Source organism: Olivibacter sp. 47, assembly GCF_030372825.1.
Lineage (GTDB): Bacteria > Bacteroidota > Bacteroidia > Sphingobacteriales > Sphingobacteriaceae > Olivibacter > Olivibacter oleidegradans.
Map to the genome: position 1 here is coordinate 121,155 of NZ_JAUCNR010000001.1, position 57,671 is coordinate 178,825.

The following is a 57,671-nucleotide window of genomic DNA, read 5'->3' on the forward strand; positions in this document are numbered from 1 at the left end:
TGGGAAAAAGCATCAGCTTCGGGTTGCTTTGGTGCTAGGGATTTTTTAACATCAAATATTGTTAAGTAAAATGGGGGCCTATAACGTCAAAACACAATATGCTTCTAAAAGAAAACAATGAGCTCAAATAGCCCTATCCGTATTGTTCCGGATTATATGGCAGATCAACGATCGAAATACCATAATCGGCACGCTCTTTACCTTTCTGTTCTTTTTCGAAAATACATTACCGATATGCCGGTACATTAATGTACATTCATGATCAACGGCTCGAACAGCTTTTTTTTTTCGACTCAGAAATGATGTGCTTTATATCGGTTATGTTTACAAGCATAAGATAGGATTTTTCGTGCAATTCTGATTATAAATTAAGAAATTTAATCATAGGCTGCCGAAATTCAGCCGGTAAGATTCATATGATTTTTTTGTAAGGATTCACCAGTCTTTGCGACTAAACCGGCAAAAACGTATGAGAAAAAATAAAATCAACAAGGTAAGGTTGATAAAATCATTGTTAGCGGTTACGCTGCTCGGTTTTTCGGCACTAACTTTTAATGCAGCTGCAATTAATCAAACCGATTCATCTTCGTCAAGACAGCATATGTTTATTGCGGAGGATACTGTAAAGGTGGTAGCAGGTGCCCCATTAAAAGCCGAAGATGTAAGTCCCCTTCTAGCGGGCGAGCAAATCCCTGTTCTAAACCTGCGCAAATCTTCCGGCGAAATGTTCGACTTAAACAAGTCGGTATCGGAAACGCCAACGATTATTGTTTTTTACCGTGGGGGCTGGTGTCCTTATTGCTCGAAACAGCTTTCCGGATTACAGGAGATTGAAAAAGATTTAACCAAAATGGGTTATCAGATTGTCGCCATCAGTACTGACAGTCCAGAGAACCTTAATAAAACAATGGACAAGGAAAAACTTTCCTACACCCTGTTATCAGATGCAGATCTGGCTGCCGCCAAGAGCTTTGGTATAGCCTTTAAGGGCCCTAAAAGCTACGATAAATTTCTATCGGAAACCTCGGGTGGAAAAAATGTTGACAAACTTCTGCCGGTGCCATCCGTCTTTATCCTAAACAAAAAGGGGAACATCCTTTTCGAATACATCAACCCGAATATCACGCAAAGGCTAAGTGCGCCCTTATTGAAGGCCGCTGCTGCTGCCCTTCGTGATGAGGTCTAAGCTATCGGATACAAGCAAATGAAAAAAATCCTCGTTTTACTGAGCTTCATATGGTTTTCCATATCAGTGAAAGCTCAAATAGAAAGTCCGGTACACTGGAGCTTTTCCGCGGAAAAAATCAATACACAGGAAGCCTTCCTTGTGTTAAAAGCAGATATTGACTCCGGCTGGCATGTCTATTCGCAATTTATTAAGGAAGGCGGGCCTATACCTACTTCCTTTAAGTTTGATAGCTCGACAGCTTACCAGTTAGTAGACAAAGTGCTGGAGACGCCAAAGGCACTTTCCGGCTTTGACAAAAATTTCAATATGGAAATCTTTTGGCATGAAAAACAGGTGATATTTAAACAACGGATTAAGCTTAACCAGCCCACAACGATAACAGGTTCATTGGAATTTATGGTTTGCAATGACCATAAGTGCCTGCCTCCAACAGAGGAAGAGTTTAGCATCCCGGTGGGCCAAAAAGGATCACAAGCTCAACCGGTGGCTGAACCCGGACAGCGAAGTACCGGCACGCAATCAAAAGTGGAACAAGCCGCAAAAAGTTACATGCCCGGTGGAAGTGCTTCTTCTTACCTTGGAATTTTGATTGCGGGTTTTTTAGGAGGTCTGGCCGCTTTCTTTATGCCATGTATTTATCCGATGATACCGCTAACTATTTCCTTCTTTACCAAGCAGGAAGTGTCCAGGCGCAAAGGAATACAAAAGGCCTTTTTATACGGAACTTTCATCATTACAATTTATGTGGGCTTAGGATTGCTGATCACTTTTTTTTTCGGCTCATCCGCCTTAAACGAAGCGGCCAGCAGTGCTACATTCAATCTCATTTTTTTTGCTATACTGATCGTTTTTGCACTTTCCTTTTTAGGTGCTTTTGAAATTACTCTACCCTCGTACTGGTTAACAGGATGGACGAGAAATCTAACAAAGGTGGGATAATAGGGCTATTTTTTATGGCTTTTACCCTAGCACTGGTTTCGTTCTCGTGCACAGGGCCAATTATCGGAACCTTACTGGTCGATGCCGTTTCTAACGGAACCTATTACGGGCCAGCGATGGGTATGCTTGGATTCTCTTTAGCTTTGGCAATTCCCTTTACTTTGTTTGCTATTTTTCCCTCCTGGTTGAAAGAACTCCCAAAATCCGGTGGTTGGTTGAATTCGATAAAAGTGTCTCTTGGTTTCCTCGAATTCGCGCTGGCTTTTAAATACCTGTCAAACGTCGATTTGGCTTACCACTGGGGGGTTTTGAACAGGGATGTTTTTCTGATCATATGGATAATCATATTTGCGTTTCTGGGCTTCTACCTTGTAGGAAAGATCAGACTTTCACATGATACTGAAACAAAAACACTTTCCCTTCCCCGTTTATTTGTCAGCATGCTGGTCTTTGGTTTTACGCTTTATATGCTACCGGGAGTTTTCGGTGCATCCCTGAAGTCGATCAGTGCTTGGTTGCCGCCTATCACTTCGCAAGAATTTGATTTAACCGGTTCGGCCGTTAAAGAGAAAACAGAAGAAACCGCTAATAAAAAATATGCGTCCCTTTTTCATACGCCATACGGCTTAGATGCTTTTTATGATTATGAGCAAGCTCTTGTGCAATCAAAAAAATTGAATAAACCCATCCTATTAGATTTTACAGGTTGGAGCTGCACCAATTGCCGTAAGATGGAAGCAAGTGTATGGTCAGACCCGGCGGTACTGGAACGTCTAAAAAAGGATTATATCCTGGTATCCCTCTACGTAGATGACAAAAGCGAACTTGCAGAAAATGAAAAGTACATTTCAAAATTCAGTGGCAGGAAAGTAAAGACCTTGGGTCAAAAATGGAGCGATTTTCAGGCTGCTTCTTTTGGCACAAATTCTCAGCCCTATTATGTTGTCGTAGACGGTTCTGGCAACCGGTTGACATCTCCGCAGGCATTCGATCTTAATGTTTCAAAATATGTGACATTTATAGACAAGGGAACCGCCGCATATAAAGACATGTAATAATTAAAACCCAATCAAATGAAAAATATAAAGTATCAGTTGCTTCTATTTGGAGCGTTATTCTCACTGAGTTCATTCTCAATCATTCACAGCGTACATGATTTAATAAATGAAAGGCCGGTGAAAAGCAAGCCCATAACATTTATCGAAAACTCCTATTCAATCGCGTTAAAGAAAGCAAAAGCAGAACGTAAATACGTTTTTGTTGATGCCTATACAACCTGGTGCGGCCCATGTAAGCAGTTGAAGAACATAACCTTTAAAGACAGTCAGGCTGCTGATTTTTTTAATAAAAATTTCGTGAACATATCTATAGATATGGAAAAAGGGGAAGGCGCAGATCTGGCTTCAAAGTGGGACGTGCAGGAGTACCCTACGCTCTTAATTCTTGACTATAATGGAAAGGTGCTACTACGTTCAATAGGTTATCTCGATGCTAAACAACTGACAGCTTTTGGGAAGAAGGCTCTACAAAAAAATTAATTCCATTGAGTATCTCTGGTTTATTAACAAATCACTTTAGTTTATCAATGCCATTTGAAACCGTAAAATACATATCAATTGCTACCCGCACAACTATCTTTCGTCCAAGCTAAAGCTATTGTCGGCTATTCCAAAGAATCCTTAAAAAGTCAAAAATATTTGTAAGGATTCAATCAGATTTCCGACTAAGGGATGTTATTCACCGTTACGATTATGAAAAAAGATCGAAAGACATCATAAATCAAAATGGAACATTAAATTTACTTATGCTAACGAACGATCCCGAAATTAACACAATAGATAACCACGCAGTTAACCCGCATAAATGGGTCAGCAGGTACGCAGACTACCTTTACACATATGCCGCTTTCCGTATAAATGACGAGGATTTGGCGAGAGACCTTGTACAAGAAACTTTTTTATCAGCACTTGAGCGCAAGGAAAAGTTTGAAGGAAAAAGCTCTGAAAAGACCTGGCTTACGGCGATCCTAAAAAACAAAATAGTTGATGTATATCGGTCGAGATCAATGAGACTTGCAAAAGGAGTTGATGCAACAAATTCTGATGATACTGATACCGACTTCTTCGATCACAATGATGGCCATTGGAGGGAACAGCACAGACCTGCCGAACTGGGGATTGAACAGGCCGATGCACTGGAAAACAAAGAGTTTCAAAAAATATTGGAAGCTTGTATGAAAAAGCTGCCAGCTCTATGGTTTTCGGTATTTTCCATGAAACACATAGATGATGAAACCACTGAAATGATTTGCAGTGAGTTGAAACTGACATCGTCTAATTTTTGGGTGATTATTCATAGAACGAAGGTGAATTTGAGGTCTTGCCTTCAAAAAAACTGGATTTAAATAGATACAGATGAAAGAATTGAGTGAAGCGGAGTTAAAAAAAATAGCCTACAATTGTAGAAAGGCTACTTTTTTAATTGAGAAGCAACAAATCGGAAAAATAACGTTGAGGGAAAAGATGGAGTTAAAAATACACTTAACAGGATGTTCCATTTGTGTAACCTTCATGCAGCAAAGTGCGGTCATAAACCAAATGGCCAGGAAACTTTTTACCTCGGATTACAAGGAATTGAAATTAGATGAAGGATTTAAAGAGCAACTTCAAAAGCGGATCAACAATCAACTTGACGAAAATTGAGTGCAATTAAGGATTGATATATGACATTTACTCTTGTGAATTTAATCCGTCCGTTATCGGCATTTCTGCTGATGACAGCTCTCCTTTCACTTAGTTATTGCCCTCTTAGAAGAGCTATTCAAAATCTCATAAAAGGCACACAGGAAACGGAACGATCAGCTGACGGACGGCAGGCTGGCTTAGCTATTTGTCAGGGCATTATAGATAGCTCAGGCTCTACATTTAACGTGCCCGAGCCTAAGTCAGCAGTTAGCGTTCCTATTTTTACAGCTATCGTTTTATCGCTCTTTTATTCTATCCGGCGATTTCTCCCTTCCGAAAGACTCGTCTTACAGCGAAAGTCTTTAGTTGCTTATCGGAATGCTGTACCTATTTATTTAAGGAACAGAATCCTACTAATTTGATATTCTATTATTACGGAAACGAAGCACGCGGCGCGCGGCTTTAACTAGCACTGCTATTGCTTTACGGCAGTGGTTATTACCCAATCAACAATAATAAATAGAATATAAAAAAACAGACATGATAAATCACATTTTTTCAATATCAGAAAAGAATTATAAGCAATGGAGCCCGTTGTTTTTACGATTAATTATCGGCTTTGGCTTTATGGCACATGGATGGGCTAAATTGAGCAAGGGAAGCCCGGTAGGCTTTGAGAAACTTCTCACACAACTAGGAGTTCCGTTTCCTCATCTTAGTTCGTGGGTTGCATCGTTAGTCGAAATATTGGGCGGACTGGCAATTTTTGTCGGATTCTTTGTAAGTGTTACCGCTATACCCCTTATCTGCACGATGCTCGTTGCTATGTTCACCATTCATATCAACTATGGCTTTAGCTCGGTGAAAACGATAGGTTTAGCGCCACAGGGTCCTTTATTTGGCCCTCCCGGATATGAAATCAACCTATTGTACATTGCAGGCTTAATTTCCCTTATTGTTACCGGTGCAGGGCTCAGCTCAATCGATTCTTGGCTTGCAAAAAGGAAACCTGAAAAGAAATAATAAACTGGCCGGCACTAATAAAGCTGGCTAAATATCAGGTTCGAATCCGGTTGTATTTAAACACCGTCGTTCAAACCTGTGTGTAGAAGAACCGTAAGTCACCCCGGTCCAGCTTTTGTGCCCATGCCAGATAGCTTGGTAACCGGCCTCTTGGATTGCTTTTAAGTGAAAGCGGTTCCGGGGTGCTTTGAGTAACGTTATGGCATTTAATATTGGGAATTGCTGAACCGAATAAAAGTTTGAACCGAATCAGCAAAACGATCATTCATTTATCTAATTTAGCGTCTTCATTGAGAAAATCTAAATCATAAATGAAACGTGTTATATTTCTTGTACTTTTTATGCTGACTGCGGCGTTTGTATCGGCACAAGTTCTGTATTCAAAAGCCTATGGAGATCGACACGATCCGCCCATCATATTTATTCACGGCGGTCCTAGTGGAAATTCCACACTCTTTGAATCGACCACTGCGCAAAAACTTGCCGATAAAGGTTTCTACGTCATCGTGTATGATCGTCGCGGTGAAGGTCGATCCGTTGATTCAATCGCCACTTTCACTTACGCAGAAGCATTTAACGATTTGAACGGAATCTTGCAGCTATACAGCATCGATCAAGCGACACTTATAGGGCATAGTTTCGGAGGTCTGGTAGCTGCTCTATTTACAGAACGGTTCCCTAAAAAAGTAAACGCGCTTATATTGGCAGGAGCACTTGTTTCCCAACAGGAAACCTACGACCATATTTTATCGTCCGTTGAGCACATCTATAAAAGTAATGGAGACAGTTTAATGCTAAACAAGGTATCTGAAATTGAGCGGTTAAACAAAAACTCGGCTGAATATCGAAAAGCTTGTTACGAGCTGGCCAGCCTGAATCATTATTTCGAGATGCCCTACCCTACCAGACAATCAAACGAATTAAGGGAGAACTATGCATCAAGTCTATTTTTTGAACAGAATATCAGAAATAAAATTGCGCCTATTCAGTTCTATAAAAACGAAACACTGCGAAATATTGACACCAAAAGCATATTAACTAAATTAAAAAGCACGACAGCAATATTTGCTATTTACGGAAAGCAGGACGGAATCTTCTCTCCTAAGCAATTACAGGATATTAAGAATATCGTAACACCGGACAACTTTGTTCTCATCGATAACTGCTCCCATTATCTCTTTGTAGATCAACAGTTGGAGTTTATTGATGTTATTAAGAAATGGGTAAATAACGATGAAAATAAGATTCAATAACGTATGTATACACTTTAACATGTAGTTCAGCGCTGACTTTTGGATGAGAGCTTTCCTATAAAGGCCGAAAAATATCAACTTTTCAGTTGTAAAATCGTAACGTGTTAATTATTTCATAAAGCGTCTCATTTTCAAATCATGGAGCTTTTTTTATTTTCAGAGAGTCTTATTTTAACGATTTTTTTAAAGGGCAGATTCGGAAAGTTCCTATATTTTCGGATGGCAAGACCCCGATTTATCTGCTTGAAAGCTCCAACATGACTTTTGTAGATAATATCTTTTACAAAATCACGGCTGAAATGGCCTCCGACTACGAGTTCAAACACGATCTAATCTGCGGCTATATTTTGGAGCTGATGCATTATGCCTTGAAAATGCAGCCCAGCGAAAGACTATATGACCAGATTGATGCAAAGACGCGGATTACGCATGTTTTCAATGAGCTTTTGGAAAGGCAGTTTCCAATTGAATCTCTGGAACAAAAGGTTGAGATACGAAGTCCCGGCGAGTATGCGGACAAGTTAGGTGTTCATGTCAACTATCTTAACAAAGCACTCAGGGATACTACAGGAAAGACGACCAGTCAGCATATTGCAGATCGACTGACCAGCGAAGCGATTGCTTTGCTCAAGCACTCTGATTGGAATATTGCTGAGATCTCCTATACGCTTGGCTTTGAGGACCCTTCGCATTTTAACCACTTTTTTAAAAAGCAAACCAGCCAATCTCCCAAAAATTACAGAATGCCTGTTGTCCGTTGAGCTTTGTTAACCAGTGACATTTAAAAATTCGCTATCATTATATCCTAATTCTGTATATTTCAAAATGCAAGTACGCAATAAAACTATCAGCTCTTTTGACGGGTCTGTAATCAGATCTGCCGGTACTGCACGATAATTTCGTTCTTCATATCTTACTTCGTAACTAGAAAAGGAGTTCGAAAGCGGAACTCCTTTTTCCTGCCAAATCATACGACAAGCATGATACGATGAAAAATCAGTTACTGGATAAAGTGATGATATGATCAACGATTATTTTAGTGCGTAATTAAGATAACCACCATCCGCAACGATCTCAGCTCCTGTAATGAAACTTGCGGCATCAGAAGCCAAAAACAACACTGTTTTCGCGATTTCATCAGGATGACCAAGCCTTTGCAGCGCTGTAGCGCCAGCTATTGACTCTTTTGCTTCAGCAGGTAATACCGTATCTAAGCCTGGCGTATCTATAGGTCCCGGACTAACAATGTTGACGCGGATTTTTCTTCCTGCCAGTTCATTTGCCGCAATTTGGGCAATTTTATTCAATGCTCCTTTAGTTGCAGAATAAACGATGGCACTCACGTTTGCCGCGGTGGCAACGGTTGAAGATGTGAACAGTACTGCCGCTCCATCTGCAAGATGGGGAAGTAATTTTTGCAACGTAAAGAAATGCCCCTTGACATTGGTGTTAAATTGTGCATCAAAATTTGCTTCGGTTACTTTTTCTATTGGCTCAAATGTTCCAATTCCCGCATTCAGGAAGAGAACATCTAATTTGTTTCCACTTTCTGCAACTGCTTTTTCCAGAATCGAAATGCCTTCGAGCTTTGAAGTGTCTGAAATCACTGTAAATAATTTCGGATTGTTTATTTCTGCATTTGCTTTTTGTAGATTTTCGGCATTTCTTCCCGTAATCCAAACATTTGCCCCTGCGGCGATAAATGCTTTTGCTGTTGCTAAGCCTATACCTGAAGTTCCACCGGTAATAACGACGTTTTTATTTGTAAAGTCCATAATTAAATTTTAGCTATTTTTGTAGTTTGTTTTGTAAACTACAAACGTATAGAAAAGTAGTTTTAAAAACAAACTACTTTTAAATTTGACATAATGAAAACAATTGAAAGAAGATCAACATGCCCGATCAATTATTCGGTGGAAATTTTCGGCGACAAATGGATGCTGTTGCTCTTACGGGATTTAATGTTTAATGGAAAAAATTCCTTCCTCGAGTTTCGGGCATCGGACGAGAAAATATCTTCAGCTGTACTGACGGAAAAGCTCAATATACTTTTAAATGAGGGGATTGTTTCTAAAGTAACCTCCCCAAAAAACGCTTCTAAATTCCTGTATCTACTAACTGAGAAGGGTATCGAACTGGTGCCGTTCATGGTGGAGTTTCTTAACTGGGGCTCCAAGTACAACCCTGACGGTGGTCCCAAATCATTGCTTGAAAGAATTAAAAAGAATAAAAAGAAAGCAATTACGGAGCTCCAGGATAAATTAAGAAGCCAGCAGCATTCCTATACAGAAAACCGAATCAACGCTTTTTAGTGAAGTCAATACGAATTGTCATCATTCCGTTTCAAAAGCTGGAAGTCGCTTATGCGAATTTGCTTTAACTGCTTTTTATAGCCACAAATTTTAGAAGATTTCTACTTTCGTTTTTTGAATTGACTCCCCCGTTTTCGGAAATTTTGCCTTCTATGTCATTTTTAACTCTTAGAAAAGGTTAACCTTCTTTGAATTATTTACCGTATATGCTTCTTAAAAAATGTTTTAACGATATCGGACTTCTACCTAGTAATTGTTTTACATCACTTTTATTGGTGTCGAACTCTCCTCTGGCAATCGCCTCACCGAACCTTGCCACATATGCTGAATCATCTTCAGAAAATCCGTTCTGCACAAGCTGCGCAATGTATGAATCTACCTCTGGTTGGTAATAAGTCACACTTCTTCCCAATATGTCTGATATTAGATCAGCGATTTCACCGAAAGAAAAAGCAGCGTCTGCAGCGATGACATATTCTTTGTTTTCATGCCCGGGAGTAGTCAGTACAACAGCTAGGGCTTCGGCCATTTCTGATATCGGTAAAAAAGGTGTTTTACCATTTCCGGCGGGGATGGAAACACCTCCATCCCATATATTAGTTGCGGACAACAGGGGAATCATGTCAGCATACAGTGTATTATCCATCAAGGTGTAAGGTACAGCTATCTGTTTTAGATAGTCACTTGTGTCTGCATGGTATTGTACATCTCCCCCCATTATACTGCGACGCAGATCTACCATATCAAAACTGGTATAAATGATATGACCGACACCAGTTTCCTTGGCAGCATTAATTACGTTTTTATGCTGCTCAAACCTGTGAACTATTTCCGATGAAGAAGATATCAGCAGTAGCTTGTCCACGTCTTGGAACGCACTTTTTAAAGACTCAAAATTCTGATAGTCGCCAATCCGCACCTGAATGCCTTTTGATTTAAATTCTGCCGATTTGGATTCATCTCTTACCAATGCTGCAATATTGTTTGCGGATATGCCTTTGTTCAATAAAGAATTAATGGTGGCTTTGCCTAAATTACCGGTTGCACCTGTTACTAAAATCATGGTGTTTGTTTTAATATAAATGATGATTACTTTTGTTAGGCTAAGATACTGCAAAAGGGCTTTGCCCGTTGTTAATAACAATAAAAGGTGGTAACCTAAAAGTGACTAATGAAGAATAAAAACGACTATGCTGACTGTCCTGTTACGGAAGTTATAGCTTTGTTCGGAGGACGGTGGAAATTAATTATTTTACGTGTGCTTTCTAAGCATGCCAGACGATTTGGAGAAATCAGTGTTAGGATACCTGCTATTTCAAAAAAAGTTTTAACTGAACAATTGAAAGAACTTGAAGCGGATGGCTTAATTAGCAGGAAACAGTTCGGGGAGTTTCCCCTCGCGTAGAGTATGCGCTCACGGAATATGGGAAAAGCCTTTGCCCGTTGTTAGCTTATATAGCAGCATGGAAAAAAGAAAGGGTTTAGGATGATTAACTTAAAATACTATAACAATCTCCGATTAAATGCACATTAGCGCTAAAAAAGCCGCCTCTTAAAACAAGAAACGGCTTCAATATATCTGCAAATACCGGATGCCTAATTCTTCTTCTTTTTAGCCAAATCAGCGCTGACTTCTTGGACAAAATCAGAATCAACAATTGCCGATTGCCAAAATACTGTATCATGAGATCGGTTTATTGCTCTTTTTCATCGCAAGACATAGATTACTATACCTTCGTCCTAGCTAAATCTGTGAATACTCCGCTGGCTGAAGAAATGTGCTCGTTATCTTAGATACAAGCTTTGAGTCTGCATATTCCGGAATCGCACTGATTTTCTTCCATTCCGGATCAGCACCAAAAGATTTCCAATGTTGGTCGCGTGCGGCCATATCATCGAAGGTAACCATATAAATAAGGTTCGGGCGGGCCTCTCCAATGATCGTTTCTCCAAAGAAAACCGGTTTAAAACCCAGCCGTTTGAAAATTTCAATCTCCCCCGCGTCATTGAACATCTCGCGCTTCTTTGTCCCTGCCACCTCACTCGCGTGCTCATATCTACGCAGTTCGAAAATACGTTTATCCTTCGACGGAAGCTCTATGCCGGGCATGTTTTTAAAGGCTTTAAGTAAGGAACTTTGTATACGCTCATATGCCGGTTTTGTTGCCGGAGCATTCAGGTATGAGGCACCTTCTGTAAGATAAAGTTTATCCTGTTCAAGCCTATCATTTATTGTCTCAAACTCGTGTAGTGATTGGTAAGGGATTAACACAATCACTATTGATTGTGCTGAAGGCTTAAGTTCGGTAAATACGCCGATGTTTTCAATGCCCAACCTGTTCAATGCGGGGATTGCTGCTTTTTCAAGATAATCTTCCACCAGGCTCAGCTGGTCAGCGTCCTTTAACGTATAGGTTCTAAGTTCATAATACATCTGCATCTTATTGCTGGGTTTAAGTTGAGCAAAACCAATCTGCGGTAGTATTGCGGCGGCAGCACTACTTACGATTGTTGTCTTAAAAAAAACGCGTCTTTTCATATTAAATATCAGTTTAACAGCGATAAATTTTACAAGAATAACGATTTTGGATCTATTTGCAAGTTTCAATCCAGTAAGGCATTATTTAAATATGATATATGCAGTATGTAAAGAAACAAAAGTTAGCACAATGGAAAGTTGATAGCGTTAAAATGGATTATTTTTAAATTGTTATGGCAAATACGTCGGAAGTTAAAAAACCATAATATTTCATTCGTTTATAGAAAGGTTCTATCATTGTAATTTTGTTCCATTACCTGTGGTTCGATTCAGTGTATGGATTTGACAAATTACATCGTGGTAATAATTTACAGGTTGGACTAATGAATTTGAAAATCATCTTTCAACAAGTACCTTTCGGTGCTTTTTGCCCCATTCTATCATTTGGTTGATCAACGTTCCGTATTCTTTTGCATACTCCGTAAAAGTGTATTCAACCGTCACCGGATAGTCCGTATATACTTTACGGGTAATGAGCTTATTATCTTCCAGTTCTTTCAGGTTTCGTGATAACATTCGGGTGGTAATCCCCGGGATGCTGTTTTTAATATCTTTAAACCGCTTGTTCCCATTACATATGGCGTAGATTATGGGTAACTTCCATTTGCCTCCGATTACGTATATCGTATCTTGTAGAGCTTTTATATCCTTCTCGTTGATTTCCGTTTTTGCGCAAGTTTCCATACAATACCTTTCGTGTTTAGATATATGCACAGTATCATCAGTGATACTAGTTACAAAGTTATACTAAATAGCGAATAACTTTGTAAAGTATTAGCGTAAAGGGTAGGACGTCTTATTAAAACAATAGCGCAGTTCTATAGGCTAATAAAAATTAATTTTAATATGAAAGCAGTTATTTTAAAAAAACAAGGGGGTGTTGATCAGCTATCAGTCGCTGAGCTTCCCATCCCGGTTCCGTCAAAAGATGAGCTGTTAATCAAAGTTTACGCCATTGGTATAAACCCGACAGACATTTATGCCAGACAAAATGTAGCGTTAAATTATATCTTCAATAACGAAGAGCCCAAGATATTGGGTTGGGATGTCTCTGGTGTGGTTGTTGGTCATGGCGAGAATGTTACAGATTTCCACATCGGCGACTCCGTGTTCGGTTTATTAAACTTCCCTACTTTTACTTCGCCAGGCCATGCAAAAGCGTATGCTGAGTATGTACTTGCGCGACCGGAAGACGTTACTTTAAAGCCGGATAATATTTCGCACGATGAAGCGTCGGCAGTTCCTTTGGCCGCATTGACGACGTGGCAGGCAATCAAAAAGTACCCAATTAAACCTGGAGATCGGGTATTTGTCACCGCAGCTGGCGGTGGCGTTGGTCATTTTGCAGTACAAATAGCCAAGTATTTTGGTGCGCATGTAACTGCACTCGCCTCTGGAGCTAAGCGGGATTTTGTTAACAGCCTCGGTGCTGATGAGTTTATCGACTATCAAAGGACCAATTTCGTGAATGTACTTGCTCCTGTAGATTATGTGATAGAAGGTCTGCGTGATGAACATGTAGGACAGACACTGCGGATTGTTAAAAAGGGAGGGCATCTATTGAGTCTGTGGTCAAAGATTGACGGCACACAATGGGAGAAGCAGGCAAAGGCCGGTGGTATACATGCCTTCTATAATGCAGTGATGTCGAGCGGTAAGGACTTATCGGAAATTGCAGTGCTTTTAAAAATGCGCAGACTTATTCCTCATGTATCAAAGAAGTTTACGCTTGAACAGATGCCGCTGGCGCACCTTGAAATGGAAAAAAACCACACGACCGGCAAGATCATTGTCAACCCTACCTGAGAGCCTTCCTTTTTAGCACATAACGATCCAAAACCGACAGAATTACGATCGGTTTTACTGAATATTCAGTTTCAGATTTATCGGAGATCGCAAAAGAAAACTTAAATAACAAAAAAAAAGTGCACAGCACAATAAATTTTTAATTAAATTAATATGTCAACGTTAAAAGAAAAAGTAGCTTTCGTAACCGGCGGTACGCGGGGCATGGGAGAAGCAATAGTGAAACGTTTAGCTAGAGAAGGCGCAACAGTCGCATTTACCTATGTAAATTCAGAAGATAAAGCACAGCTCATAGCAAACGAAATTAATGGAGCGGGAGGAAAAGCCTTAGCGATAAAAGCAGATGGCGCTGTGAAAGGGGCGGTGAAAAATGCAATTGAACAGGCAGTTTCCGCTTTTACTAAAATAGATATATTGGTCAATAATGCGGCAGTTTCTGTAGCGGGACCAATTGAATCGGCCGATACGAGGGAAGATGAATATGACCGCCAGATAGATGTGAACATACGCTCTGTAGCGGAAGCGGTAAGAACAGTCCAAAAGTACATGCCCGACGGCGGTCGTATAATCAATATCGCCTCTGTTGGTGGAATCAGAATCGGCGGCTCCGGTTTATCAGATTATGTTTCCACAAAAGCAGCTGTTTCAGCCTATACACGTGGGCTGGCATGGGATCTTGCGCCGCGAAAAATTACCGTGAACAGCGTTGAACCAGGAGCAATCGATACCGACATGCTGCAAAAGGCTGATGACGATGCCCGCCAACAGTATATCAATGCCATACCTTTAAAGCGGTTTGGTAAACCGGAAGAAATCGCTGCAATGGTCAGCTTCCTCGCAGGGGATGAAGCAGGTTATATTACCGGCAGCAGCTTCAAAGTAGATGGTGGTATATCAGCCTAAGCGAAAGTCTTTTTGCAAAACCATCGCATGTTGCGGTGGCTTTGCAAGATAGAAAAGGTTATAGCATACAAACTTCGCCTACTTCGGTGCCTTATAGCCGATTTATATTTTTTTGGTAATGTTTGCAAGAATTTCTGTAGTTTCATCTCTAAGCACAGGATTTAGTATTTGTCAATCAATATTGCCAATCATTTTGCTGGCAGAAACCATACCCTTCGCTCCCATTTGTATGTTTTTCTTATCCTGAACTCACGCTAATAAAAATTTGAATGGGGTTAATAACTTTTGATGCGTCATCATTATCACCGACGGATGATGTTTTTCATTTGTCGATGCCTTTAAACACCTGAATATACAACGGAAAAGTGTGTACAAATTTTTCATAACGGACCCTTTATGACGATCGGTTATTTTTGAAAAATTTTACAACAGAAAGCCAAATTATTCGATAGGATAAATATCCTTGAACTATAGACCATGCTGAAATCTCAATCTCACTTCTTCTTCGGTTCGCGGTAAAAGTTTCTCTAACATTTCTACTGCTGCGCCCTGCACTTCTTCTATAAAAGGCCGAAGCTCACTGTTATAGTTGTTAAAGGCTGATTGAAAATTCCCAGGGTGTTTTTCAAAAGCATCTGCCAATGCTGTTGCACCTATAATGGCTAACGAACCGCCCATACCTGCTGCAGGAGAAGCACAATAGCCGGCATCCCCTACCAGCGCCACCCTCCCTTTTGTCCTTGGAAGGAACCAACTATATTTTCCGTGTAAGCTGAGGGGGTATATGTGTAAAAAGTTCATATCTTGAATCTGTTTTCTATTACCTTCAATGGCAACGCTAAGGTTGATGTCTAAATTGATTACTTAGCAATACACGATGCACTTTCTGCTACATATTTGATACAATAAAGTGAACATTTCGGATTAAAGTATCCAAAGTAAACTACTAAAACGATTAAAAAAGGATTCTTACATATTATTATAACTCTAGTATATCATCTAAAACAATTATTATGAAGAATTTTTCCGTCAACTTATTTGTGGCTGCTTTATGTTTATTTATATCTGTTACGCAAAAGGGCTTTGCCCAGAGTGGTGGCAGTTTGTATCTGGGATATGGGGTTGCGACTGCTAACTCTATAGAGGACGTCATTACGGATATAGTCATCACAACTGCTACAGGAGGCTCATACAGGGTAACTGATTCTAAATATAGTGGTGCAATTTTCGGAGGATATAGAAGCTACATAACTGAGAAATTGGAGTTTGGTGGGACATTTGTTTATGAAAATGCCAGTAAAGATCTTTTAACGGAATCTGAGGGTACAAGTAGTATATCCACTAAAACTTATGCAGTGTTAGCAGAGCTTAAATATAATTACATTAACCACCAGCATTTTAGGCTACATTCTGGTATTGGCGCCGGTGTTGCACATGCTCGTACATCTGCTGAAGACGATGTAAGGGTTGAAAAGGATAAAACAACCGATTTCGCTTACCAGATAGATGCCATAGGTGTTAGTTATGGAAAAGCATTCAGTGTCTCTTTAAACCTCGGTTATGGTTATAAAGGACTTGCTAATCTCGGGTTGGCATATAAACTTTAATGCTAGGATCACAAAAAAAAGCACTCAGAATATACCGGCATCATTGTTTCTAGCTCAATGATTACCGGTATATGATGGTGCCAATGGAATAGTTACAATTACTTCAGTACCATTTGCGTTTGAATTTGAACTTTAAAAACAACCTTCGTTCCCAGCGTATGGCAAGGAAAAATCACCGCTTCGCAGAAAAAATAAAATTATTATCTTGTCCGTTAAAACAGTTTATGATGAGCTATATTTCCGTTCTAACATTAAGTTTCTTATCACTAATTTTCGCACTTGATAGCTTTGGTCAAGAGGCCAAAACGGTCTTTATAGATGCGCGCGAGCTTACATTAGTGGGCAAGGTGCGTCATAAAGGTCCGTTCTACCATCGTTTGGACACAGTTGCAACTCCCAATCTTCCGAAAGCGGTAAAAGCTTTAGCTACACATTCTGCTGGTCTGGCCATTACCTTTGAGACCACCAGTTCCAAAATAGCGGCTAAATGGTGTACAGGCTCTAGAATTCCAACAGATAATATGACAGGACTGGCCGTTGAGGGCATGGACCTTTATATTAAACGAAATGACCGATGGCAATATGCAGGTGTCGCTCGCCCAAAATCCCATGATTGCAATGAGGTTGAAATTGTAGCGAATATGGCAGCCGGGAATAAAACATGCCTGCTTTTCCTCCCTACTTATGATGAGACTATATCACTTCAAATTGGTGTAGATTCCGAGGCAACCATTAGCCCTGCCGGTAACCCATTTAAAAAAAATATTGTGATTTATGGTTCGAGCATTGTACAGGGAGCATCTGCAAGCCGACCTGGTTTATCTTATCCTGCAAGGCTCTCGCGGGAAACAGGACTAAACTTTATTAATCTTGGTTTCAGTGGGAGTGCAAAAATGGAAATTGACGTTGCGAATTTAATATCTGATCTGTCGATGGACGCTTTAATCCTTGATTGCGTCCCCAATCCGTCGCCGGAGGAAGTGCTAACAAGAACAGCTGATTTCGTTACTACCATTCGCAAAAAACATCCTAAAATACCCATTATCGCCATACAAAGCATAGCAAGAGAAAAGGGAAATTTTGACACCGAAGTTGCCACCAAAGTACTGCTAAAAAACAACTATTTTGAGGCAGAGATCAAAAAGCTGCAAAAACACGACCCGAACTTGTATCTTATCTATGCGGAGGGCCTATTAGGGGGTGATCAGGAAGGGACTACAGACGGTATTCACCCCAACGATCTTGGGTTCGACCGGATGCTTCAGAAGATCCGCCCCATGATTTTAAAAATTCTCCAGCCTTATGGAATCTGACCTATTACAGAGCCACAGCAATTAACTGAACACCTAGGTGGCTAATTGCTTGCTATTGAATCGGGGTACTTTTAAATCATTATGGCAAATACATCGGACCTTATAAAAACCATAATATTTCGTTCATTTGTAGAAAAGGCCCTATCATTGTAATATTATTCTATTCCTACCTTTTGGCTCAGGGTGGTAGATTTGACAAAATTACATCGTGATAATAATTTACGCTATGTTTAATGATAAGCTTAATATTCATCTTCGAAAGACTAAAGTTTCAGATCTGGAAAGTTTATTTCGGTTTCAACTGGATCCGGATGCAAATTATCTGGCAGCATTTACGTCAAAAGATCCAACTAATAAAAGTGCATATTTGGAAAAATACACCAAGTTGTTAAATGACCCTACTGTTAACAACTTTACCATTGTTGTGGATGGGATCATCGTGGGAAGCGTAGCGAAATTTGTTATGGAAGGAAATGCCGAAATTACCTATTGGATAGACAAGAAGTATTGGAAAAAAGGCATTACATCCTATGCTTTAAAGCACTTTCTTGCCATCGAAACTACACGTCCTATTTTCGCACGCGTTGCGTTTGATAATTTTGGTTCTCGGAGAGTTTTAGAGAAGTGCGGCTTTGTAAAAATCGGTACAGACAGGGGCTACGCTAATGCACGACAACTGGAGATAGAAGAGGTTATTTACAGGCTGGATAATTTTTAACAGCGTTTATTCCAACCTGTAGTAGAGCAGCGCAAATAATCAATAACTAAACGTATTCATTTCTTAAAGTGTGTATCGCGTTTGTATTCATTTTGATTTCAGATCATCTTACTGTAACTGCAACTCAGCATCTGCGACAATAAAAACGCTATCACCTATCAATTTTTCAGGAAACTTGCTACCTATTTCGAAATCAGAACGACTAATCGTACCGGTAACCTGAAAACCCGCCGTTCTTTTTTTCGTTACTGTATTGTTTATTGTCCCATTATGTACCATCTCCATCGTAACCTGTTTGGTTACATCATGCATCGTTAACATTCCGGTAACAGAATATCTATTTTCATCGATTCTGGATATAGATTTACTTTTAAACTGAATAGTTGAATAGCTTTCCGCATCAAAGAAATCCTTATCTTTCAGATGCTTGTCGCGTGCTTCTACTTCTGTATCAATTGAGCTGATTTCAGCCCTTAATGCTATCACGGCGTCACTGAAATCCGGCTTCGCGGCTTTAACCTCTATTTCAAAGTCTTTAAAAATGCCATTGACCTCTGAAATCTGCATATGCTCTATCCTAAAACCCAATCTTGAATGCTCCGGGTCGCTTTTCCACTTTTGTGCCGAAGCACACAGCGTTGTAATCGCAAGAAAAAAAGTTAATTTAAATCTTTTCATAAATTGAGTTTGTTTTGTAAAACAGTGCCAGTTTTAATTGGCACTGTCTTACACGAAAGTTGGCAAAAGGGAGTAATCCGTTATTTAGAAACACACAGAGGTCGTTAAATCATAAACTTTAATCCTTGTTATTATAAAACCCGCCATAATATTTGAATGGCGACCATACGGGAAGTGTTTCAGGTAATTTCGGGGACAGGCTTTTATACTCGTCTGCGCCAAAAACCACCCTGCCGTCTACGACGGTCAATAAGGAGGAGATTGTTTTTATTTCATCATCCGGTATGGTAAAATAATCTTTATTAAGCAAGACGAAATCTGCGAAATGACCCGGAATGATTTTTCCCATTTCACGCTCTTGATCTTCAAACCAGGTTGGGGCTACCGTAAACAATTTTAAGGCTTCTTCTCTTGTTAACCGATTATTTTTTGCCAATATTTCGGCACCCGACACTGATTTCCCTGTGGTCATCCAACTTATGCCTATCCATGGATTAAAGGAAGCGACCCTAAATGCATCCGTCGTCATCGTAAGTGGAACACCGCTATCATACAAATCACGTAATCTCGGGGTTTGTGATGCTTTCTCTGCTCCATAGGTCTTTACAAAAGCTTCGCCGTGCATGGCCAGCTTTGTATCTAAAGCGATACCGCCCCCTAGTTTTTTTACTCTGGCAGCATTCTCAAGAGATATCGTTTCGGCATGTTCAATACTCCAGCGTAAACCATCCAATGGTGTCTTTTTGTTTATTGCTTCGAGTTCGTCGAGGAACGGAGTGATATTTTCGTCGTAGCTGATGTGCATGCGAAAAGGGATTCCTTTCTCAACGAGCTTGGTAATGTCCTCTCTAATGTAACGGCGCATTACTTCATTATCGATAATTACAGCTGGTCTGTCGAAGTTTTCATGGTCATGTAGTTCCATTCTAAGCAATTCGCCGGCACCTTCATATTCATGACCATGTGCCATAGTCGGATGCAGATTCTCTCCCGGACTGATAGGGGATTTCTTTATTACCGCGTTAATTTCTGCATCTACCAAACTAGCACTGTTCGTATCACCGTACTGAAGGTCTATGAATGGCATCCTTATGTTTAGACGATTCTCCTTCGCCAGTTGTTGTATTTGCGTATGTCCGTGAGGATGGCCGATCAAAGCGGCTCCATCAACAGCTGAAGTAACTCCAAAGCGGTTCAGACTATTTATTACATTTGCAATTGAACTAAGCTGCTCATCACTTGAAGGCTGTGGCACCATCGCTTCCAGTGAGATAAACGTAAATGTATACCCGTCTACGACCCCTGTATAATTTCCTTTCTTATCCTTTTCGAATACCGTACCCGGCAACGCCGGAAAACGATCGGTACCTACTCCAAAAGCTTTCATAGCCATTTCGTTTAAAAATGCCCGGTTGTAAGCATACTGTACAATCGCAGGTCTGTTCGGAACTGCCTTTCGAATTTCTTCGATGGTGGGCAATCGATTTTCTTTAAACTGGTATGGCGACCAACCCCCGATCACTTTTACCCATTGGCCCTCAGGAGTTCGTTCTGCCTGCTCACTTAACATTTCCAATGCACGCTTCAAAGTCGGCACGCCTTCCCATCTGACATTGTAATTGTAACTCCTATCATTTAATATATGGATGTGGGCATCATTGATACCAGGTATCAACCGCTTACCACCTGCATTGATGACCTTGGTGCTATTGTCTTTCAATTTCAATATCTCGACATCTGTGCCTACAGCATAAATTTTACCTCGTTTTACTGCGAGTGCAGAAGCTTCGGGTTTGGTTAGGCTTCCGGTAGTGATCTTTGCATTAAACACGATCATATCGGCACCGATCAATTGTTCAGTGGTTTGTGCTCTACTGTATACAATGCTGATTATAGCTGTTGCTAGAACGATTAGTCTTCTCATAGTTTACTATTAAAAATTAATTTTTGATTGTCCTGTAATTCTTTAAATGGCACTCGGATATTTAATCCAAAATTAATTTTCCTCAAAATGTTAGAAGATGACATTTGCCTAAAAATTCAATCGGCAAATGTCTACGTATCAGGAATAACAGCTGTTTTGGGTAATGAACGGTACCCAACCGGAGTGTGAAGTTGTTGTCCGGCGTTTGGCACTATGCCTGTTGAAAAAATAAAAAAAGCAAATTACTAAGTCGAAGTCAAGACCATATGCCTCGTTATCAGTTTCTATTTAGCTTTCACCGCTTTCTTCGATAATGCAATTGTGTCAATCCGGTATCGTAGGGTTTTGTGGTTAGGAGTTCAAGCATTTGTTCAGGCCTTTCGTCCTTAAAAAGTCTTGTTCCATCGCCTAACAAAATCGGTATAACGGAAATTATAAACTCGTCTATTAAGTCATGCTTTAACAACTCATTTATTATTTCTGCTCCCCCATCACAATAAATGTTCTTGCCGTTTTCAGATTTTAGTCTTTTTACCAATTCCACCAAATCTCCTGTGTAAAAAATTGTTCTACCTGCATTTGGTCGTTGATTTCTTGTTATTACATAAACATCTCTCTGCCCGTTGTCATAATGAGAAGAACCGACTTCTTTGAGGACATAATCATAGGTTTTTCTACCAACAATTAATGTGTCGACTGTATCTGTGAACGAAGTATAGCCATAATCTTCGCCCTCTTTTTCGACAAGTTTTAGAAAATTGAGGTCGTCATTAGGTTTTGCAATGTAACCATCTAAACTCATCGCAATGAAAAGTGATATTTTTCGCATTTTCCTTTATTTTAATGTTTCTACAAAAATAGTTTTAGATAACTATTGGCACTTTGGAAAAATGCGACAAAATTAAACCGATTACATTTAGTCAGGTAATAAATATTAAGGTTTGGATGGAACAGCTTCGGGATGCGAGGCTAATATCTTCTTCATCTCCTCCAAAATGGAAGGTTCATCCTTCGCGATGTTTTTCATCTCTACATCCGAGTACTGATAATCATACAATTCATATTCTGCTGATTCGACCGGTTCCCCGATTTTCTTCCATTCCACCAAACGGTAGCGATCTGTACGAATAGCTCGGCCCAAACGTCCGCCACGTGGAAAGCAATGGTAGGCATGATCACCGATCTTAGCTTTGGGATTGCGGAATAGCGGCACCAAACTAACACCATCAAAAGGCTGTTCAACTCTGGGCTGCGGAAAACCGGCAAGCTCAACGACGGTTGGATAAATATCTACCGTTTCAACAAGCGCTGAAGTTGCCGTAGCGGGTTGCGAAGCACCAGGGGCAACAATAAGCAGCGGAATTTTGTTAGCGCGCTCGTAATTGACATGCTTGGTCCATATTCCCATTTCACCCAAGTGGTAACCGTGGTCTCCCCAGAGCACAACAATGGTGTTTTCATCAAGCCCCGAGTCTTCCAAGGCCTGTAGCACCTTACCAATCTGCGCATCTACATAGCTAACTCCGGCATAATAGCCATGAATAAGTTGCTGTTTTAATTCGAGCGGAAATGGATCCTGCTCTGAAGACGGTCGTACCGGCTTATATTGATCAATTTCCGTGTCACGCTTTACTGCATAAGATGGAGCATCTTCCGGTGCTTTCTCGTAGGTAGGCAAAGGAAGGTTTTCCTTTTGGTAAAGATCCCAATATTTTTTGGGCACTGAAAACGGAAGATGGGGTCGGGCAAAACCTACTGCAAGAAAAAAAGGTTGATCATCCTGCTTGTTCTCACTCAGCTCCTTTAGCCGCTTAATCGCCCGAGCAGCCGTTCGTCCATCCGCATATGCATCGTCAGCAACTTCCGGAGACTCCCATGCCACTCCTCGTGGTAAACCTTTTGCACTTTGATTTGAGAACAACGCCTCCTCTCGGGTGAAGCCCTCCTGCTTACTTGTGGGATCGACATATTCAATGACCAAATCTTTATGATGGGGCACGCTCCACGATTGTTCATCATTGTAAGTACCATGCCCGATATGGAACACCTTACCCATTGACTCGGTGTGATAACCCTGTCCTTTAAAAAACTGGGGCAATGTTGTAGCGTTTGGATAATAGTCGCGGAAATTTTGGCCAAATCCATAAATGCCCGACGACGAAGAACGGCTTCCCAACATTAAATTAAAACGGGAAGGTGCACATACTGCTTGATTAGCATAAGCCATATCGAAACGCATTCCCTTTGTCGCGAGCCTATCCATATTCGGCGTAATGGCCACGGGGTCTCCATAGGTGCCTAAGGCCGGTTTTAAATCATCCACCAGAATAAACAGTATATTGGGCCGTTTTTGTTTGCTATTCTCGTTAATATCCTGTCCTGATAGTGGGCATACGGCTATACATAAAAGTAATATAAAGAGACTCCAGGTTTTCTTTTTTATCATCTTGATCGATAATTGACGTAATCGGAAAATGTCGCCACCTGTAAAGGTTAGTAATGTTATGGCGACTATTCAAAGCTAAAAAAAAGTGAACGACCTGGTTGATCAATTTATAGCCTATTTGTCTCAAATTTTCATCTTTGCTTCTCTATAATCAATATTCCAGGATATCTTTATCTCCTATCATAATCTCACACCGTTTTATATTGTGGGAAGAATCAGTGGTTTTAAGTTTGGTCATGATTCAATAAGCTGAGCAGCCCTTCCATATCTAACCGGCGGTTATACATGATCACTTTGCCCTGCTCGTCAGTTGGCCATTTATCACTCGGACGGTCCCAATACAGTTCTACACCATTGCCATCGGGATCGTCTAAATAAATCGCTTCAGATACCCCATGGTCTGCTGTACCGGTAATTGGATACCCTTCATTGATCAACCTTTGTAAAATAGCAGCTAGATCCTTTCTCTCGGGATATAAAATTGCCGTGTGGTATAAACCCGGTGCATTTTCCGGTGCCGGACCAGCGCCCTTGCTATGCCATGTGTTCAGTCCGATATGGTGATGGTAGCCGCCTGCTGAAATAAAGGCAGCCTGATTGCCGTACATAGCAACCAGCTCAAATCCTAATAGATCTCGGTAGAAGGCCAGTGATCTTTGAATATCGCTAACTTTTATATGCACATGCCCGATGCGGGTTTGTGCGGGTACTTTATAATCCTTCATTCGTTTTGATATTAACATTCATGTCAGCCGTTAACAAATTTCGAAATTTTGGCGAATCGGAAAGACGATATTTGCAGAAAAACAACGTAGATAATTGTCGATGAAATAAGGATAAGTTAGTCGTGCCCGAACGGTATGTAGGCTTTTATCTACTACTTTTTGCGATAAATGTCATCTTTATGTTTTAGCCTGATTACAGAGATTTGTGTGTCAACTTATATCAGTCGTTACACAAGGCGGTTTTGACTTGCTAACTGTGCGCTTTTATAAGTTTTAACTTTAAGTTTCAAAAGTACGCTATGGAAACACTAAAATATCTGAATGGTGATATTACCATCCTCTGGAAACCAAAAGTATGTATTCATTCGGGCCTTTGTGTCCGGACACTCCCTCAGGTTTATGATCTCAAAGCCAGACCCTGGATACGACCGGAAAATGCGACTACTCAGGAACTGATCGATCAGATTGCCAGTTGCCCCTCGGGGGCATTGAGCATTCAAACTAACATTACCGGAGACGAAACTAAACCATAATGGAGAGGACAACAGTAGTTTTTAAGGGTCGTGCCTACGGCGAGGTAGAGCTCTTCACTGACGAGATCAAAGCCGGTAAAATGGACATTGCCATCACGAATGGAAGATTGACCGTATTCCATACCGAAGTGGCTCCCGAGTTTGAAGGACGGGGTTTCGCAAAGTTGTTGCTCGAAAAACTGGTAAACTATGCAAAAGAGAAGAGTTTGAAGATCATACCGCTTTGCCCCTATGTGAATATGCAATTCAGACGCCACCCTGCAGAATATGAGGATGTTTGGGAAAAGAACTGGCATTGATGTCATACCGCGGCATATAAACGGATTCTTCGCTCTTAGATATAAATACGTTAAATCAGGGGCTGCGCGAAGTAAATCCGACGCATGTGTTTTTTACACCTTTTTTCTACATGTATAATTCTTCTGAATGTACGCGCGACAAAACCGGACATTCTTTATCGTTCGGGTTATTTTTGGTAGCGCTGGCGCTTGACACGACTTAACGTATCCTTATTAATACCAAGATAGGAAGCGAGGATATGCTGCGGGAAACGTTTGTAAAGTTCAGGATAGCATTCTATAAAATCAGTATAACGCTTAGCTGCGGTAGCGCTTATGGCAGAGGCCAGGCGCCGATTGTTGGCCATATGATTGCGCTCGTCAAGTTGCTGTTTCATTTCACAAAACGCCAAGACCTTCTTCTGCAGGTCAATAGCACCTTCTCTGGTAATATAAAGCAGCTCACAGTGCTCCCACGCCTCAATATGATAGGGGCTTGGTAGGAACATCACAAAACTTTCCATATCACCCATCCACCAGTTTTCGACACCTAGCCGTACAATGTGTTCGGTGCCTTTATCATCCACTGAATACATTCGCATTGCACCTTTTACGATAAATGCAAAATACTTACACTGGTCTCCGGCCTGCAGCATAAATTGTCTTTTCCTTAATTTCGATGGAATAAATGTTCGCCTTATCAATGCCTTATCATCGTCTGAAAGCGGCTCAGAGCTGAATTTACTCAGGTAGTCAAAAAAAGCGTCGTACATATCGGTCTCGCGTATCTTTAAATATTATAAATTGTTCAGGCAAATATAAAATTAAATGCAGACTCTTACTAGCATAACGGGAGATAACACTGTATAATTGATTGATAAATCGATACTTATGAATTGTGATGCCTTCATTGTTTTTAATCCAAGTGTACGAGCGAAGAAATTAATAGACAAATATCTACGGGTTTTTCTGACAAATATCATCTTTAAGATTTCTCCTGATCACGAACTTTGTTGCATTAACAAACACAAGATATTATGAGATCCGGACTATGCTTTTCTTTCTATCATCCTCGTAGCAAAATCCTTCTGGCCAGCCGTTTTGCCAACAGTGTCTCTTACATATGTTGCGCTTTTCTATTTAATAATTAACCATAAAAAACAACATCATGTCAAAAAATGTAAAAAGAGGCCTTGAGGCCTTGCTGCGTCCGGAAGGCAGTATCGTCGCAGTTATTGAATAGGCCTGTTTCGGCACAATAAGCAAAGTCGCTAACAAAGCAACATCCTGCATGATCTCAGGGCGTTGCCTTGTTTATCGATCACCGCCATCACTTTTACTATCAAGAGATGACCAACCAAGCAGCTATCATGATGAGAGATAACCTTAACCAACATATTGTTAACACACCGTGCGGGTTAAGGAACCTGAATACGGCAAATTATTAAAAAACAAGAGCATTTATTATGGAAATAGGCATAGATAGTTTTGCTTCAGCGATGTACGGAAGCAACGATTTGGGCAGTGAAGATGCCATGGAGCAGTTGCTGGCAAGAATCGTTGCGGCGGATGAGGCCGGTCATGATTTTTTTGGTATCGGCGAACATCATAAAAAAGAATTCCTGGACTCTGTTCCCGCAATGATACTCGCAGCTGCAGCAGCCCGCACTAAAAAGATCCGGCTGACAAGCGCCGTGACCGTCTTAAGTACTTCTGACCCTGTGAGTGTATTCCAACAATTCGCAACATTGGATATTATTTCGAAAGGTCGCGCTGAGATGGTAGCTGGAAGAGGTTCTGCGACAGAAGCATTTCCATTATTCGGATATAACCTGAACGATTATGACGCTCTGTTCAAAGAGAAATTAAAGTTACTGATACAGATCAGGGACGAAGAATTTGTCACCTGGTCGGGTAAGTTCAGACCAGCATTGAAAAATCAACCGGTATATCCACGTCCGCTTCAGAAAAAGTTACCTGTTTGGGTAGGTGCCGGTGGCACGCCGCAATCTTTTGTACGTGCAGGGATGCTGGGCCTTCCCTTAATGGTAGCCATCATCGGTGGCGAAACCGAGCGCTTTCGGCCGCTGGTAGATCTTTACAGAAAATCTGGAGAGGAAGCGGGCTTTAAGCCGGAAGAATTGAAGGTCGGACTGCACTCGCCGGGATACGTTGGCGAGACGGACCAGTCGGCGATCGCTGATTATTATCCAGGCTATGTGAATTCATGGACCAAAATAGGCCGCGAGCGCGGCTGGCCACCTGTCACCAAAGCACAGTTTGATGCAGGGATCTCCCCAAAAGGTGTTCTTGTGGTGGGTGGGCCGGATACAGTAGCTGAAAAGCTATTGCGCCATAGCGAAGCCCTAGGTGGAGTAGACCGTTTTGCCTTCCAGATGGATATGGCGGGCCTTACTCATCAGCAGTTAATGCGAACTATTGAGTTAATCGGCACCAGCGTGATTCCACAAGTCAGGCAGAATAATCGACAGAAGTAGATGCTGCTATAAAGGAAGAGGTTTTGCGAAATTATTGCTTGATCAATTCGTCCGTTATCAATATTTCCACCGAATTCAATAACATCTCAATAGCAAAGGATACAAAAATATAGATGGCTCATTTACCCGAACTAATACAAGATATGGCGCTGATTCTCTTGGTAGGCGCTTTGGTTACCATTCTTTTTAAACGAATTAAGCAGCCCTTGGTTTTAGGTTATATCATTGCCGGCTTTTTAGTTGGCCCACATTTCGATTACCTACCCACTATCGCTGATCACGAAAACGTAGAGACTTTTGCAGAGATTGGCGTCATCATGCTGTTGTTCAGTTTAGGATTGGAATTCAGTTTTAAAAAACTGGTGAAAGTAGGTGGTTCGGCATCCATTACGGCCGTTATCGAAATTGTATTTGTAGGTTTGGGCGGCTATCTTACCGGATATTTTTTGGGTTGGAGTCAAATGGATAGTCTTTTCCTAGCGGGTATGTTGGCAAGTTCCTCCACTACCATTATTCTGCGGGCTTTTGATGAACTGGGTTTAAAACCCAAACAGTTTGCTAAAGTAGTTTTCGGTGTACTGGTGGTAGAAGATATTATTGTTATCCTGTTGATGGTATTGCTATCTACCGTTGCCGTAACACAAACTTTTCACGGCTCAGAAATCCTTTTCACCGTACTCAAGCTCGGCTTCTTTTTGGTGTTGTGGTTTTTAGTAGGGATCTATCTACTGCCGGTATTTATAAAAAAGACCAAAAAGTGGATGGACGAAGAAACGGTGCTCATTCTTGCAATAGGACTTTGTTTCGGCATGGTATTGTTGGCTACGCAGGTAGGGTTTTCGGCCGAATTAGGTGCATTTGTAATGGGTTCTTTAATAGCAGAAACCGTATTGGCAGAAAAGATCGAACACCTTACCCAACCGATTAAACAATTTTTCGGCACCATATTCTTTGTCTCTGTAGGTATGATGATCGATCCACAAGCGATGTATACCTATGCAGGCCCTATATTGGCCGTTACGTCACTCACCATTGTGGGAAAGTTTTTCTTCAGTGGGTTAGGAGCCTTGATTTCCGGGCAACCGTTAAAACAAGCTGTACAGATCGGTTCCAGTATGGCTCAGATTGGTGAATTTGCTTTTATTGTTGCCGCTTTGGGATTGTCATTAGGCGTTATTTCAGAATTTCTGTTTCCTATTGCCGTCGGTGTATCGGCAATCACTACGTTTACCACACCCTATCTGATTAAATTTTCGGAACCATTATACGGCACAATTGTAAAGATACTTCCGGTAAAATGGGTAGCCCGGTTGGATGTCTACACTTCCGAAACGCAGAAAAATAAAGACAATCCGCTTTGGAAAAAAATGCTGCAGGAGTATAATAGAATCCTGATCACCAATAGCATTATACTTGTCGCGATTACCTTGCTGTTCAAATACACATTCATTCCGTTTTTGACTACGCAAATAGAAAGTGTGCTTTGGCGAAATGTGGTGTTGATAAGCGCAGCAACCTTGCTGGCATCACCTTTCCTATGGGCTATCCTCAACAAAAAGATTACTGTAAAAGACGGGAATGAAACCGTCAATTCCTATTACCTGAACTATTCGGTGACGGCTATCTCCCTTCATGCTGTCCGATATCTTTTAGGAATATTTCTTATAGGTTTCTTTATCGATCAGATCACGACAACCAAATACGCACTGATGGTTGCTGTTCCGGTAATTGTAGTATTGCTCTGGTTTTTCTCAGATAAGGTTCAGAAGATTCACCAGCGAATAGAGCAACGGTTTATATCCAATCTAAACGAAAGGGAACGGCTTGCATACATTCAAAATAAAGGAAATATTGCACTACAACACAAAAATGAGGAAGCAAAAAAGCACTTTCAGGAATGGAATGCTTACGTAACCGAATTGGAAGCAGTCGACACCATTTTTTTTGCAGGAATGACTTTGTACGAACTTAACTGGAAAGAGAAGTACGGGATACATATTGTGTATATACGTAGAAACGACCGAACCATTCATCTGCCAAACGGAAAACATCGGATATTGCCTTACGACAAAGTGGGCATATTGGGAACTGACGAACAGATTTCCCAGGTAAAACTACTATTTGACCAAACAATCCAGCAAGCTGATAATGAAGAAGATATTGACATCAATTATATACAGCTTATTAAGGTACAGGTTACCGAAGCCAATCCCTATTCCGGTAAAACGATCAAAACCTCCGGTATCCGAAAAGATCTGCGTAGCCAGGTTGTGGGTATTGAAAGGACCGGAAACCGAATGCTAAACCCAGGTTCGTCGGAAATGATCTTCGTTAATGATGTTGTATGGCTCGTGGGCGATACACGTAGAATAAAAGCTTGTTTAGAAAATCATCAGGGGAACTTTTTGGAGGTATAAAACAGGATTTCGTCCCGCATCCGTAGTTATTCTTCCTCCTGCAGCCATAGCCTTTATTCCACCCTACCTCAGCACAGCACAAATATTTGGATATTAAAATTTAACACTATACATTTGTATTATACAACTTGAATAATACATGAAGAATAAGTTAGTTGATGAGCTGCTTTCGGCCTGGGAGGAAACGTATAAAAAGGGCCAACTTACCCTTGGATATTTATGGCATTGAAAGATGGCAAAAAATATGTAGACGAAATCAAGCTGTTTATTGAAATTGAATCAAAATATACTATGCAGTGTGAAGAACAAAGCCTTTATCGGAATCTCAGAAAACTCCATCATATAGGAGCAGTAGATTTCGAAAGTGGAAAAGGCCACAAGGGTCCGGAACGTAAGTATTACTACCTGACGGCATTGGGCAACGAATTGTTCACAAGATTTGTTGAACGGAACATTCAGTTATTTTTCAACTCTAAAATAACCAAACTATTAAAAATGGAGGAAACGTTATGAAAAGCTTAACAACCTATCAGATTGGCTATGCAGCCGTAGCAATGGGAACAACTATTTTATTCCGGTACTTATTGTCCTTTTTTCTAACTCAGCAACAGTATGTGTTAACGTGGGTATTGGCAACTTTATACTTTATTTCCATGTTTCTTGCAGGATGGCATTTTGGCAAAAAAGCAAATCAATCACTGTCAATTGTCTCACTTACTTTTCGATTCCATCTCTATACGTTCCTAATTTTTACTCTTATTTCATTCATCTGGTTTAAACTGGATCTTGCAAGTATTAATGAAAGTTTCAAGAGCTTTCAGACTGGAACCTTTATTTGGTCAATTATACTCTTGTTACACTTTGGTATATATCTGCTGAAAGGTAGAAATGCCATAAAGGGGATCGCTAGAACCGACCTCTTTGAATAATCGGAAGCTCCTGCCGCCTATCTCAGGCCAGGCTTACGCCTTCCGGTGGAGGCCATCATCAAGGTATCAGTAAAAACAGATGCCCTAGGTTGTCAAAGCACATATAAATTAATATCTTTAAAGGCGTATTCCGGAGCATATTCAGTATCGATAGAACGATAACTTTTGTTTTATTGAAAAGATGCATCTAATGTAACATTTCACACAGCATGGTAGTCTCTTAGGATATTGATTTCTCATGCAATTCGAATCTCTTTGTACGCTTCGGCAATTTGGGAAAGCAACAACATTCATATGAAGTCAATTGATCAGAGAAAATAATTAAGAAATGGAATTCAACCCAAACAACAAGGTCGTTAAACTCTGCCTTCAGGGCATGAGCATGGAGGATAATAACCAACCCGAAGAAGCAAGTAAATTATTTCTTCAAGCCTCGTATGAAGCAACAAACGATTTTGAACGATTTCTCGCGGCCTATTACGTAGCTCGACACCAAAAGAATGTCGCGGACAAATTAAAATGGCTGGGCACCGCTTTGCGTTCTGCATCCGAGATAAATGATGATGCTGTCAAGAGCGCTTTTCCTTCTCTATATGAAAGCATCGCAAAATGCTATGAGGAATTACATGACTTTGATAATGCGAAAAAGAATTATGAACTAGCTGATTCATTCAGGGATCGGAGTTCTGACAAGGGTCCTTTTTATCACGGAACGAAAGCGGATTTACAGGTTGGCGATTTGTTAACAGCAGGGTACAACTCGAACTACAAACCAGAGATTGTAATGAATCATATATATTTTACAGCTTTGATTAATGGAGCGGGACTTGCAGCGGCCCTAGCGAAAGGTGATGGGCCCGACCGCATTTATATCGTTGAGCCAACGGGTAGCTTTGAAAATGATCCAAATGTTACCGACAAGAAATTTCCGGGCAATCCAACCCGTTCGTATCGCAGTCAAGAACCGTTGAAAATTGTTGGGGAGATTACAGACTGGGTACGATTAACGCCTGAAGAACGACAGCAGTGGCAGCAAAAGATAGCGAATCTCAAAGGAGAAATTATCAACTAGCTTCCTATTGAACTGTCCAATGTCAGGTGACAAAGATCCCCAAGAAGTTTTATTTTTCATGAGCACAATAAAGATCGCTTCTCAACGTTAATTAAATAGTCGATAAAAATAAATGCGTACATTTTCAAGTAAAAGAATAAAGCCTCTAATTAGAGGCTTTATTTGTTTTTCAGCTTTCCCCTAGATCTTACCATCGACCTTCTTTATCTATCATGAAAGGACGGATGGAATTTCCATAGCAGTTCATCCCTTCTTGTTGACCAATAACTAATATGAAATATTCAATTTCTGCAAGAGTATTTCCCGATAATTAGGTCCAATAGGAAGATCGATCAAATCAGTTTTGGCAAGATTTCCTGTGATCGCTTTAATTTTGACAAGTTGTACGATATAGGATCGATGAATTCTAAGAAAAATAGCTTGAGGCAGTAGTGTTTCGACCATCCCGATATTCATGCTCATCATCATGGCAGCCCCGTCCGCCAAATACACCATCGAGAAATCACGCTGCGCCTCCACATAAACAATTTCTTCAAAGTTTACCCGTATCAATTTGTTGTTTTGCTTGATAAATATAAAAGTGCGTTCGCTATCTGTTTCGCCATAAACAGTGCGGGTAGCCATTCGCTCCCTTAGCTTTTGGGCAGCTTGCAAAAAGCGGTCGAAGGTAATGGGCTTTACCAGATAGTCAACTGAATTTAAGTCGAATCCCTCAACAGCAAATTGTGGATAGGCAGTGGTAAATACCACGTAAGGTGGATTCCGCAAGGAGCGGAGGAACTCTGTACCCGCAATCCGTGGCATCTGTATGTCCAAAAACATGACGTCTATTTGCTGCGTGTATAGTGCTTCATAAGCCTCCATGGCGTTTATACACATGTTCTTTATTTCGAAATCCGGCAACTTTTCAAGATGGTCTTTTATAATGTCACGAGCAATGGGTTCGTCGTCAACAATTATACAGGAGATGCTCATAATTTACAGATTAAGGTTACTCGATAGCTATTTGCTTGTTCGTCCAACTCGTATTGATGTTTGTTGGGATAAAAAAAAGCCAGCCTTTTACGCAAATGCTGCAAACCCAATCCGCCATATTTATTTTCTTCTGAATCACCTATTGTGTTTTCTTCCATAAAATACAGTTGTTTATCACTTACGTGAATCACAAAATGGACAAAAGTGCCGGGAACATCCTCCGTATGCTTAAACGCATTTTCGACTAATGGCATCAATAGCAAGGATGGCAATTGTACTGAGGGATTTTCAATCGTGACCTCCACGCTGACTTTCGTGTGGTTGAGCCGTATTTTTTCTAATTCAATATAGTCCGCGATCAACTTCGTTTCTTCTGCAACAGGCATCCATTCGTTATTGGCTTCATATGTTGTATAACGCAAAAACGCTGATAAATGAGCGATCACCGAAGCGGATTGCGCGATATTCCCACGTAAAATCAAACCATATATATTATTCAATGAATTGAAGAGAAAGTGTGGATTGAACTGTGCTTTAAGAAAATCAAGCTCCAACTTTGCTTTTTCTTTGATAAGCTCTGCATTCGCATAAGCATTACGCAAGGCGGCCAAACCTACCTTTATGCTTATCGGCATTCCCAGCATGAAAATAATACCAAGTGGCAAACCTAAGCTCATAAAGCGCTTAAACACCACATTGCTCAGTTGCTGTTGGAGAAATTTATGGTAGTTGGGATTGTTCCGTTCTATAAGCGCCATACAATCGGTGCAGTTCCTCAATAAAGCTGCCTCCATGTAGCCGTCTGCGACAGTATACAAAATAAACAGCATGATTAAACCAAATAGGCTACCCACCATACTTTTCGCCCTGATAGCATGGGGATAAAGCCCGTAAACCAGGGTGTAATAAAAAGCAGCCAACAATGCGGTACTATACAAATTTATTTTAAACAGCGTCGTAGTCGGTAATCCATTATAGACGTTAAAGGTTATGGAGGCCATGTAGTTTTTTACCGCCAACATAAATAGCCAAAAACAAAGGTGTAACAGTAGCCTGAGTGCCCTCTGCTGATAAATACGGTAAACAGTTGCTTGAAGCACAGTGGTTTGAAGCTGCATACGGTAAATATAGCTGTTTAAATAGCTCGCCCCAAAATAAATAGACCAAGACTACTCGGTTTCCTACGAAGCCTCTTTTTTTGGCAACGAAGGATTTCCTTTTACTTGGTTACCGTACAAAAGCTATTGGTCGATAAGTGGGTGGGCCCTGTCGACTTTATTTTTTTGCTTCATTTCTACTTTGTCATTTTGTGTTGACATTAAATAAATTACAAATGATGAGCAAAAAATTAATACCACTTGTTAACGTAGTGATTTACTTTATCCTACTCGGCGCAGCGATGATCATTGCCGGATTGATTCGGCCATTAAACAGTCCGCTGTTCTTCTTTTGTCTTTCCTTCGTACTCAGTTTTATCTTTTTAAGGCGGGAAGGGAAAAATATAACGTCCATTGGCTTTATCCCTAAAAACAGCATGAACTACCTTCAACTTTTCCTTGGCCTGGGCATTGGCGTGCTGATGCTTATTGTTACCGCTTCTCTTACTTTCCTTTTAACAGGCGATCAATGGGTATTCAGCGATAGAATAAACGCCGGGCCTATTCTTACTATCTTTTTAAACTGCTTCTGTTCCTCCTTTGCACAGGAATTTGTTTTTCGTGGCTATCCGTTTCAAAGCTTACATAGACATTACGGCGCATGGCCGGCGCAATTAGTAGTAATGGTGCCCTTTGGATTAATGCACGTTCACCTAGCCATGCCTTTCGGTGATTTTATGCTCACCTTACTTACCACTGGCGTTGGTTCACTCCTTTTTGGCCTTCTTTATCTAAAGACCAAGAAATTATTTCTGCCCATTGGATTACATACCGGATGGAATTTTGCGCAGACTTTGATTCCACGCACCTCCCCCGGTGAAATTGATGGGATCATACACGTTACACAAAGCCAGCATCATTACAACTTCTTTACTGTTGTTCTACCGTATTTGATCTGCATCGCTTTAGCCTTTATTCTTTTTTGGCAATATAGAACCAAGCTGAGTGAATCATGAAGAATAAGCAAAATTCATTCGATTTAACGAAACTTGCGGGATAACTATATTGCCTTACGATGGACATGGGATGTCTGGAAAAGCTTGGTTATGACAAGCTTTTCCAGTTTTTTCTTTTGAAATTGCGTACTTGTTTTGAAACGCGAACCTATTTATTTTGAAGAAAACGAATCTGCCAGACAGCACGCAATGACAACGTTGGTTATCTCGCTTTGCTATTAAAACTAGTTGACTATTAAATCAATCACCTCTTGGGGCGACACTTCGTTTTTCTGCCAGATCTCTTCGATTGTTTTCGAATCACCAATGAATATGCCATTACTTTTAAGTGTTCGCAATGCCTGATCATAATCGATATTTAAGGCTTGAAAAGCTTTCATTATCGGAGCCTTGACTATTCGTTTGACAACCAGTGTATCAAGGGTTGGGTTACCTCTTTGATGTATAACAAAGGCAGTTGAAACCACCGCGACGGCGATGGCGGCGGGTAAGAAAACTTTTTTTCCAAAATGGGTTTGTAAGCTCTTCCAATTGACAAGAATATGAAAGATGGCAAAAATGACAAAAACCAATCCCAGGCTTTCATGCATAACTTCCGTATAACCATCAAATAGATGGAAAAGCATCAGCAGGCCAGATAGGGCTACAACAAGAAAAACAAGGGTGATAAAAGGTGTGATGTACTTTCTATTAAGCTTCATGTGTCCACGTGTTTATTTCTACAAATGTATGTAGGGAGAAATCTTGGGTACAATAACATTTGTTATCAAATGTAACGGCTGATATTTATTGGCTGAATTACATATATTACCTAAATTCCTATCTTTACGCATATGGAAGAAATGCTTCGACGGCATATAGAGCAGGTAGTACCATTGAGTGACGAAGAGTACACTTTTGTGCGACAGCACTTCAGTGTAAAGCATTGTAAGAAAGGTGGGTTCCTTATCGACAAGAACGAACCGGTACGTTATGTATACCTGGTCATATCCGGGTTGCTTAAGCTGGTCTATCATGACAAAACAGGCCGCGAACATATTATTTCTTTTGCGATGGAAGACTGGTGGGAAAGCGACTATCCCGCTTGGTTCTCCCGGCAACCGGCGTCATTGAGCTTACAGTGTATTGAGGATACGGAAGTATATTGCCTTTCACTGGATAGCTATCAGACAATTTGCGCCAAGCTACAAAAAATGGAGCATTTCTTCCTGCATAAGGCGAACCGAGGACACATGGCTTCTCAGGAGCGTATTCTGTCATTCCTTACAGCCAACCCACGTGAAAGGTATGAGCAGGTACTCCGCAAACAGCCTGCATTGATGCAACGGGTACCTAAGACCCTTCTGGCCGCTTATTTGGGTGTATCTCGTGAAACCCTTAGCCGGCTTTGGCGCAACAATTAAACGGCCAACAATTTGCCAAATGTGATCCAAGTCACAACACCCCGCGTATAGTTTTCTCAATTTTGCTGTACAGAAAAACAAAAAAATATCATGAAAAAAACAGTGATTAATCCCTGGACTTGGCAGGAAGAACGCGGCTACGTACAGGCCGTAGAAGTAAAGGAGGCAACAGGAACTTTATACTGTGCCGGACAGGCAGCAGTACATGCCGATGGCACATCGAGCAACGCCGATATGCGTACCCAACTGGAATTGGCAATACAGAACCTTGAAACCGTAGTCAGTGAAGCGGGTTACGAGTGCCGTAACATTGTTAGATTGACAGTTTATACCACTTCATCAGATGAGTTTATCAAAAACTGTTTTGACATATTCCGTAGTTTTGTAGCAAAGCATGGCATGAAACAAGTGGTTACACTGATGCAAGTGGTTGCCTTGTATGAAACACTGAATGTAGAGCTGGAAGCTACTGTTGTAAAATAGTAAATTTGGTTGGTGCTCCTTATAAGGCATCAACCAAGCTTACTTTTTGCTATCCCGACACATGTTATTCCGAAGCCAATATTTGAACGTTAGGAAAGATTTTATTTCATTTTTGCAAACCTGCTTTCAAGACCGGCCAGCCATTTTACCCGTTTTTCCTGACCCACTGTTTTGACACGATTAAAGCTGATCCAGCTAAGATTTTTATATCCCATTGTTTTAAAAACACTTTTTAGCATTGCTTTGCTGATTAGATTTCCTATCAGTAAGGAATACATAATTTTCGGTTTATTCATAGTAGTGATGATTGTTACCCCTTTTAAATTTTCTAAAAGAGGAATCAATCCGAAGCCTCTCGGATGATGGTCATAAGCAACCCCGGGGGTAAGAACCCTATCAATAAATCCTTTGGTAGTTGCAGGCATGAGATCCCACCATATTGGGAATATAAAAACCAAGTGATTCGCTTCCGCTAAGCGCCTATTATAGTCTATTACCTGTGGATCAACGGCTTTGTGCTCTACAAAGCCTTTCAAGTCTGCACTTGACATAACCGGATTAAAACCGTCATTGTCCAGATGCATAAGGTCCACTTCGTGACCTGCGGTCTTCAGCCCTTTTGTTACCGCAGCTAAAATCGCGGTTGCATAGCTTCCTTCATAGGGATGATTAAATACGATGACCACTCTCATTTTACTCTATTTATTTTGGAGTAAAACTAATCAGCTCAATGGCGCTCAACGATAACATTTGTTATCAAATTCCATATTACGCTCCCTTTCGGACCAGCTTGCTTTTTATACGGCTGAGATGAACCTTGGTTATTCCCAGATACGATGCAATATAATGTTGGGGAATACGCTTTATGATATCTGGACGTTGCTGCAAGATCTGTATATAACGTTCTTGGGGACTATCTTTAATATGCGAAAGCAAAAGCTTTTGACAGTGAACAAATCGATTGAAGAGATGATTCTCCATCTCCATTTTTATATTCGGAGAGCTGTCCAGTACAAATTCAAAATCTTTCTTGGAAATAAATTGTATAATGCTAGGCTCTATACTTTCAATACTATAAAGGCTTGGCCCATTTGTTCTGAAGCTTTCAATAGAAGAAACACCCTCGCCCTCAAAGAAAAACTGGGTAGTTATGTCGATTCCGTCGTTGTTAAACCATGTCCGCAAACAACCCTTTTCTACAAGATAAGCATTTTTTGAAATTTCTCCCTCGCGTAAAAGCATTGTTTTAGCAGGTATTTCCAAACGTTTAAAAAGGTGGTTGAATTTATACCATTCGCTTGTTGCCGCTATTGTTCTTTTGTTCATTTATCTATTGCATAAAGCATATCCTCAAACAAATATAATAAACAGGCCGCTAGAACGGAAGGAGGTGAAGCAGCCGGCACATTTTTTACATCCATATTGTCATCTTGGATATTGTTGATTAATTTGGACAAACTATATTGTAAATCTGCAATCGGCTTGTTTATCGTTTTTATACTTTTGGCTAGCTATATTTGAAAAACGCGGATGAAGACAAAGGTGAACCACACTTCGTTTGAAGCGATATCCTAATAAGAAAGTATTTCATTGAATTAAAGAAATAGCTAAATTGATGGACCACTCCGTTTTAATTAATTATCTGCATGATGACAATGACGCAGGCCTAATTGGCATATATCGTATTTACAACAAACCATTGCTTTACTTTGTGCAGCGGTACCTTAAAAACCATCAATTAGCAGAAGAGGTGGTTGCAGATGTATTTGTCAAGGTTTGGGAAAGGAGGCTACACTTTACGAATATGAACGCACTTCGTGCGTTTCTATATATTGCTGCAAAGAATATATGCCTTAACAAATTAAGAGGAGACCGGATATTTAAAGATGCCGAAAATATTGAGGACTACAGCCAACTCCTAACAGAAGATTCAGATGCCTTTACCCAAATAGTGCGTGCCGAATTGTTGAAAAGTATTATGGATGAAGTTCAACGCCTCCCCGAAAAACAACGAAAGATTTTTCATATGACTTTTATTGATGATATGAGTATGGATGAGATTGGTTTGCATTTGGGCATGTCACCAAACGCCGTGTATACGAATAGATCAAGAGCGCTTGCAACCTTGCGGGATCATATAAAGACGAAAGACTCATTATATGCTGCGATCTTATTTTTCTACTTTTTTCAGTAACGCAAATCGGAAAATGTATTTTTTTTAAAACTTTCTGTAAGGTTTTTCAAATTCTTGTGTTTCTATGTTGATACGTAACCAAGAGCCATGCAAAACCTAGATCGAATCGTAACATTATTAAAGGGATATTTGAGCGACAACCTGACTGTGGATGAGTCTGCCGAGCTTCAGCAATTATTGAAAAATCATCCCAGTCTTAACGAATTGTCGAATGAATTGAAGGATATCGGTCAGCTGGAGTGTGCATTACAGGAGTATGAGATACTGTACAATGAAATTAATAGTAACAAAGAACAGCAGTTGCTGACTGATATTCTTTTGCAAATCAATGATAAAAGGGGGCGAAATCGAGTATATCATCTTAGGCGACAGATAATACGGTACAGCTCTGTTGCGGCAGTTTTTATCGCTTTCGTTGTTGGAATCTTCTTTTTGCGTAAACATTACTTTGTGATCGAACCAAACGAAAAAAATGGTCAGTCGTTAAGCGAAAATTTCGTTCCCGGGCACAACCAGGCGACATTAACTTCATCGAATGGACAAACACTCGAACTAAGTGATGCCCATCTTGGCATTGTCATTAACAAGAATATTACTTACAACGATGGTACCGAGCTGAATATCGGACAGAATACCATTGAACATACGCAACTCACCCTGTCTACCCCCAAGGGCGGTCAGTATCAGGTAACCTTAGCGGATGGAACCAAGGTGTGGCTGAACGCAGCTACTGTACTCTGGTATCCGCAGAAATTTGCAAGCGACATCAGAATAGTCGAACTAGAAGGAGAAGCATATTTTGAAGTTGCAAGAAACGAAAAAGCTCCTTTTGTTGTTCGGACAAAAAATGAAAGTGTTCGGGTGTTGGGTACGCACTTTAATGTCAATACTTACCGGGATGAACCGGTTTCTATCGTTTCTCTTTTAGAGGGAAGCGTGACCGTATCGCTGCCTAATAAAATCTCCCAAATTTTAAAACCCGGACAGCAGTCTATCACACGCACGGACCGAATAGACGTTCAGCCCGTAAACACAAGTGAAGCGGTAGCATGGAAAAACGGCGAGTTTATGTTTAATAGCGAAAACTTAGTGAGCGCTATGAATAAAATTGCGCGTTGGTATGACCTTGAAATCATTGTAGAACCTCCATTAAGAGAGATAGCCATATGGGGGGCAATATCAAGATATGACAAGTTTGACAAAGTACTTGAATTGATTCAACTTGTAGACAGCCGCATAAAATTTAAAATAGAAGGAAGGAGGGTGACGCTCATGAAATAATCTTACTGCCGGAAAATTAAGGAAAACGAAAGACCGAAGAAGGTGGTGCTTCTTCGGCCCGAAGGTTCCAATTCTAAAAAGAGATATCGTATTTTTTATAAACTAAAACCAATTAAAGGTAATGAAAAATTACATTTTATCATTGGGGGTAGACCTCTTATGCCCCAAATATAAATTCCTAATTATAATGAAAATGATAACCGTGTTGCTTTTGCTTACACTCTGTCAAGTTCGTGCCAAAACTTTTGGACAGAACATCAGCATTTCAAATTCGAAGATGCAGATAGTAGACCTGTTCAGGGAAATTAAGAAGCAAACAGGATATACGGTTGTCTGCAATGCAGAGATTATTAGAGCAAATTCCAACCTAAAGGTTGAGGTGCATAATAAACCATTGTTTGAAGCACTGAATATGATTCTGTCTCCTCTCCAATTAACGTATACGGTGAGAGATCGATCCATTGTTGTTCGAAAACGCACAGAAGATAAGCAGGTTACTAGCGCTGTAATGGTTCCAACGAAACCCCAACAACGAATCACAGGAATAGTGACCGATTCCGATGGCACCCCGTTGCCGGGCGTCACCATTAAACTGAAAGGGAAATCTATCGGCGAAATAACGAATAACGACGGAAAGTATAGCATCGCGGCATCCACCGGTCAAGTGTTGCAATTTAGCTATATAGGTTATGAACCAAAAGAAGTACTAATAGGGACTGATCTTACCGTCGACGTTAAGCTGCAATCGTTGAATGAGGCCTTAACAGAAGTGGTAATAGTAGGCTACGGTACGCAGAAAAAAGCGGTAGTATCTGGTGCAATAGCTACCGTAAAAGGGGAAGATCTTGCTAGATCTCCGGCGGCTAATCTTTCAAATTCATTTGTCGGTAGACTACCGGGAGTAACAGCCATGCAAAGTAGTGGAGAACCTGGCTACGACGGCTCTACGCTTCGTATTCGCGGTATTAATTCGCTACCTGGCGGCAACAGTGAACCCTTAATCGTCATCGATGGGGTACCGCAACGCGCAGGTGGCTTGGATCGGATTAATCCGAATGATATCGAAAGCGTATCCGTATTAAAAGATGCGTCGGCCGCCATTTACGGCTCTCGGGCAGGTAATGGCGTTATCCTTGTCACGACGAAACAAGGCAAAATAGGTAAAGCCCAAATTTCTTATGATTTTACCTATGGTATACAGCGCCCCACTCGTACACCGAAAATGGCGAATTCGGAACAATATACAGCTATTATTAACGAGGTTACGGGTGTATATCCGCAAGATCCCGCAAAGTGGACAGAAATCTGGCAAGCATTTAATACAGGTACCGGTACCTACAATGGAACTTCGGGAGCCATCAACCCGGAATATAGTCCTGAAGAAAGACAAAAATATAGCGATGGATCAGACCTTTTACGTTATCCGAATACGGATTGGTTTGCCGCTACGCTAAAAGATTGGTCTCCACAGCAACGGCATAACGTACAAATAAATGGGGGTACCGAAACGACAAAATACTTGATATCCTTAGGGTACTTAAACCAAGATGCTATTTATAAGAATTCGGCTACATATTATAAGCAATACGATTTGCGTGCAAACCTGGAATTCAATTTTGGTAAATATGTTACGGCAAGGTTAGCGATAACCGGTCGAGAAGAATCGCGTAATTTCCCAACTAGAGGAGCTGGCGATATTTTTAGATTTCTTGCGCGCGGTCTTCCTACCAATATTGCCACATGGCCTAATGGACTTCCCGGGCCCGATTTAGAGAATGGTGCTAATCCGGTTGTAATTACTACCGGTGCAACCGGATATGATAGAAATACAAGGGACTACTTGCAAAACACAGGAGCGATCGATATTAAAATCCCCGGAGTAGAGGGTTTAAAATTAACGGGAACGGCTTCGATCGACAAATACTGGGGCAGATCGAAAAGATGGGAAACACCTTGGACCTTATACGATTGGGATAAAGTGAGTTTTGAAGCCGATGGGGTCACACCAAAACTATCGGGCTATATACCAAAAGGAATAGAACCCAAAGCTCAACTTCGGGAAGCTACGGAAGATCAATTAGCGATCAACGTATCGGCCTTGGTTTCCTATGATAAAACGATCAAAGGTGTACATAACATTTCCGCAATAGCCGGGCTGACCCGTGAAACCGTGACCAATAACGGTTTTTTTGCAGCCCGAATGGATTTTCCGTCGATACTAGTAGAACAATTGAACTTTGGCGACCGTGTGCGTCAAACCCTGGGCAACGAAAACACCTATGATAGAGCACGATTGAGTTACTATGGTCGCGTAAACTATAATTACCAAGAAAAGTATCTTTTCGAGTTTAATTGGCGTGTAGATGGATCGTATATTTTTCCTCCAAACAAAAGGTTTGGCTTTTTTCCCGGGGTATCGGCCGGTTGGCGTTTATCCGAAGAAAGCTTTTTTAAAAACAATATTGCTTTCATCAACAATTTAAAACTAAGAGGTTCTTGGGGTCAGATGGGCGCAGAAGCTTATTATGACAACAGCCTTCAAGAATATAAATATTTATCACTGATGAATACCGGACAGGGTGTATTCAGCGACCTACTCTATCAAACCATTTACGAAAGTACCATTCCAAACCCAAACTTCACATGGGAAGTGGCCAACAACAGCAATATTGGCTTGGACGCCTCATTTTTGAACGATAAGCTGGCTCTGGAGCTGGACTTATTCTATAATAAACGGACCCATGTTTTAACAAAAAATCCCGGTGTAGTACCTATAAGTTCAGGTATTTCGGGCAATCTGCCTATTGCAAATCTTGGTAACCTCATTAATAAAGGTTACGAATTTAAATTAACCTACACCGATAAAGTTGGCGATCTGTTTTATAATATAGGGGTGAATGGCGGCTACGCGAAGAATAATGTGCAATACTCCAGTGATGTAGCCAATACTTTACCTTATCAACAACAAATAGGAAAAGTTACGGATTCATGGCTGGTGTATTTGTATGACGGCGTTTTCAAAGATCAAGCCGCTATTGATGCGAATACCGTCGATTATTCTGCTCTTGGATTAAAAAACGGGAAATTATTGCCGGGGGATATGAAATATATAGATTATAATGGCGATGGTAAAATTACAAGCGACGATCGTGTACGACTAAACCAAAATAGCACGCCCACTTTTACAGGAGGCTTAATACTAGGAGGACAATATAAGGGCTTTGACTTTAATATATTGATACAGGGAGCAACCGGTGGAATGCGAAGAATGGGGCCCACGGAATCGGGATTAATAGGAAACTACCTCGAATGGAATTATAATCATCGTTGGTCTATTGATAACCCGAGTGACACAGATCCCCGTCTTACCAATCGTTCGGACACCTATTATACAACTACTGATAATACTTATTGGATCCGCAGCACCAATTATATAAGATTAAAAAATGTTGAATTGGGATATACTTTACCAACTCAATTGGTTAACAAAATAGGCTTGAGTACGCTTCGCTTTTATATCAATGGCATTAACCTGGCAACCATTGACAAGATAAAAATATGGGATCCTGAGGCTAACAACAGTACCGGTCAATTTTATCCGCAATCTAAAATTATCAGTTTTGGCGTAAAGGCTGTGTTTTAACCCAATTATAAATAAACTAAGGTGAAATGAAGACATTAATGAAAAACAGGATTTTTTATATGTTGGCTGTTCTATTGTTTACGACAGCATGTAGTACAGATTTTTTAGATGTATCCCCTCGTAACGCGTTCTCCGATGAGACGATATGGCAAGACCCGGTATTAGCAGAAAAATTTGTCAGTGATATTTACAATGTTTTTGAAGCAGGTAACTCCGGTTTCACCGAACAGATGCAAGCTTCGGCAACTGATGAGTCGTTATGGAACCATACCGATGCTTTCCTCTTATTGAATACAGGTGCTATCAATGGGGCAAATGAAGGCTGGAGCGGGACATCCAGGTGGTGGGAGCGCATGTATACGTATATAAGATTCAGCAATATTGCGATCGAAAGACTAATAGATGACACCAAAAATGGTATCAGTGATCAAGGAGCTAAAGATAAATTATTGGCTCAGGCTTTTTTTATTCGCGCCTATTGTTATCACCAACTATTAAGGTACTACGGTGGTGTCCCGATTATTACCAGCAGCTATGAATACTCAGAAGATCCAATTATATATGAAAAAGAACGCGGCACGTATGAGGCCTGTGTAAATCAAATTATACAGGATTGCGATGAAGCCTACCGGCGATTGGGGAATACTGTACTTGAAAAAGGACGTATTAATTCGCTCACTATTTTGGCGCTCAAATCCAGAACTTTGATTTATGCAGCAAGCGATCTGCATGACGCCGTAAAGCTTACTGCAAAGGTCACGGATCTAAATAATCTTTCGGAGAGATTACCTTTATTAGCGTATACGAGCGGCTCCCAAGAAGAACGGTATCGTTTGGCACAGGCTGCCGCTAAGGCGGTGTTGGATGCGGGAACGGGTTATAAATTAAATCTAACCGAACCGGTCGCACCGGAACAGGGGAGAATTAATTATAAAAGTATCGCCATGGGTGGCGGTAGCAAAGCAGCAGGTATTGATCAGGGGGCGGCATCTGACATACTTTATGCACGCTATTTTATCACCGAACAAAGTTCAACGCATGCCAGAGATAACGGTCCGAATGGTTATAACAATTGGGGTGGGAACCAACCTATAGGCCTTTTGGTAGATGACTATGAAATGAATGATGGAACTAAATTCGATTGGAACAATCCCCTTCATAAAGCGGCCCCTTATAAAAACAGAGATCCGCGCTTTTATGCCTCCATATTGTACGATGGCGCAGATTGGAAACCAAGAAATAACCCTTTAGACCCAGCCAATCAAATACAAACAGGCGCATATGATTTAATCGTAGATGGCAAGCTGACGAAATTTGCCGGACTAGACACAAAACAAGGACCTAAGGAAGCACATAACGGGACTTGGACAGGTTATTATATTCAAAAATTTATTGATCCGGACCCGAATATTATTGATGCGCAAGCAAGGCAGTTCGTGCCCTGGCCCTATTTTAGGTTTACAGAAGTTGTATTTAACTATGTGGAAGCCTGTATTGAACTGGGCGACACGGAAACGGCAAGAACTTGGCTAAATAAAATTCGCTTCCGGGCGGGCATGCCCGCTATCACAGCAACGGATCAAAGTACGCTAAGAGAAATATACCGCCATGAACGCCGCATAGAAATGGCTTATGAACAACAGCGTTTTTTTGATGCGAGGAGATGGTTAATTGCTGAAGAAACACTTGGCAGGAAAGTGACAATAGTTAAAATTGATGGAACGTTCAAGCCTGGAAAAACCTTGTCAGGTAATTATAGATATGATGAATCTATTTACAATTACAGCTATACTCCACAGGAATTTAATAGTAAAGAAAATCGTGTTTGGAAAAACCAACTATATTTTCTACCCCTTTCGCGAGACGAAATAAGGAAAAACCCATTATTGGTTCAAAATCCAGGATACATTGAATAGTCACTTTGGTATAGAGTATCGACGATTTTGTTTGGTTTACCTATAATTAATTTACAAGGTTTAAAACTCGTTAAAACGAGTTTTAAACCTTGACTCGGTGACATCAACCATATTTACTTATAACCAAGTTAGGTAAAATCCGTTACCCCTCCTCACCAGCCTAGCTGAAGCTGATAGGTCGGAATGAAACGACTGAGTTTAAAGAAAATGACGTATATTAGCCCATAACAAAGACAGTTTTTTCCAACCGCATGCCGTCATATCAAGTGTTAGCTTTACATCTTAATGAAACATTATCTATCTGCCGTATTAGGCTTCGCTATTTGGGGCACTTTTGCTCTAGTACTAAAACCGTTAAGTGCTTATGCGGCGCTGGATATTCTTATTCACCGCGTCATCTTTGCTGCCATTAGTATCGCTTTCGTTTGTTTTATGTTCAGAAGAAAACAAACTTTTGCCAGCATCCATTATGTCAAAACAATATCGCCAAAAGAAAGAGTAAAACTGCTGATAAATATGTTCTTCAGTGCCATTATGCTCGGGTTGAATTGGTTCTCGTTTATTTATGTGATGAATGCAGTCAGTGTCAACGCCACGTCTTTGGCCTACCTGATCTGTCCGATCTTAACGACAGTTCTAGCCAGCCTTTTTTTGCGTGAAAAACTGAATATAGGACAATGGTTTGCTGTACTGTTAAGCTTGATTAGTTGCCTTATCCTTGCATATGGCCATTTTATGGATTTGATTTACAGCATGGTGATCGCGCTTTCGTATGCAATCTATTTAGTGCTTCAAAAGAATACCTTTCAGATGGATAAATTTTTCACATTAACCATTCATATTGTCGTGAGCACCTTCTTGCTGCTCCCGATTTTAACGGTCATTGATACTACGGTACTTAAAACAATGACATTCTATGGCCTTGTTGCAATTATTGCAGTGGGTTACACCATTATTCCCCTGTTCCTCAATATTTTTGCTCTTAAAGGGTTGGATTCTTCTATTGTCGGCACCTTATTATATTTAAATCCCATTATTAGTTTCTTATTGGCCATTCTCTATTATAAAGAACCGATCAATACGGTTCAGCTTATTGCCTTTGGAATGATTTTCACGGCCGTTGTGATTTTCAACATCGCCTATTTGTACGGAAGGAAGAGAAATATGGCATTAAAGTAAGTCAAATAAACCGGTAACTATTCATATATAGCTGATTTAAGATGAAATTTCGGATATCTTTTTGGTGATTCTATGTAGTATTTCCGACAGGATTAAGGCAAATACGACAAATAGAACAAACACCATATAGCCCGGTTGTAAAGAGGTATTGTTTGTTGCAATACTCGTAATATTGTCTTCCCTGATGTTTAAAACGGCTAACTGAGAAGTTAGCATACTGTTCATACCAATATAGGTCAACATGATTGCCACCACCATGACGTCGGCCATGCTCCATTTACCGGACTTGAAAGCGAAAAAATGGACGAATTTATTCTTTCTGCTCGACTCGCGCAAGAGATAAAGGCCCGATGAGATGAGCTTACCGAGCGGAAAGAATACACTGAATGTTAAAATGAGCAGACCTACCACGATGGAATCGATCTTGGCATTCTTCAAAAGAATTACTACCACATCGATAATACTCTTGCTCTGAAAGAAAAGAACTTGGTCTTCAAAAATGAGATGTTCTCCCATTAAGTGGAAGTCTATCTTCTCCAACCTTGCTTCCACCTCAATCATGACCGATGAAACGCCTACGATTAACACAATGCCAGCGGCTAAAAGTGAAAAAATAAATAATGATTTTTGCAATTCCTGATGATCGATGAAATATTTCCACAAGGCCAACAACAGTAAAATACAGGCAAAAACAACAAGCGTATACGCATAGCTCTCGTAGCGGATATCGGCAAATAGTTTATCCGTCTTCTTTTTGAAGCCGGTACTGTTTCGCGCACCGTATTTACTGAAAATGGAGTTGGTTACTTTTCGTTGCGCCACCATAGAGCTGTCGAAAGTCGTTTCTTTTACTTCATCCAGTTTATCTTCGGCCAGATTTTTCAAGGTTTTCTTGGTGGATGGTTTGTTTACCTGATCGACAATGGTTTTTGCAAAACCGGGAACCTGATCGTGTAATTGATCTTCATCGACAAAAACATTGACTGCTGCCTTCCGTATTTTTCCTTTGATGCTCGTTTGCTTTTTCGTCAGATTACTCATGGCTTTATCGATCATAGCATGAAGCATTTTTTCCACTTCTTTCTGCAGCTCAACCCTTTGCTCCGGCGTAAAACTGAACTGCTGAATTTGTTTTTCAACTATTGTAGTTATCTTTTCTTCCCATTTATTAATAGAAAGAATGCCGAATGCAATGCTATTTACGGTACTATAGTCTTCCATGATCTGCACTTGCTGCCGTGATAGGGCATTGATACGGTACCCCGAAAAGGCTATCAATAACAACAGCAAGCTCAGCCCTATAGTGAGGAAAAGTTTAGTTTTTGAAAACATAGATATGTATTTAATCTTTCATATAAGTTAAGGATATATTACATACGATATGCCTCCCTATATTGTTTTACAGATCTAAAAAATTTTCGGGATGATTTTCACATTAATTCAACCAACCTGTGATCGTTACAGATTATATTAAACACTTTTTCATAAAAACAGGAAAAATCCTATATGAAAAATAGTGTTATACCTCTTTCATCGTTTCGCTATATTTCTCACTTTTGTTTCACTCAAGCATCCTATCTATCGAAAAACAGTAGGTGCGAATTACCAAATGTATTTCGGCACCGGCATGACCGACAAACGTGCATGCCTTAAAGAATTAACAAAGGGAAAGTGACATGGGAGGCGGCTTCGGCCGCCATTTTTTTAACTACTCTAGCAACTGATTCATCAAATTTCACATGTATTGCCGGTTTACCTTCGCACTGATCTGATCATTTCATAGCGAAGTCCTATTTAATGCATTTTTAGCCGCATAATGAAATAATGCTGCCGAAACTAGAAACAGGCCGGCGAAGAAACCATTAACGCCCAATATTTCGATGACCGAGCTGCCATGATGCTGCATACCTGCAAGAAGGGCAATTGTTGCAAGCACTACCAGTGTCAGTACGGTGACATACATGGCACGTTCCATGCCGGCCGCTTTGAACTGCGATAGCAAGGAGCCAACGATCACGACGATGGCTACTGCTATATACATAAGGTTGCCGATATTTGGGCCGCTGCCGATCAGGCCTACTGCTAAGTTGGCCCAGATCATTAAAAAGGTGGCCACGACCATTATGCTGATGGCAATTCGATACATGAGATTGGGCGATCGCCTAACCAGCCACGTAAATGAAATCCCCGTTCCGAATATAAGCGCTCCCATAATAATAAAATCAAGCGAGCTCCAGTTTACCTCGTTGGTAAAGTGCATGGCTACGAAAGGGATCAGCAATAGGAACAGGGTCACACATGCGACACCTATAATAGATGAATAAATGCTGCTTTGCTTTTTCATGCTTTGAAAAATTTAGTGAATAATCTATTTTGTTATTTCTATTCAAAAGTACTTTGTATTTCAAAGTAAAACAAAAAAATTGGGAATTTTATTTTCATCGCCGCCTGGTAAGCAATTCTCCATTAGGCGTACTATGTAAAGCCGAATTTTTGAAGGCTAAAGCAAATCAGTGGACAGAAAAATTAATACAAGCTAAACACACGATTAATGCAACGAAATTATCTTTGTCCTATAAAAAATCGCCTTCTCATAATTAGGTTTATAATTGGTTAGCGAACGCTCCGTTACTCCCCATTTCGGAGCGTTTCTTTAGACACCCCACAACATGGTTATAGGCAGGTAACAAGAAGAAGAATAACCCCTTAATATATCATAGGCGTACCGAAAGAAGTACTCCATTTAATGCAACCGATTGCGTTTATTGTCAATTTTGTTTTCCTTCTTTTTTATACTACTATTGCTTTTACATTATTCTTAACTGCTATACACCGCTTAAAGACCGGATCATGTTACCAATGGGCCAAACACATCTCAAAGAATGAATGTTATGGTTTATTTTAACCTGTAGATGATGAAATTTATTATTTTTTGCCTTGTATTCCTTCTATCAGCCACATCAACTTTTGCATTCGGACAATCCAAAAAGCGTCCCAATATCATTGTTTTTTGGTTGATGATATGGGATGGCAAGATAGCTCAGAGCCCTTTTGGACAGAGATTACGTCCTTAAATCGGAAATACCATACACCCAATATGGAACGTTTGGCAAAAGAAGGCGCTAAATTCACCAATGCCTACGCAAACCCCGTATGCACGCCTACACGTGTCAGTATGCTGTCGGGCATGACAGCAGCTCATCATGGTGTGACGAATTGGACTTCTCCCGCTCCTAATAATAATACCGATGCTCTTGATAAACAGTTTGGCGCAGCATCCTGGAATTATAATGGTATGAGCCCGGTGCCGAATATTCCGCATACCTTTCATGCAACCCCTTTTCCGAAAATTTTGAAAGATGCCGGCTACTTTACCGTTCATGTAGGGAAAGCTCATTGGGGCTCTGCCGGAACGCCGGGGGCCAATCCTTATAATATGGGTTTTATGGTTAATATCTCGGGCCATACCGCCGGACATCCACAGAATTATTTGGGGCAGGAAAATTATGGCAATCTTCCAGGCAAGGCAAGTTGGCAGGCTGTACCTGATCTAGAAGAATATTATGGAAGGGATACCTTTCTCACGGAAGCACTCACTTTGGAGGCAATCAAGGCACTGGAACAGCCGATTAAAGAAGGGAAGCCTTTTTATTTGAATATGGCGCATTATGCCGTACATGTCCCATTGCAGGCTGATAAACGCTTTTATCAAAAATACATCGATACTGGTTTAGGAGAATCTGAAGCGATGTATGCCTCGTTATTGGAAGGTATGGATAAAAGCTTAGGCGACCTGATGGACTATCTACAAGAAAAGGGAATAGCCGATAATACCATCGTCATTTTTATGAGTGATAATGGAGGTTTGAGTTTATCGCCACCAAGGGGTGGATCACCGCATAGCCAAAATTCACCTTTAAGGGCCGGAAAAGGCTCAGTTTATGAAGGCGGAATCCGCGAACCCATGCTCGTGAAATGGCCCGGTGTTGCAAAAGCCGGTTCGGTGGTAAACCAATACGTAATGATTGAAGATTTTTTTCCCAGCATTTTAGAAATGGCAAGTGTTCCATCAACAGAAATTTTGCAAAGCATCGATGGCAAGAGTTTTGTTCCCTACCTTAAAAATCCCAATTTGAGCGACTCAACACGTGCATTAATATGGCACTCGCCAAACAAATGGACAACGGACGATGGCCCGGGTATCAACTATAAAAGCGCTATTCGGAAAGGGGATTGGAAGCTTATTTATAATATGCGTGATACAAGCTTTGAGCTATATAACTTAAAAAATGATATTCGGGAATCACATAATTTAGCTGTTCACTATTCGGATAAAGTGAAAGAACTCGGCCAATTGTTAAGCGATAAATTAAGAAAATGGAGGGCACCTATGCCAATAAACAAGACAAGTGGCCAACCTGTCCCCATGCCCGACAGGCACGACTAAACAGCAATGTGGTTATTGTTGATGTGACTGATATTCAAAAAGTCAATTGATAAAGTGAAAAGGCAACGACACTTACGAATTAGCTATTTTCATCTTTCGTTGGCCCGCCGATAAGGACTTTGTTTTCTTGAAAGTCAGAATATCGGTTAACTCATTAGCGGAAAGTGATTGAGATTCGTAAGTATCCAAACAATCTATTTCAACGTCCAGCGTCACCGGGTTCTCGGTAATCACATACGTATCATTCAACCAAATCAGTCGAATATCTCCTATCGTTGTAATCTCTAATTTGAGTAATTTACTTAATAAAGGTAGTTTCAAATGCATGGCAATAATTTTTATTCTAATATACCACCCTTATATTACACAAACGATTGTTTATTATTAATTTTTTATTTTTTTGTACGTTTTATAGAAATTTCAGCATAATATCTTCCGAATGAACCGATGTCTTCCTTCCCGAATACTGTATCGGCTACGGAGATTTCCTTTATTTGTTACGTTCGGCTGCTAAAATAGCAGCCAACTCCTTCACCATCTTCGGATGAGTATCTGCCACGTTATTTTTTTCACCCATATCTTTTGATAGATCATATAATTGCGGATGTGGCGCATTTCCTAATTCTGTGTCGGTTAACTTGGCATAAGCCCGTCCATTGCCCGGCTCAATGTATTTCCATTTTCCTTTAATAACAGCTAGACTTCCGGCGTGTTCAATCAAGTGACTTCTTCCCTCTTTATCTTTTCCAAGAAAGGTGTCCCATAAAGCCTGACTATCGAAGGCCTCTCCTTTCGGTATCGCCTGCCCCAGCATATCGGCAACGGAGGCGAGCAGATCGATCTGACAAAGAAGTGCATCTGAAGTAACACCCTTAGCTGCTCCTGCCCCACTGACAATGAAGGGCACGCGTGTACCTCCCTCGAATATACTGTATTTGCCTCCTCTTAAGGGCCCGGCAGGCATATGCCCATTTCGTTGGCTTACTGCACCATCTTGATAGCCATCATCCAACACCGGTCCATTATCACTCGAGAAGATAATCAGCGTATTGTCGGACAAGCCGAGTGACTCTATTTGATCCATGATCTGTCCAACAGTCCAGTCCAATTGCAGAATAGCGTCTCCTCGGTAACCTAGATTGCTTTTTCCCTTAAATATAGTGGCGGGCATACGGGGCACGTGGGGTTCAGTCAACGCAAAATAAAGAAAAAAGGGTCGCTCTTTATTCCGTTTTATATATTCCTGCGCAACCGAAAGAAATGTGGTAGAAACTTCCTCATCGACCCATCTTGCCCGATGGCCACCGCTCATATAGCCAATACGTCCGATACCGTTTACAATGGTTTGATTATGCCCTTGTCCGGGTGATGAATGCATCTTCAGCAACTCCGGATGTTCTTTACCTGTGGGATCATTGCCTACCGGTTGTTGGTAATCTACTTCTATCGGGTCGTTCTGATCAAGCCCTAACACGCGATGATTTTCCATAAATACGGTGGGTACACGGTCCGCTGTTGCGGGAAAAATAAACGAATAATCGAAACCGACCTCATTTGGGCCTGGCTTTACATCTGTATTCCAATTCTTCTTCACCTGTGTCCCCAGACCTAAATGCCATTTACCAACCACGGCGGTGTGGTAGCCCGCCTTTTTAAAAATTTTCGGCAAGCTTACTCGATCGGTGGGAATAATCAGCTTTGCATCGCCCGGAAGGACGCCCGTGCCCTGCTGTCGCCAAGGATAAATACCCGTCATCAAACCAAAACGGGATGGGGTACAAGTAGCAGAGGTTGTATGTGCATTGGTAAATCGTATACCGCTGGCAGCCAAACGATCGAGGTTGGGTGTCTGTATTTTTGTAGCGCCATACGCACTTACGTCGCCATAACCCAAATCATCAGCGTATATATAAATAATATTTGGTTTCCCGGATTTTTGCTGTCCGTATCCGAATTGGGAACTTAATAAGGCAATACTCAATAAAATGAGGCCCACCCATGGTTTTAAGTTGTTTGTTATTGGTGTCATTTTAGCATCTTTTATTCGCTACTACGTTCATTAGCTTGCTTTTTTTCTCATACAGCCTGTAGACCGACAAGCCGCGTTCGTGCGGTTAGCGATTCGTTAAATCATCAATAAGCAATAAAACTAACAGTTCTAGTTCACATTATCCAGTAGTGATTAAACGCAACCGATTGCGAAAAAACAGTTTAGCGCACCGCTGTCCAATACGACACCGTCAACGCAATGATAAGACATCTTAGATATGCTTTATTAAGTTGACGTTTACATATAGTGACAAGAAATATGTTTAGACAAAATAAACATCTGCGCTAAAATTGTACTATTTAAAACAAAATCATGCGCCTACCCTCCTTGTAAAGCTTAACATAAATTTAATTTTGGAAATAGTTCATTATAAGTAAACTTTGTTTATATTTGAAAATTGATTTAATATTTAAATTTTATGCCTAATGAAATAAAAATGGTTGTTTTTGATATGGCCGGCACCACAGTAGATGAAGATAATATCGTCTACAAAACATTGCAAAAAGCTATTAATGAAGCTGGATTTGACTTTAGCTTAGAACAAGTTTTAGCGGAGGGTGCCGGAAAGGAAAAGAAACAGGCAATCCGTTCCATACTTGCCAGGTATGAAAATATAGAGAACGAGGGTTTAGTTGATTCGATTTACGAGAGCTTCAGGCAGCAGCTCGACCAAGCCTATGAAAGGGAGGAAATTGTACCTCAGAAGAATGCCGAAGAACTTTTTAGAGCGTTGAAAGAGCGGAATATTTTAGTAGTTCTCAATACGGGTTACGATAGGATTACCGCTCAGTCGATTATCGATAAATTGCGATGGAAAGAGGGTGAGCAAATAGACGCGCTGGTAACCGCCAGCGACGTACCGGAAAATAGGCCTTATCCCGATATGATCCATTTTGCCATGAAACGTTTTAACATAACTGATGGCAGTCAAGTCGCTAAAATAGGAGATTCAACCATTGATATCAAGGAAGGTCAAAATGCCGGTTGTGGTTTAAATATCGGTATTACTACCGGTGCACATACTGTTGAGCAACTAGAAACGGCAAATCCGGATAAAATTATCGGCGATTTGATTGATGTATTATCTTTATTGGACGAGGTTACTGCATAAATTTCGTTGTTCATATATAGAAACAGAATCAACATAAGTGGTGTCTTAAGTGTAGAAAGAAACTTTCAGGCACCACTTATCGTATTCATTTATTCTTCTGTCTCGATATGTTCTTGCAAACAAGTAATGGCATCATATAATACCCCCGCTTCCCCTCTAAAGGTTCCGGAACCTTCGGGTTTATTATCGCGAGTATACCATTCGAAAAATCCGTTATTCTTGATCACACGATCCACCATCGGCTTTAGCTGTTCATAAGCTTCTTTTTGAAAGCCATACTTGACTAACTGCTGAATCATTCGTCCGCCAAACCAGGTCCAATCTCCTCCATTTTGATAGCCGTAAGGGTACATACCTTTGTTCTTGAACGCACCTTCGGGATAAGTGGGGTAAAGTGTTAAACCAATGGTTGCGGCTCCTGATTCCTTGACGTTGGCAATCATCTTGTCCAAAGAAGCTTTAATCTCGTCTTTATTTAACAAGCCAGCCTCAATAGCTATTGCTGTACCCCCATGATAGTAGATTGCATTTTCGTCAAAAGTGCTATCGAATGGTGAGCCGTTCAGGTAAAGATGGGGGATAAATTTTTGGCGCTTAGCATCCCAGAGATGTGCCATCGTGTTCTTCGCAATATGCTCGCGGATGGGCTTCCATTTTGCTGCTTTTTCAGGTACCATCTCCATAAAATTATCTAAGGCGATCAAAAACATGGCGTTATCATAAATATCGATCGCCAGGTGGGAATCGTCGGTTAGATAAACACCCCAATCATGCTCGGGTTGCACATCGCCCCAATCAGCTGTTGTTGCCCCCCATAGCAGTCCATATTTTTCGTTATATCGCTTATTCATTAGAAAGGATAAGGCTTGCTCCATCCGATCGCGTACAGGGATTGCACCTACTTTAAGGTTTAAAAACGTGGTGTCCTGCGTTGCTTGCAGGTATTTATGCACGGCCTGTATTAATGAGGTCTCCTGATCAGTTTCCACGGTGTTTTTATGTCCTGCGTAATGGGGTGCCAGATCGTTATAGATATAGTCATAACCCCCTTTGCTCGGTTTTACAGTAGATTTTGGAACAAAACCGTCAACAATATTACCATCTGTTCCTTGCAATTGGAAAAAGATAACCAAGTTATCCCTTAAGGTGTCTTTTGGGTGAGCTTTTGCAGCAAGGTTAATAAAAGTGTTATAATCGCGAATCCAAACTTCACGGTATCCATCTCCTGCATTAAAGCCCGTGCTTACCACCTTTAAGGCTCGCTCTTTCACTATATTTAGATTACTGTCAGCTGCAATTATCTGTGCTAATGTCTGTTCCTTATTCCTGCTCGTTTGGTTATTACATGCGTAAATGCCTAGGCAAACAAGGAATGAGATTATTGTAGTTCTTTTCATTTTTTATCTATTTATCATTTGTTAGTCTGCCGGGGGAATACCGCTGATACCCCATGCTTGATTAGGTTCGGATCCCATTTCCAGAACTAGTGTACCGCCTTTTAACACCTCTGCAGCCGGTAACCAGCAATCGTTCCATACTTTTCCGTTCAGATAAGCTTTTTGTATGTAAATATTTCGTTTACTTGTGTTTTTTGCTTCAATGGTAAAGCTTTGACCTCTTCCAAAACGCCCACCGAGATTAACTGTCACTTTCTTAAAAATGGGGCTGCCGATCTCATAAATTGGATTGACGCGGGTTCCTCCATCAGTTTGGAAGAGTCCTAACGCATTCATGACAAACCAAGCGCTCATTTGCCCTTGATCTTCATCACCCAAATATGCATTTGCTTCGCCATGCCCATAGTAACGCTCCATAATGGCACGACTCCATTTTTGTGTTAGCCACGGCCGCTTAACCCAGTTGAATAGAAAGGCAAAGTGCATGGATTGTTGGTTTCCCTGCACCACCGGATAATCCCAGTATTGATCATTCGGACCATTGAAACGCCAGCGGTAGCTTTCACCAAAGCCCCATTCCAATCGTTTGACAAAAGTTTCTTCACCAATTTTTTGTGCTAAACCTGTTACGTCCTGCGGCACAAAATAGGTCAATTGCCATGCATTTCCCTCTACGTAATGTTTATTAGCTCCTGATTTGAAAGGATCAAAATCAGGTAACCAGTTTCCATTCTTATCCCGCATCCTTGCATAACCCGTTGTAGTATCAATCGCATTTTTCCACCAGGACCCTCGGTTGGCAAAAATTTGGTATTCCTTTTCTTTACCAAGGGCTTTGGCAAATTGACCGACAGTCCAGTCGTCATAGCTATATTCCAGCGAATTGGAAAAGCGGCCTTCATCGAAAGGAACATAATGATGCTTAAGATAAGTCGCCAAATCGCGATTGCCGGCATAACCTCCTTCTACCGGTCCGGATAAGGTTGTCTGCATTTTATACGCTGCTTTAAAGGCCTTTTCTACATCATAATTACGGATTCCCATTTGATAAGCCCCTACAATAAGTGGTATCTCATGTTCAGCAACCATCACCGGAATATATTCCATACCCGCCGGTCCTTTGGCCAACCAGCCATTGGCATCGTACATTGCCAATTGTGATCGAACCCATTTATTTGACCACTCGGGCGTAATCAAGTTCCAGAACTGATTAAGGTTCCAGAAGGTATTCCAAAAAGCGTCACACCCTAGGGCCCGATCGCTTGTATCACTAAAACGGCGTACCTTTTCATCTGCAGACACCCAGCTTCCATCTACGTCACTAAAGGTATTCCTACTCGCTAGGGAACGATACATATTGGTATAGAAGCGTTGTTTTTGAAAAAAGTCGTCTGATTCTATATGCACACGATTTAATAATTCGTTCCAAACTTCTCGCTGATTGGCTACTGCTTTATCGAACGACCAACCAAAGGGTTTACTGATTTCCTCCATCAAATTCTGCTCCGCCTGCGTTAAACCGACAAAGGAAATACCGGTTCTGACTTGTACAGTATGCTTCTTTCTTAGGTCGAACTCTACAAACATACCGGCGTTTTTTGCATGACCAGTGGATAGTTCCGGCTGTTTTAACACCTGATCGTCCTTCCAAAAACCCAGTTGTTGAATAGGCTGGTCGAACTCCATCACAAAG

At 40.8% G+C, this 57,671-nt stretch carries 54 protein-coding genes and 3 pseudogenes (1 of these 57 only partly in view); 35 read left to right on the forward strand and 22 right to left on the reverse strand.

All coding sequences use genetic code 11. From position 1 onward, the window contains the following. Nucleotides 1-117 precede the first annotated feature (117 nt). The 11 genes and pseudogenes from QT327_RS00450 (at nucleotide 118) to QT327_RS00505 (ending at nucleotide 7,849) form a co-directional block, all read left to right on the forward strand. A complete protein-coding gene (locus tag QT327_RS00450) occupies nucleotides 118-249 on the forward strand; it encodes a hypothetical protein (protein ID WP_256377664.1) in 132 nt (43 codons plus the stop codon). A 220-nt stretch (nucleotides 250-469) separates the two neighbouring features. Beyond that, a complete protein-coding gene (locus tag QT327_RS00455) occupies nucleotides 470-1,186 on the forward strand; it encodes a peroxiredoxin-like family protein (RefSeq protein WP_289551588.1) in 717 nt (238 codons plus the stop codon). Nucleotides 1,187-1,204: 18 nt separating this feature from the next. Beyond that, a pseudogene (locus tag QT327_RS28090) lies at nucleotides 1,205-2,343 on the forward strand (protein-disulfide reductase DsbD family protein); the annotation flags it as partial. Nucleotides 2,344-2,595: 252 nt separating this feature from the next. Continuing rightward, nucleotides 2,596-3,183, forward strand: a complete 588-nt coding sequence (locus QT327_RS28450; RefSeq protein ID WP_502910544.1) for a thioredoxin fold domain-containing protein — start codon at nucleotides 2,596-2,598, stop codon at nucleotides 3,181-3,183. 18 nt (nucleotides 3,184-3,201) lie between these two features. After that, nucleotides 3,202-3,666 (forward strand): thioredoxin family protein, encoded by a 465-nt coding sequence (locus QT327_RS00475; RefSeq protein WP_149105823.1) that lies wholly within the window; start codon nucleotides 3,202-3,204, stop codon nucleotides 3,664-3,666. Nucleotides 3,667-3,932: 266 nt separating this feature from the next. Continuing rightward, the gene (locus tag QT327_RS00480; RefSeq protein WP_149105824.1) at nucleotides 3,933-4,532 is read left to right on the forward strand and encodes a sigma-70 family RNA polymerase sigma factor; all 600 of its coding nucleotides are present in this window, start codon (nucleotides 3,933-3,935) and stop codon (nucleotides 4,530-4,532) included. A gap of 10 nt (nucleotides 4,533-4,542) precedes the next feature. Beyond that, nucleotides 4,543-4,830 (forward strand): hypothetical protein, encoded by a 288-nt coding sequence (locus QT327_RS00485; protein WP_013667424.1) that lies wholly within the window; start codon nucleotides 4,543-4,545, stop codon nucleotides 4,828-4,830. 20 nt (nucleotides 4,831-4,850) lie between these two features. Next, entirely contained in the window at nucleotides 4,851-5,234 is a 384-nt protein-coding gene (locus tag QT327_RS00490; protein WP_149105825.1) for a hypothetical protein, read from the forward strand. 118 nt (nucleotides 5,235-5,352) lie between these two features. Beyond that, nucleotides 5,353-5,835 (forward strand): DoxX family protein, encoded by a 483-nt coding sequence (locus QT327_RS00495; protein ID WP_149105826.1) that lies wholly within the window; start codon nucleotides 5,353-5,355, stop codon nucleotides 5,833-5,835. A 311-nt stretch (nucleotides 5,836-6,146) separates the two neighbouring features. Further along, the gene (locus QT327_RS00500; RefSeq protein ID WP_149105827.1) at nucleotides 6,147-7,088 is read left to right on the forward strand and encodes an alpha/beta fold hydrolase; all 942 of its coding nucleotides are present in this window, start codon (nucleotides 6,147-6,149) and stop codon (nucleotides 7,086-7,088) included. A gap of 257 nt (nucleotides 7,089-7,345) precedes the next feature. Next, complete coding sequence (locus QT327_RS00505) at nucleotides 7,346-7,849, forward strand: helix-turn-helix domain-containing protein (RefSeq protein ID WP_246860301.1); 504 nt, start codon at nucleotides 7,346-7,348, stop codon at nucleotides 7,847-7,849. Between the two features lie 270 nt (nucleotides 7,850-8,119). Here QT327_RS00505 and QT327_RS00510 read toward each other — a convergent pair whose 3' ends face one another. Continuing rightward, nucleotides 8,120-8,863: an SDR family oxidoreductase gene (locus QT327_RS00510; RefSeq protein ID WP_149105828.1), complete on the reverse strand. Its 744-nt coding sequence runs from the start codon at nucleotides 8,861-8,863 to the stop codon at nucleotides 8,120-8,122. A 93-nt stretch (nucleotides 8,864-8,956) separates the two neighbouring features. Between QT327_RS00510 and QT327_RS00515 the strand changes: the two genes are divergently transcribed. Next, the gene (locus tag QT327_RS00515; protein ID WP_149105829.1) at nucleotides 8,957-9,400 is read left to right on the forward strand and encodes a winged helix-turn-helix transcriptional regulator; all 444 of its coding nucleotides are present in this window, start codon (nucleotides 8,957-8,959) and stop codon (nucleotides 9,398-9,400) included. 193 nt (nucleotides 9,401-9,593) lie between these two features. On the opposite strand, the gene QT327_RS00520 is transcribed toward QT327_RS00515, so the two are convergent. After that, a complete protein-coding gene (locus QT327_RS00520; RefSeq protein ID WP_149105830.1) occupies nucleotides 9,594-10,463 on the reverse strand; it encodes an SDR family oxidoreductase in 870 nt (289 codons plus the stop codon). A 108-nt stretch (nucleotides 10,464-10,571) separates the two neighbouring features. Here QT327_RS00520 and QT327_RS00525 point away from each other — a divergent pair. Then, a pseudogene (locus tag QT327_RS00525) lies at nucleotides 10,572-10,885 on the forward strand (winged helix-turn-helix transcriptional regulator). A 259-nt stretch (nucleotides 10,886-11,144) separates the two neighbouring features. Here the strand turns inward: QT327_RS00525 and QT327_RS00530 are convergent. Together QT327_RS00530 and QT327_RS00535 are read right to left on the reverse strand one after the other, a co-directional pair. After that, nucleotides 11,145-11,939, reverse strand: a complete 795-nt coding sequence (locus QT327_RS00530) for an NIPSNAP family protein (protein ID WP_149105831.1) — start codon at nucleotides 11,937-11,939, stop codon at nucleotides 11,145-11,147. Between the two features lie 336 nt (nucleotides 11,940-12,275). After that, the gene (locus QT327_RS00535; RefSeq protein WP_289551596.1) at nucleotides 12,276-12,623 is read right to left on the reverse strand and encodes a winged helix-turn-helix transcriptional regulator; all 348 of its coding nucleotides are present in this window, start codon (nucleotides 12,621-12,623) and stop codon (nucleotides 12,276-12,278) included. Between the two features lie 162 nt (nucleotides 12,624-12,785). Between QT327_RS00535 and QT327_RS00540 the strand changes: the two genes are divergently transcribed. After that, nucleotides 12,786-13,745 carry an NADP-dependent oxidoreductase gene (locus QT327_RS00540; protein ID WP_130855418.1) on the forward strand — a complete coding sequence of 320 codons (960 nt, stop codon included), beginning with the start codon at nucleotides 12,786-12,788 and terminating at the stop codon, nucleotides 13,743-13,745. A gap of 153 nt (nucleotides 13,746-13,898) precedes the next feature. Further along, entirely contained in the window at nucleotides 13,899-14,648 is a 750-nt protein-coding gene (locus QT327_RS00545) for an SDR family NAD(P)-dependent oxidoreductase (protein WP_130855417.1), read from the forward strand. A gap of 468 nt (nucleotides 14,649-15,116) precedes the next feature. Here the strand turns inward: QT327_RS00545 and QT327_RS00550 are convergent, their stop codons facing one another. Then, nucleotides 15,117-15,449: a Rossmann-fold NAD(P)-binding domain-containing protein gene (locus tag QT327_RS00550; RefSeq protein ID WP_207303734.1), complete on the reverse strand. Its 333-nt coding sequence runs from the start codon at nucleotides 15,447-15,449 to the stop codon at nucleotides 15,117-15,119. Between the two features lie 212 nt (nucleotides 15,450-15,661). Here QT327_RS00550 and QT327_RS00555 point away from each other — a divergent pair, with 212 nt between their 5' ends. The 3 genes from QT327_RS00555 (at nucleotide 15,662) to QT327_RS00565 (ending at nucleotide 18,286) form a co-directional block, all read left to right on the forward strand. Beyond that, on the forward strand, nucleotides 15,662-16,255 hold the full coding sequence (locus QT327_RS00555; protein ID WP_289551599.1) for an outer membrane beta-barrel protein: 594 nt from the start codon (nucleotides 15,662-15,664) through the stop codon (nucleotides 16,253-16,255). Between the two features lie 224 nt (nucleotides 16,256-16,479). Then, entirely contained in the window at nucleotides 16,480-17,568 is a 1,089-nt protein-coding gene (locus QT327_RS00560) for an SGNH/GDSL hydrolase family protein (protein ID WP_289551601.1), read from the forward strand. 226 nt (nucleotides 17,569-17,794) lie between these two features. Then, nucleotides 17,795-18,286 (forward strand): GNAT family N-acetyltransferase, encoded by a 492-nt coding sequence (locus tag QT327_RS00565; RefSeq protein ID WP_289551602.1) that lies wholly within the window; start codon nucleotides 17,795-17,797, stop codon nucleotides 18,284-18,286. A gap of 108 nt (nucleotides 18,287-18,394) precedes the next feature. On the opposite strand, the gene QT327_RS00570 is transcribed toward QT327_RS00565, so the two are convergent. The 5 genes from QT327_RS00570 to QT327_RS00590 form a co-directional block, all read right to left on the reverse strand. Beyond that, nucleotides 18,395-18,964, reverse strand: coding sequence for a YceI family protein (locus tag QT327_RS00570; RefSeq protein ID WP_289551604.1), 570 nt, complete (start codon nucleotides 18,962-18,964; stop codon nucleotides 18,395-18,397). Nucleotides 18,965-19,082: 118 nt separating this feature from the next. Then, nucleotides 19,083-20,888, reverse strand: a complete 1,806-nt coding sequence (locus QT327_RS00575) for an amidohydrolase (RefSeq protein WP_289551606.1) — start codon at nucleotides 20,886-20,888, stop codon at nucleotides 19,083-19,085. 295 nt (nucleotides 20,889-21,183) lie between these two features. Then, nucleotides 21,184-21,717, reverse strand: a complete 534-nt coding sequence (locus QT327_RS00580) for a dihydrofolate reductase family protein (RefSeq protein WP_013667456.1) — start codon at nucleotides 21,715-21,717, stop codon at nucleotides 21,184-21,186. Between the two features lie 105 nt (nucleotides 21,718-21,822). Beyond that, nucleotides 21,823-23,334, reverse strand: a complete 1,512-nt coding sequence (locus tag QT327_RS00585; RefSeq protein ID WP_289551608.1) for a sulfatase — start codon at nucleotides 23,332-23,334, stop codon at nucleotides 21,823-21,825. Between the two features lie 224 nt (nucleotides 23,335-23,558). Next, complete coding sequence (locus QT327_RS00590; RefSeq protein ID WP_289551610.1) at nucleotides 23,559-24,059, reverse strand: VOC family protein; 501 nt, start codon at nucleotides 24,057-24,059, stop codon at nucleotides 23,559-23,561. 299 nt (nucleotides 24,060-24,358) lie between these two features. Here QT327_RS00590 and QT327_RS00595 point away from each other — a divergent pair, with 299 nt between their 5' ends. Together QT327_RS00595 and QT327_RS00600 are read left to right on the forward strand one after the other, a co-directional pair. Then, nucleotides 24,359-24,592: a (4Fe-4S)-binding protein gene (locus QT327_RS00595; protein ID WP_130855409.1), complete on the forward strand. Its 234-nt coding sequence runs from the start codon at nucleotides 24,359-24,361 to the stop codon at nucleotides 24,590-24,592. Continuing rightward, the gene (locus tag QT327_RS00600) at nucleotides 24,592-24,891 is read left to right on the forward strand and encodes a GNAT family N-acetyltransferase (protein WP_149105835.1); all 300 of its coding nucleotides are present in this window, start codon (nucleotides 24,592-24,594) and stop codon (nucleotides 24,889-24,891) included. The genes QT327_RS00595 and QT327_RS00600 overlap by 1 nt, the downstream gene beginning before the upstream one ends. Before the next feature lie 167 nt (nucleotides 24,892-25,058). On the opposite strand, the gene QT327_RS00605 is transcribed toward QT327_RS00600, so the two are convergent. Next, nucleotides 25,059-25,643, reverse strand: coding sequence for a Crp/Fnr family transcriptional regulator (locus QT327_RS00605; RefSeq protein ID WP_149105836.1), 585 nt, complete (start codon nucleotides 25,641-25,643; stop codon nucleotides 25,059-25,061). Between the two features lie 693 nt (nucleotides 25,644-26,336). On the opposite strand from QT327_RS00605, the gene QT327_RS00610 reads away from it, so the two are divergent. The 5 genes and pseudogenes from QT327_RS00610 to arr all read left to right on the forward strand — a co-directional run. Beyond that, a complete protein-coding gene (locus QT327_RS00610) occupies nucleotides 26,337-27,368 on the forward strand; it encodes an LLM class flavin-dependent oxidoreductase (RefSeq protein WP_149105837.1) in 1,032 nt (343 codons plus the stop codon). Between the two features lie 113 nt (nucleotides 27,369-27,481). Further along, nucleotides 27,482-29,785: a monovalent cation:proton antiporter family protein gene (locus QT327_RS00615; RefSeq protein ID WP_149105838.1), complete on the forward strand. Its 2,304-nt coding sequence runs from the start codon at nucleotides 27,482-27,484 to the stop codon at nucleotides 29,783-29,785. A gap of 219 nt (nucleotides 29,786-30,004) precedes the next feature. Beyond that, nucleotides 30,005-30,298: a PadR family transcriptional regulator gene (locus QT327_RS00620; protein WP_289551612.1), complete on the forward strand. Its 294-nt coding sequence runs from the start codon at nucleotides 30,005-30,007 to the stop codon at nucleotides 30,296-30,298. After that, nucleotides 30,295-30,714: a hypothetical protein gene (locus QT327_RS00625; RefSeq protein WP_130855403.1), complete on the forward strand. Its 420-nt coding sequence runs from the start codon at nucleotides 30,295-30,297 to the stop codon at nucleotides 30,712-30,714. The genes QT327_RS00620 and QT327_RS00625 overlap by 4 nt, the downstream gene beginning before the upstream one ends. Before the next feature lie 691 nt (nucleotides 30,715-31,405). Then, a pseudogene (arr, locus tag QT327_RS28455) lies at nucleotides 31,406-31,786 on the forward strand (NAD(+)--rifampin ADP-ribosyltransferase); the annotation flags it as partial. Nucleotides 31,787-32,053: 267 nt separating this feature from the next. On the opposite strand, the gene QT327_RS00635 reads toward arr, so the two are convergent. Next, nucleotides 32,054-32,761, reverse strand: coding sequence for a LytR/AlgR family response regulator transcription factor (locus QT327_RS00635; protein WP_149105839.1), 708 nt, complete (start codon nucleotides 32,759-32,761; stop codon nucleotides 32,054-32,056). Beyond that, nucleotides 32,758-33,762, reverse strand: coding sequence for a sensor histidine kinase (locus QT327_RS00640; protein WP_289551614.1), 1,005 nt, complete (start codon nucleotides 33,760-33,762; stop codon nucleotides 32,758-32,760). Before QT327_RS00640 ends, QT327_RS00635 begins: the two co-directional genes overlap by 4 nt. A 332-nt stretch (nucleotides 33,763-34,094) precedes the next feature. Between QT327_RS00640 and QT327_RS00645 the strand changes: the two genes are divergently transcribed. Beyond that, nucleotides 34,095-34,874, forward strand: a complete 780-nt coding sequence (locus tag QT327_RS00645) for a CPBP family intramembrane glutamic endopeptidase (protein WP_149105841.1) — start codon at nucleotides 34,095-34,097, stop codon at nucleotides 34,872-34,874. A 224-nt stretch (nucleotides 34,875-35,098) separates the two neighbouring features. Here QT327_RS00645 and QT327_RS00650 read toward each other — a convergent pair whose 3' ends face one another. Then, entirely contained in the window at nucleotides 35,099-35,575 is a 477-nt protein-coding gene (locus QT327_RS00650; protein WP_149105842.1) for a DUF4405 domain-containing protein, read from the reverse strand. 132 nt (nucleotides 35,576-35,707) lie between these two features. Between QT327_RS00650 and QT327_RS00655 the strand changes: the two genes are divergently transcribed. Together QT327_RS00655 and QT327_RS00660 are read left to right on the forward strand one after the other, a co-directional pair. Further along, a complete protein-coding gene (locus QT327_RS00655) occupies nucleotides 35,708-36,277 on the forward strand; it encodes a Crp/Fnr family transcriptional regulator (protein ID WP_149105843.1) in 570 nt (189 codons plus the stop codon). Nucleotides 36,278-36,367: 90 nt separating this feature from the next. Further along, nucleotides 36,368-36,760: a RidA family protein gene (locus tag QT327_RS00660; RefSeq protein WP_130855397.1), complete on the forward strand. Its 393-nt coding sequence runs from the start codon at nucleotides 36,368-36,370 to the stop codon at nucleotides 36,758-36,760. A gap of 101 nt (nucleotides 36,761-36,861) precedes the next feature. Here the strand turns inward: QT327_RS00660 and QT327_RS00665 are convergent, their stop codons facing one another. Further along, complete coding sequence (locus QT327_RS00665; protein WP_013667468.1) at nucleotides 36,862-37,452, reverse strand: NAD(P)H-dependent oxidoreductase; 591 nt, start codon at nucleotides 37,450-37,452, stop codon at nucleotides 36,862-36,864. A gap of 76 nt (nucleotides 37,453-37,528) precedes the next feature. Continuing rightward, a complete protein-coding gene (locus QT327_RS00670) occupies nucleotides 37,529-38,086 on the reverse strand; it encodes a Crp/Fnr family transcriptional regulator (RefSeq protein WP_289551617.1) in 558 nt (185 codons plus the stop codon). A 289-nt stretch (nucleotides 38,087-38,375) separates the two neighbouring features. Here QT327_RS00670 and QT327_RS00675 point away from each other — a divergent pair, with 289 nt between their 5' ends. The 5 genes from QT327_RS00675 (at nucleotide 38,376) to QT327_RS00695 (ending at nucleotide 46,973) form a co-directional block, all read left to right on the forward strand. Further along, nucleotides 38,376-38,954: an RNA polymerase sigma factor gene (locus QT327_RS00675; protein ID WP_289551618.1), complete on the forward strand. Its 579-nt coding sequence runs from the start codon at nucleotides 38,376-38,378 to the stop codon at nucleotides 38,952-38,954. Between the two features lie 87 nt (nucleotides 38,955-39,041). Continuing rightward, entirely contained in the window at nucleotides 39,042-40,235 is a 1,194-nt protein-coding gene (locus tag QT327_RS00680) for a FecR family protein (protein WP_289551619.1), read from the forward strand. A gap of 187 nt (nucleotides 40,236-40,422) precedes the next feature. Beyond that, nucleotides 40,423-43,878: a TonB-dependent receptor gene (locus QT327_RS00685; RefSeq protein WP_289551620.1), complete on the forward strand. Its 3,456-nt coding sequence runs from the start codon at nucleotides 40,423-40,425 to the stop codon at nucleotides 43,876-43,878. 26 nt (nucleotides 43,879-43,904) lie between these two features. Beyond that, on the forward strand, nucleotides 43,905-45,794 hold the full coding sequence (locus QT327_RS00690) for a RagB/SusD family nutrient uptake outer membrane protein (protein ID WP_130855394.1): 1,890 nt from the start codon (nucleotides 43,905-43,907) through the stop codon (nucleotides 45,792-45,794). A 285-nt stretch (nucleotides 45,795-46,079) separates the two neighbouring features. Beyond that, complete coding sequence (locus QT327_RS00695) at nucleotides 46,080-46,973, forward strand: EamA family transporter (protein WP_289551621.1); 894 nt, start codon at nucleotides 46,080-46,082, stop codon at nucleotides 46,971-46,973. A gap of 36 nt (nucleotides 46,974-47,009) precedes the next feature. On the opposite strand, the gene QT327_RS00700 is transcribed toward QT327_RS00695, so the two are convergent. After that, nucleotides 47,010-48,305, reverse strand: coding sequence for a paraquat-inducible protein A (locus QT327_RS00700; RefSeq protein ID WP_289551622.1), 1,296 nt, complete (start codon nucleotides 48,303-48,305; stop codon nucleotides 47,010-47,012). Between the two features lie 445 nt (nucleotides 48,306-48,750). Continuing rightward, on the reverse strand, nucleotides 48,751-49,317 hold the full coding sequence (locus QT327_RS00705; protein ID WP_289551623.1) for a hypothetical protein: 567 nt from the start codon (nucleotides 49,315-49,317) through the stop codon (nucleotides 48,751-48,753). 678 nt (nucleotides 49,318-49,995) lie between these two features. On the opposite strand from QT327_RS00705, the gene QT327_RS00710 reads away from it, so the two are divergent. Beyond that, complete coding sequence (locus tag QT327_RS00710; protein WP_289551624.1) at nucleotides 49,996-51,420, forward strand: sulfatase; 1,425 nt, start codon at nucleotides 49,996-49,998, stop codon at nucleotides 51,418-51,420. A 72-nt stretch (nucleotides 51,421-51,492) separates the two neighbouring features. Here QT327_RS00710 and QT327_RS00715 read toward each other — a convergent pair whose 3' ends face one another. Together QT327_RS00715 and QT327_RS00720 are read right to left on the reverse strand one after the other, a co-directional pair. Then, nucleotides 51,493-51,747 carry a hypothetical protein gene (locus QT327_RS00715; RefSeq protein ID WP_130855390.1) on the reverse strand — a complete coding sequence of 85 codons (255 nt, stop codon included), beginning with the start codon at nucleotides 51,745-51,747 and terminating at the stop codon, nucleotides 51,493-51,495. 163 nt (nucleotides 51,748-51,910) lie between these two features. Further along, nucleotides 51,911-53,449, reverse strand: coding sequence for a sulfatase family protein (locus QT327_RS00720; protein ID WP_130855389.1), 1,539 nt, complete (start codon nucleotides 53,447-53,449; stop codon nucleotides 51,911-51,913). A 439-nt stretch (nucleotides 53,450-53,888) separates the two neighbouring features. Between QT327_RS00720 and QT327_RS00725 the strand changes: the two genes are divergently transcribed. Further along, nucleotides 53,889-54,581 carry a phosphonatase-like hydrolase gene (locus tag QT327_RS00725; RefSeq protein WP_207303733.1) on the forward strand — a complete coding sequence of 231 codons (693 nt, stop codon included), beginning with the start codon at nucleotides 53,889-53,891 and terminating at the stop codon, nucleotides 54,579-54,581. A gap of 89 nt (nucleotides 54,582-54,670) precedes the next feature. Here QT327_RS00725 and QT327_RS00730 read toward each other — a convergent pair whose 3' ends face one another. Continuing rightward, a complete protein-coding gene (locus tag QT327_RS00730; RefSeq protein ID WP_130855388.1) occupies nucleotides 54,671-55,978 on the reverse strand; it encodes a glucosidase family protein in 1,308 nt (435 codons plus the stop codon). A gap of 21 nt (nucleotides 55,979-55,999) precedes the next feature. Beyond that, on the reverse strand, nucleotides 56,000-57,671 hold the 3' portion of the coding sequence (locus tag QT327_RS00735) for a GH92 family glycosyl hydrolase (RefSeq protein WP_242627158.1). It continues 1,484 nt past the right edge of the window; the window shows 1,672 of its 3,156 coding nt (coding positions 1,485-3,156); its start codon lies beyond the right edge, outside the window — the gene reads right to left on this strand; the stop codon is at nucleotides 56,000-56,002.

Excerpts from the sequence above, each read along its gene's own strand:
- QT327_RS00450 (WP_256377664.1), top strand. The coding sequence starts at position 118 with ATGAGCTCAAATAGCCCTATCCGTATTGTTCCGGATTATATGGCAGAT.
- QT327_RS00455 (WP_289551588.1), top strand. The coding sequence starts at position 470 with ATGAGAAAAAATAAAATCAACAAGGTAAGGTTGATAAAATCATTGTTA.
- QT327_RS28450 (WP_502910544.1), top strand. The coding sequence starts at position 2,596 with ATGCTACCGGGAGTTTTCGGTGCATCCCTGAAGTCGATCAGTGCTTGG.
- QT327_RS00475 (WP_149105823.1), top strand. The coding sequence starts at position 3,202 with ATGAAAAATATAAAGTATCAGTTGCTTCTATTTGGAGCGTTATTCTCA.
- QT327_RS00480 (WP_149105824.1), top strand. The coding sequence starts at position 3,933 with ATGCTAACGAACGATCCCGAAATTAACACAATAGATAACCACGCAGTT.
- QT327_RS00485 (WP_013667424.1), top strand. The coding sequence starts at position 4,543 with ATGAAAGAATTGAGTGAAGCGGAGTTAAAAAAAATAGCCTACAATTGT.
- QT327_RS00490 (WP_149105825.1), top strand. The coding sequence starts at position 4,851 with ATGACATTTACTCTTGTGAATTTAATCCGTCCGTTATCGGCATTTCTG.
- QT327_RS00495 (WP_149105826.1), top strand. The coding sequence starts at position 5,353 with ATGATAAATCACATTTTTTCAATATCAGAAAAGAATTATAAGCAATGG.
- QT327_RS00500 (WP_149105827.1), top strand. The coding sequence starts at position 6,147 with ATGAAACGTGTTATATTTCTTGTACTTTTTATGCTGACTGCGGCGTTT.
- QT327_RS00505 (WP_246860301.1), top strand. The coding sequence starts at position 7,346 with ATGACTTTTGTAGATAATATCTTTTACAAAATCACGGCTGAAATGGCC.
- QT327_RS00510 (WP_149105828.1), bottom strand. The coding sequence starts at position 8,863 with ATGGACTTTACAAATAAAAACGTCGTTATTACCGGTGGAACTTCAGGT.
- QT327_RS00515 (WP_149105829.1), top strand. The coding sequence starts at position 8,957 with ATGAAAACAATTGAAAGAAGATCAACATGCCCGATCAATTATTCGGTG.
- QT327_RS00520 (WP_149105830.1), bottom strand. The coding sequence starts at position 10,463 with ATGATTTTAGTAACAGGTGCAACCGGTAATTTAGGCAAAGCCACCATT.
- QT327_RS00530 (WP_149105831.1), bottom strand. The coding sequence starts at position 11,939 with ATGAAAAGACGCGTTTTTTTTAAGACAACAATCGTAAGTAGTGCTGCC.
- QT327_RS00535 (WP_289551596.1), bottom strand. The coding sequence starts at position 12,623 with ATGGAAACTTGCGCAAAAACGGAAATCAACGAGAAGGATATAAAAGCT.
- QT327_RS00540 (WP_130855418.1), top strand. The coding sequence starts at position 12,786 with ATGAAAGCAGTTATTTTAAAAAAACAAGGGGGTGTTGATCAGCTATCA.
- QT327_RS00545 (WP_130855417.1), top strand. The coding sequence starts at position 13,899 with ATGTCAACGTTAAAAGAAAAAGTAGCTTTCGTAACCGGCGGTACGCGG.
- QT327_RS00550 (WP_207303734.1), bottom strand. The coding sequence starts at position 15,449 with ATGAACTTTTTACACATATACCCCCTCAGCTTACACGGAAAATATAGT.
- QT327_RS00555 (WP_289551599.1), top strand. The coding sequence starts at position 15,662 with ATGAAGAATTTTTCCGTCAACTTATTTGTGGCTGCTTTATGTTTATTT.
- QT327_RS00560 (WP_289551601.1), top strand. The coding sequence starts at position 16,480 with ATGATGAGCTATATTTCCGTTCTAACATTAAGTTTCTTATCACTAATT.
- QT327_RS00565 (WP_289551602.1), top strand. The coding sequence starts at position 17,795 with ATGTTTAATGATAAGCTTAATATTCATCTTCGAAAGACTAAAGTTTCA.
- QT327_RS00570 (WP_289551604.1), bottom strand. The coding sequence starts at position 18,964 with ATGAAAAGATTTAAATTAACTTTTTTTCTTGCGATTACAACGCTGTGT.
- QT327_RS00575 (WP_289551606.1), bottom strand. The coding sequence starts at position 20,888 with ATGAGAAGACTAATCGTTCTAGCAACAGCTATAATCAGCATTGTATAC.
- QT327_RS00580 (WP_013667456.1), bottom strand. The coding sequence starts at position 21,717 with ATGCGAAAAATATCACTTTTCATTGCGATGAGTTTAGATGGTTACATT.
- QT327_RS00585 (WP_289551608.1), bottom strand. The coding sequence starts at position 23,334 with ATGATAAAAAAGAAAACCTGGAGTCTCTTTATATTACTTTTATGTATA.
- QT327_RS00590 (WP_289551610.1), bottom strand. The coding sequence starts at position 24,059 with ATGAAGGATTATAAAGTACCCGCACAAACCCGCATCGGGCATGTGCAT.
- QT327_RS00595 (WP_130855409.1), top strand. The coding sequence starts at position 24,359 with ATGGAAACACTAAAATATCTGAATGGTGATATTACCATCCTCTGGAAA.
- QT327_RS00600 (WP_149105835.1), top strand. The coding sequence starts at position 24,592 with ATGGAGAGGACAACAGTAGTTTTTAAGGGTCGTGCCTACGGCGAGGTA.
- QT327_RS00605 (WP_149105836.1), bottom strand. The coding sequence starts at position 25,643 with ATGTACGACGCTTTTTTTGACTACCTGAGTAAATTCAGCTCTGAGCCG.
- QT327_RS00610 (WP_149105837.1), top strand. The coding sequence starts at position 26,337 with ATGGAAATAGGCATAGATAGTTTTGCTTCAGCGATGTACGGAAGCAAC.
- QT327_RS00615 (WP_149105838.1), top strand. The coding sequence starts at position 27,482 with ATGGCTCATTTACCCGAACTAATACAAGATATGGCGCTGATTCTCTTG.
- QT327_RS00620 (WP_289551612.1), top strand. The coding sequence starts at position 30,005 with ATGGCATTGAAAGATGGCAAAAAATATGTAGACGAAATCAAGCTGTTT.
- QT327_RS00625 (WP_130855403.1), top strand. The coding sequence starts at position 30,295 with ATGAAAAGCTTAACAACCTATCAGATTGGCTATGCAGCCGTAGCAATG.
- QT327_RS00635 (WP_149105839.1), bottom strand. The coding sequence starts at position 32,761 with ATGAGCATCTCCTGTATAATTGTTGACGACGAACCCATTGCTCGTGAC.
- QT327_RS00640 (WP_289551614.1), bottom strand. The coding sequence starts at position 33,762 with ATGGCCTCCATAACCTTTAACGTCTATAATGGATTACCGACTACGACG.
- QT327_RS00645 (WP_149105841.1), top strand. The coding sequence starts at position 34,095 with ATGATGAGCAAAAAATTAATACCACTTGTTAACGTAGTGATTTACTTT.
- QT327_RS00650 (WP_149105842.1), bottom strand. The coding sequence starts at position 35,575 with ATGAAGCTTAATAGAAAGTACATCACACCTTTTATCACCCTTGTTTTT.
- QT327_RS00655 (WP_149105843.1), top strand. The coding sequence starts at position 35,708 with ATGGAAGAAATGCTTCGACGGCATATAGAGCAGGTAGTACCATTGAGT.
- QT327_RS00660 (WP_130855397.1), top strand. The coding sequence starts at position 36,368 with ATGAAAAAAACAGTGATTAATCCCTGGACTTGGCAGGAAGAACGCGGC.
- QT327_RS00665 (WP_013667468.1), bottom strand. The coding sequence starts at position 37,452 with ATGAGAGTGGTCATCGTATTTAATCATCCCTATGAAGGAAGCTATGCA.
- QT327_RS00670 (WP_289551617.1), bottom strand. The coding sequence starts at position 38,086 with ATGAACAAAAGAACAATAGCGGCAACAAGCGAATGGTATAAATTCAAC.
- QT327_RS00675 (WP_289551618.1), top strand. The coding sequence starts at position 38,376 with ATGGACCACTCCGTTTTAATTAATTATCTGCATGATGACAATGACGCA.
- QT327_RS00680 (WP_289551619.1), top strand. The coding sequence starts at position 39,042 with ATGCAAAACCTAGATCGAATCGTAACATTATTAAAGGGATATTTGAGC.
- QT327_RS00685 (WP_289551620.1), top strand. The coding sequence starts at position 40,423 with ATGAAAATGATAACCGTGTTGCTTTTGCTTACACTCTGTCAAGTTCGT.
- QT327_RS00690 (WP_130855394.1), top strand. The coding sequence starts at position 43,905 with ATGAAGACATTAATGAAAAACAGGATTTTTTATATGTTGGCTGTTCTA.
- QT327_RS00695 (WP_289551621.1), top strand. The coding sequence starts at position 46,080 with ATGAAACATTATCTATCTGCCGTATTAGGCTTCGCTATTTGGGGCACT.
- QT327_RS00700 (WP_289551622.1), bottom strand. The coding sequence starts at position 48,305 with ATGTTTTCAAAAACTAAACTTTTCCTCACTATAGGGCTGAGCTTGCTG.
- QT327_RS00705 (WP_289551623.1), bottom strand. The coding sequence starts at position 49,317 with ATGAAAAAGCAAAGCAGCATTTATTCATCTATTATAGGTGTCGCATGT.
- QT327_RS00710 (WP_289551624.1), top strand. The coding sequence starts at position 49,996 with ATGGGATGGCAAGATAGCTCAGAGCCCTTTTGGACAGAGATTACGTCC.
- QT327_RS00715 (WP_130855390.1), bottom strand. The coding sequence starts at position 51,747 with ATGCATTTGAAACTACCTTTATTAAGTAAATTACTCAAATTAGAGATT.
- QT327_RS00720 (WP_130855389.1), bottom strand. The coding sequence starts at position 53,449 with ATGACACCAATAACAAACAACTTAAAACCATGGGTGGGCCTCATTTTA.
- QT327_RS00725 (WP_207303733.1), top strand. The coding sequence starts at position 53,889 with ATGCCTAATGAAATAAAAATGGTTGTTTTTGATATGGCCGGCACCACA.
- QT327_RS00730 (WP_130855388.1), bottom strand. The coding sequence starts at position 55,978 with ATGAAAAGAACTACAATAATCTCATTCCTTGTTTGCCTAGGCATTTAC.